The organism is Alistipes dispar, from assembly GCF_006542685.1.
Lineage (GTDB): Bacteria > Bacteroidota > Bacteroidia > Bacteroidales > Rikenellaceae > Alistipes > Alistipes dispar.
Genome location: NZ_AP019736.1, coordinates 1278295 through 1335456 on the forward strand (window position 1 = coordinate 1278295; position 57162 = coordinate 1335456).

Annotated in this window: 52 protein-coding genes and 1 pseudogene (2 of these 53 cut by a window edge); 26 read left to right on the forward strand and 27 right to left on the reverse strand. The window is 65.0% G+C overall.

The features are described 5' to 3' along the window. Nucleotides 1-703: the 5' portion of a ribokinase gene (gene rbsK, locus FME97_RS05550; RefSeq protein ID WP_141428263.1), read on the reverse strand. The gene continues 224 nt to the left of window position 1, outside the view; 703 of the gene's 927 nt are visible here — the first part of the coding sequence; the start codon lies at nucleotides 701-703; the stop codon falls past the left edge of the window. Nucleotides 704-874: 171 nt separating this feature from the next. Between rbsK and FME97_RS05555 the strand changes: the two genes are divergently transcribed. Continuing rightward, nucleotides 875-1927, forward strand: a complete 1053-nt coding sequence (locus FME97_RS05555) for a LacI family DNA-binding transcriptional regulator (RefSeq protein ID WP_141429957.1) — start codon at nucleotides 875-877, stop codon at nucleotides 1925-1927. 279 nt (nucleotides 1928-2206) lie between these two features. On the opposite strand, the gene FME97_RS05560 is transcribed toward FME97_RS05555, so the two are convergent. Together FME97_RS05560 and FME97_RS05565 are read right to left on the reverse strand one after the other, a co-directional pair. Next, nucleotides 2207-3490 carry a YeiH family protein gene (locus tag FME97_RS05560; protein ID WP_141429958.1) on the reverse strand — a complete coding sequence of 428 codons (1284 nt, stop codon included), beginning with the start codon at nucleotides 3488-3490 and terminating at the stop codon, nucleotides 2207-2209. Between the two features lie 15 nt (nucleotides 3491-3505). Then, on the reverse strand, nucleotides 3506-4621 hold the full coding sequence (locus FME97_RS05565; protein ID WP_141428264.1) for a porin: 1116 nt from the start codon (nucleotides 4619-4621) through the stop codon (nucleotides 3506-3508). 184 nt (nucleotides 4622-4805) lie between these two features. On the opposite strand from FME97_RS05565, the gene FME97_RS05570 reads away from it, so the two are divergent. After that, entirely contained in the window at nucleotides 4806-5345 is a 540-nt protein-coding gene (locus tag FME97_RS05570) for a flavodoxin family protein (RefSeq protein WP_141428265.1), read from the forward strand. 135 nt (nucleotides 5346-5480) lie between these two features. Further along, a complete protein-coding gene (locus FME97_RS05575) occupies nucleotides 5481-7238 on the forward strand; it encodes a 1-deoxy-D-xylulose-5-phosphate synthase (RefSeq protein ID WP_141428266.1) in 1758 nt (585 codons plus the stop codon). 118 nt (nucleotides 7239-7356) lie between these two features. On the opposite strand, the gene FME97_RS05580 is transcribed toward FME97_RS05575, so the two are convergent. Genes FME97_RS05580 through FME97_RS05600 form a run of 5 tightly spaced genes read right to left on the reverse strand, consistent with a single transcriptional unit; the run spans nucleotide 7357 to nucleotide 15428 of the window. After that, nucleotides 7357-8037, reverse strand: a complete 681-nt coding sequence (locus FME97_RS05580) for an ABC transporter ATP-binding protein (protein ID WP_141429959.1) — start codon at nucleotides 8035-8037, stop codon at nucleotides 7357-7359. 51 nt (nucleotides 8038-8088) lie between these two features. After that, a complete protein-coding gene (locus FME97_RS05585) occupies nucleotides 8089-10494 on the reverse strand; it encodes an ABC transporter permease (protein WP_141428267.1) in 2406 nt (801 codons plus the stop codon). Nucleotides 10495-10497: 3 nt separating this feature from the next. Beyond that, nucleotides 10498-12861, reverse strand: a complete 2364-nt coding sequence (locus FME97_RS05590; protein ID WP_141428268.1) for an ABC transporter permease — start codon at nucleotides 12859-12861, stop codon at nucleotides 10498-10500. 17 nt (nucleotides 12862-12878) lie between these two features. Further along, nucleotides 12879-14141 carry an efflux RND transporter periplasmic adaptor subunit gene (locus FME97_RS05595; protein ID WP_141428269.1) on the reverse strand — a complete coding sequence of 421 codons (1263 nt, stop codon included), beginning with the start codon at nucleotides 14139-14141 and terminating at the stop codon, nucleotides 12879-12881. 30 nt (nucleotides 14142-14171) lie between these two features. Beyond that, complete coding sequence (locus FME97_RS05600; protein WP_232522944.1) at nucleotides 14172-15428, reverse strand: TolC family protein; 1257 nt, start codon at nucleotides 15426-15428, stop codon at nucleotides 14172-14174. Nucleotides 15429-15983: 555 nt separating this feature from the next. Here FME97_RS05600 and FME97_RS05605 point away from each other — a divergent pair. Both FME97_RS05605 and FME97_RS05610 read left to right on the forward strand, forming a co-directional pair. Continuing rightward, complete coding sequence (locus tag FME97_RS05605; protein WP_141428271.1) at nucleotides 15984-17342, forward strand: sigma-54-dependent transcriptional regulator; 1359 nt, start codon at nucleotides 15984-15986, stop codon at nucleotides 17340-17342. Further along, nucleotides 17339-18652, forward strand: a complete 1314-nt coding sequence (locus FME97_RS05610; RefSeq protein WP_141428272.1) for a sensor histidine kinase — start codon at nucleotides 17339-17341, stop codon at nucleotides 18650-18652. The genes FME97_RS05605 and FME97_RS05610 overlap by 4 nt, the downstream gene beginning before the upstream one ends. A 2-nt stretch (nucleotides 18653-18654) precedes the next feature. Here FME97_RS05610 and FME97_RS05615 read toward each other — a convergent pair whose 3' ends face one another. Genes FME97_RS05615 through prmA form a run of 3 tightly spaced genes read right to left on the reverse strand, consistent with a single transcriptional unit; the run spans nucleotide 18655 to nucleotide 20639 of the window. Beyond that, nucleotides 18655-19035, reverse strand: a complete 381-nt coding sequence (locus FME97_RS05615; protein ID WP_232522945.1) for a hypothetical protein — start codon at nucleotides 19033-19035, stop codon at nucleotides 18655-18657. Nucleotides 19036-19065: 30 nt separating this feature from the next. Then, entirely contained in the window at nucleotides 19066-19791 is a 726-nt protein-coding gene (recO, locus tag FME97_RS05620; RefSeq protein WP_141428273.1) for a DNA repair protein RecO, read from the reverse strand. A gap of 20 nt (nucleotides 19792-19811) precedes the next feature. After that, nucleotides 19812-20639: a 50S ribosomal protein L11 methyltransferase gene (gene prmA, locus FME97_RS05625; RefSeq protein WP_141428274.1), complete on the reverse strand. Its 828-nt coding sequence runs from the start codon at nucleotides 20637-20639 to the stop codon at nucleotides 19812-19814. Between the two features lie 78 nt (nucleotides 20640-20717). Here prmA and xerD point away from each other — a divergent pair, with 78 nt between their 5' ends. Continuing rightward, the gene (gene xerD, locus FME97_RS05630; RefSeq protein WP_141428275.1) at nucleotides 20718-21614 is read left to right on the forward strand and encodes a site-specific tyrosine recombinase XerD; all 897 of its coding nucleotides are present in this window, start codon (nucleotides 20718-20720) and stop codon (nucleotides 21612-21614) included. Nucleotides 21615-21800: 186 nt separating this feature from the next. On the opposite strand, the gene FME97_RS05635 is transcribed toward xerD, so the two are convergent. The 13 genes from FME97_RS05635 to FME97_RS05695 form a co-directional block, all read right to left on the reverse strand. Next, the gene (locus FME97_RS05635) at nucleotides 21801-22151 is read right to left on the reverse strand and encodes a cytosine deaminase (protein WP_141428276.1); all 351 of its coding nucleotides are present in this window, start codon (nucleotides 22149-22151) and stop codon (nucleotides 21801-21803) included. Further along, nucleotides 22111-22938, reverse strand: coding sequence for a DUF4296 domain-containing protein (locus tag FME97_RS05640; RefSeq protein ID WP_141428277.1), 828 nt, complete (start codon nucleotides 22936-22938; stop codon nucleotides 22111-22113). Before FME97_RS05640 ends, FME97_RS05635 begins: the two co-directional genes overlap by 41 nt. Continuing rightward, nucleotides 22938-24146 (reverse strand): ABC transporter permease, encoded by a 1209-nt coding sequence (locus FME97_RS05645; RefSeq protein ID WP_141428278.1) that lies wholly within the window; start codon nucleotides 24144-24146, stop codon nucleotides 22938-22940. The genes FME97_RS05640 and FME97_RS05645 overlap by 1 nt, the downstream gene beginning before the upstream one ends. A 58-nt stretch (nucleotides 24147-24204) precedes the next feature. Beyond that, nucleotides 24205-24540 (reverse strand): 30S ribosome-binding factor RbfA, encoded by a 336-nt coding sequence (rbfA, locus tag FME97_RS05650; RefSeq protein WP_141428279.1) that lies wholly within the window; start codon nucleotides 24538-24540, stop codon nucleotides 24205-24207. A 12-nt stretch (nucleotides 24541-24552) separates the two neighbouring features. Then, complete coding sequence (locus FME97_RS05655) at nucleotides 24553-25362, reverse strand: outer membrane beta-barrel protein (protein WP_141428280.1); 810 nt, start codon at nucleotides 25360-25362, stop codon at nucleotides 24553-24555. 1 nt (nucleotide 25363) lies between these two features. Beyond that, nucleotides 25364-27400, reverse strand: coding sequence for an Ig-like domain-containing domain (locus FME97_RS05660; RefSeq protein ID WP_141428281.1), 2037 nt, complete (start codon nucleotides 27398-27400; stop codon nucleotides 25364-25366). Continuing rightward, nucleotides 27397-28374 (reverse strand): hypothetical protein, encoded by a 978-nt coding sequence (locus FME97_RS05665; protein WP_141428282.1) that lies wholly within the window; start codon nucleotides 28372-28374, stop codon nucleotides 27397-27399. Before FME97_RS05665 ends, FME97_RS05660 begins: the two co-directional genes overlap by 4 nt. Further along, the gene (gene folK, locus FME97_RS05670) at nucleotides 28371-28871 is read right to left on the reverse strand and encodes a 2-amino-4-hydroxy-6-hydroxymethyldihydropteridine diphosphokinase (RefSeq protein WP_141428283.1); all 501 of its coding nucleotides are present in this window, start codon (nucleotides 28869-28871) and stop codon (nucleotides 28371-28373) included. Before folK ends, FME97_RS05665 begins: the two co-directional genes overlap by 4 nt. 2 nt (nucleotides 28872-28873) lie before the next feature. Beyond that, nucleotides 28874-30019: a DNA polymerase III subunit gene (locus FME97_RS05675; RefSeq protein WP_141428284.1), complete on the reverse strand. Its 1146-nt coding sequence runs from the start codon at nucleotides 30017-30019 to the stop codon at nucleotides 28874-28876. A 20-nt stretch (nucleotides 30020-30039) separates the two neighbouring features. After that, nucleotides 30040-31512, reverse strand: coding sequence for a lipopolysaccharide biosynthesis protein (locus FME97_RS05680; RefSeq protein ID WP_141428285.1), 1473 nt, complete (start codon nucleotides 31510-31512; stop codon nucleotides 30040-30042). Nucleotides 31513-31858: 346 nt separating this feature from the next. Then, a complete protein-coding gene (locus FME97_RS05685; RefSeq protein WP_141428286.1) occupies nucleotides 31859-32842 on the reverse strand; it encodes a magnesium transporter CorA family protein in 984 nt (327 codons plus the stop codon). A gap of 67 nt (nucleotides 32843-32909) precedes the next feature. After that, on the reverse strand, nucleotides 32910-33467 hold the full coding sequence (locus tag FME97_RS05690) for a type 2 periplasmic-binding domain-containing protein (protein ID WP_162852159.1): 558 nt from the start codon (nucleotides 33465-33467) through the stop codon (nucleotides 32910-32912). A gap of 197 nt (nucleotides 33468-33664) precedes the next feature. Next, nucleotides 33665-34888, reverse strand: coding sequence for a glycoside hydrolase family 27 protein (locus tag FME97_RS05695; protein ID WP_141428287.1), 1224 nt, complete (start codon nucleotides 34886-34888; stop codon nucleotides 33665-33667). A gap of 492 nt (nucleotides 34889-35380) precedes the next feature. On the opposite strand from FME97_RS05695, the gene FME97_RS05700 reads away from it, so the two are divergent. From FME97_RS05700 to FME97_RS05780, 17 genes and pseudogenes are all read left to right on the forward strand, one after another. Then, the gene (locus FME97_RS05700; protein ID WP_141428288.1) at nucleotides 35381-36355 is read left to right on the forward strand and encodes a hypothetical protein; all 975 of its coding nucleotides are present in this window, start codon (nucleotides 35381-35383) and stop codon (nucleotides 36353-36355) included. Beyond that, complete coding sequence (locus FME97_RS05705; protein WP_141428289.1) at nucleotides 36346-38712, forward strand: hypothetical protein; 2367 nt, start codon at nucleotides 36346-36348, stop codon at nucleotides 38710-38712. The genes FME97_RS05700 and FME97_RS05705 overlap by 10 nt, the downstream gene beginning before the upstream one ends. Beyond that, nucleotides 38709-38969, forward strand: a complete 261-nt coding sequence (locus FME97_RS05710) for a hypothetical protein (protein ID WP_141428290.1) — start codon at nucleotides 38709-38711, stop codon at nucleotides 38967-38969. The genes FME97_RS05705 and FME97_RS05710 overlap by 4 nt, the downstream gene beginning before the upstream one ends. A 3-nt stretch (nucleotides 38970-38972) precedes the next feature. Next, a complete protein-coding gene (locus FME97_RS05715; protein ID WP_141428291.1) occupies nucleotides 38973-39857 on the forward strand; it encodes a Clp protease ClpP in 885 nt (294 codons plus the stop codon). Between the two features lie 106 nt (nucleotides 39858-39963). After that, nucleotides 39964-40941 carry a hypothetical protein gene (locus FME97_RS05720; protein ID WP_141428292.1) on the forward strand — a complete coding sequence of 326 codons (978 nt, stop codon included), beginning with the start codon at nucleotides 39964-39966 and terminating at the stop codon, nucleotides 40939-40941. A 66-nt stretch (nucleotides 40942-41007) separates the two neighbouring features. Beyond that, nucleotides 41008-42234 carry a phage portal protein gene (locus tag FME97_RS05725; protein WP_141428293.1) on the forward strand — a complete coding sequence of 409 codons (1227 nt, stop codon included), beginning with the start codon at nucleotides 41008-41010 and terminating at the stop codon, nucleotides 42232-42234. Nucleotides 42235-42407: 173 nt separating this feature from the next. Next, nucleotides 42408-42881 (forward strand): DUF6712 family protein, encoded by a 474-nt coding sequence (locus FME97_RS05730; RefSeq protein ID WP_141428294.1) that lies wholly within the window; start codon nucleotides 42408-42410, stop codon nucleotides 42879-42881. Beyond that, nucleotides 42856-43278 carry a phage holin family protein gene (locus FME97_RS05735; protein ID WP_141428295.1) on the forward strand — a complete coding sequence of 141 codons (423 nt, stop codon included), beginning with the start codon at nucleotides 42856-42858 and terminating at the stop codon, nucleotides 43276-43278. The genes FME97_RS05730 and FME97_RS05735 overlap by 26 nt, the downstream gene beginning before the upstream one ends. Next, on the forward strand, nucleotides 43275-43676 hold the full coding sequence (locus tag FME97_RS05740) for a structural protein P5 (RefSeq protein ID WP_141428296.1): 402 nt from the start codon (nucleotides 43275-43277) through the stop codon (nucleotides 43674-43676). Before FME97_RS05735 ends, FME97_RS05740 begins: the two co-directional genes overlap by 4 nt. A 257-nt stretch (nucleotides 43677-43933) precedes the next feature. Beyond that, entirely contained in the window at nucleotides 43934-45412 is a 1479-nt protein-coding gene (locus tag FME97_RS05745) for a ComEC/Rec2 family competence protein (RefSeq protein ID WP_141428297.1), read from the forward strand. Then, entirely contained in the window at nucleotides 45409-46557 is a 1149-nt protein-coding gene (locus tag FME97_RS05750) for a THUMP-like domain-containing protein (protein ID WP_141428298.1), read from the forward strand. Before FME97_RS05745 ends, FME97_RS05750 begins: the two co-directional genes overlap by 4 nt. A 33-nt stretch (nucleotides 46558-46590) precedes the next feature. Then, entirely contained in the window at nucleotides 46591-47919 is a 1329-nt protein-coding gene (locus tag FME97_RS05755; RefSeq protein WP_141429962.1) for a YhjD/YihY/BrkB family envelope integrity protein, read from the forward strand. After that, nucleotides 47916-48695 carry a Rossmann-like and DUF2520 domain-containing protein gene (locus FME97_RS05760; protein WP_141428299.1) on the forward strand — a complete coding sequence of 260 codons (780 nt, stop codon included), beginning with the start codon at nucleotides 47916-47918 and terminating at the stop codon, nucleotides 48693-48695. Before FME97_RS05755 ends, FME97_RS05760 begins: the two co-directional genes overlap by 4 nt. Beyond that, nucleotides 48671-49216 carry a KdsC family phosphatase gene (locus FME97_RS05765; protein ID WP_141428300.1) on the forward strand — a complete coding sequence of 182 codons (546 nt, stop codon included), beginning with the start codon at nucleotides 48671-48673 and terminating at the stop codon, nucleotides 49214-49216. Before FME97_RS05760 ends, FME97_RS05765 begins: the two co-directional genes overlap by 25 nt. Nucleotides 49217-49220: 4 nt before the next feature. After that, nucleotides 49221-49322 (forward strand): annotated as a pseudogene (locus FME97_RS12545) (dTDP-4-dehydrorhamnose 3,5-epimerase); the annotation flags it as partial. Beyond that, the gene (rfbD, locus tag FME97_RS05775; protein ID WP_141428301.1) at nucleotides 49319-50200 is read left to right on the forward strand and encodes a dTDP-4-dehydrorhamnose reductase; all 882 of its coding nucleotides are present in this window, start codon (nucleotides 49319-49321) and stop codon (nucleotides 50198-50200) included. The pseudogene FME97_RS12545 and the gene rfbD, both read left to right, overlap by 4 nt. Before the next feature lie 3 nt (nucleotides 50201-50203). Then, nucleotides 50204-51346, forward strand: a complete 1143-nt coding sequence (locus FME97_RS05780; RefSeq protein WP_141428302.1) for a dTDP-glucose 4,6-dehydratase — start codon at nucleotides 50204-50206, stop codon at nucleotides 51344-51346. A gap of 65 nt (nucleotides 51347-51411) precedes the next feature. Here FME97_RS05780 and pth read toward each other — a convergent pair whose 3' ends face one another. Continuing rightward, nucleotides 51412-51975 (reverse strand): aminoacyl-tRNA hydrolase, encoded by a 564-nt coding sequence (gene pth, locus FME97_RS05785; RefSeq protein ID WP_141428303.1) that lies wholly within the window; start codon nucleotides 51973-51975, stop codon nucleotides 51412-51414. 13 nt (nucleotides 51976-51988) lie between these two features. Continuing rightward, the gene (locus FME97_RS05790) at nucleotides 51989-52564 is read right to left on the reverse strand and encodes a 50S ribosomal protein L25/general stress protein Ctc (protein ID WP_141428304.1); all 576 of its coding nucleotides are present in this window, start codon (nucleotides 52562-52564) and stop codon (nucleotides 51989-51991) included. A gap of 301 nt (nucleotides 52565-52865) precedes the next feature. On the opposite strand from FME97_RS05790, the gene FME97_RS05795 reads away from it, so the two are divergent. Continuing rightward, nucleotides 52866-54176, forward strand: a complete 1311-nt coding sequence (locus FME97_RS05795) for a GIN domain-containing protein (RefSeq protein ID WP_141428305.1) — start codon at nucleotides 52866-52868, stop codon at nucleotides 54174-54176. A gap of 144 nt (nucleotides 54177-54320) precedes the next feature. Here the strand turns inward: FME97_RS05795 and galE are convergent, their stop codons facing one another. Continuing rightward, nucleotides 54321-55349 carry a UDP-glucose 4-epimerase GalE gene (gene galE, locus FME97_RS05800; RefSeq protein WP_141428306.1) on the reverse strand — a complete coding sequence of 343 codons (1029 nt, stop codon included), beginning with the start codon at nucleotides 55347-55349 and terminating at the stop codon, nucleotides 54321-54323. 276 nt (nucleotides 55350-55625) lie between these two features. Here galE and kbl point away from each other — a divergent pair, with 276 nt between their 5' ends. Continuing rightward, nucleotides 55626-56813: a glycine C-acetyltransferase gene (kbl, locus tag FME97_RS05805; RefSeq protein ID WP_141428307.1), complete on the forward strand. Its 1188-nt coding sequence runs from the start codon at nucleotides 55626-55628 to the stop codon at nucleotides 56811-56813. Between the two features lie 9 nt (nucleotides 56814-56822). Further along, on the forward strand, nucleotides 56823-57162 hold the 5' portion of the coding sequence (locus FME97_RS05810; protein ID WP_141428308.1) for an Lrp/AsnC family transcriptional regulator. It continues 134 nt past the right edge of the window; only the first 340 of its 474 coding nucleotides appear in the window; its start codon is at nucleotides 56823-56825; its stop codon lies beyond the right edge, outside the window.

Consider the following 57162-nt stretch of genomic DNA (forward strand, 5'->3'; position numbering starts at 1 on the left):
CGGAGCCGTCGAAGCAGAGAGCTCCGTACGCCCCGAGCGTGATGAGCACGCTGCCGACACCGTATCCATGGAGAACCCGAGCGGCCCGTTCGGCGGTTTCCCAGTCCGTCACTTCGATGTTCGTCAGGGCGCTGGCCTCTCCGCGATTGGGAATCAGGACGTCCACCATTCGGAGCAGCTCTTCCGGAAGAGCCGATGCGGGTGCAGGATTCAAAAGTACCTTCACTCCGGATTCGTGAGCGATACGGGCCGCGCAGATGACGGTTTCGAGAGGAATTTCGAGCTGCATGATGACGAGATCGGCCGACTCGATCTCGGAACGGGCCTGTTCGATGTCGGCAGGCAGAAGGGTGTTGTTGGCCCCCGGAGCGACGGCGATACAGTTTTCGCCTTTGGCATCGACGGTAATCAGGGCCACACCCGAAGGAACTTCGGCATTGCAGAGCATGAAGGCCGTGTCGATACCCTCCTGCCTGTATCCCTCTTCGGCCCGCCGGGCGAACAGATCGTCTCCGGTTTTGCAGATGAAAGTGACACGGCCGCCAAGACGGGCCGCAGCAACGGCCTGATTGGCCCCCTTCCCTCCCGGATTCATCAGGAAAGTGCCACCCAGCACAGTTTCTCCGGGGGCAGGCAGTTTCTCGGACTTGATGACCATGTCCGTGTTGCTGCTACCGATGACAACAATTTTTTTAAGGTTCATTTCGAAGTGTTTTAGGTTTCTGCAGCATGGTTTGCGCATTGCTTTCGACAGGTTGGGATCGTATTTTGCGCAATCGTTTGTGCAATATAAATAAAAAAATCTCAAACAACCAAATTTTCTTTGATCTTTTTTGAAAAAAAAGTATCTTTGGCTATCCAATTATACATAACAATGCAAAAAGAAACCTTGATTACAATAGCAGAGCGGACGGGATTTTCAATATCTACGGTATCCCGGGTACTAAACGGCAAAGCGCAAAAATACCGAATTGCCGACCAGACGGTAAAAACGATCACGGAAGAGGCCCGGAAATGCAACTACCAGCCCAATCTGACTGCGCAAAGTCTTCGGACGAAGCGCACGAACACGATCGGACTGATGGTGCCGAGCATCGACAATCCTTTCTTCGCCAACATCGCTAACGTGATCATCCACGAGGCCCGCCTGTATAAATATACCGTGATCCTGATCGACTCGATGGAAAACGAGAAGGACGAACGGGAGGGAATAGACTCATTGATGAGCCGGAATATCGACGGTATTATCATCGTACCCTGCGGACGCGACGCCCACTCGCTGGAGGAGGCGGCAACCAGGACACCGATTGTCCTGATCGACCGTTATTTCCCCGAAACGACCCTGCCCTACGTTTCGACAGACAATTACCTGGGCAGCTACAATGCAACCCGGATGCTACTGGAGAGCGGACACCGGAAGATCCGCTGCATCCAGGGACCTCCTTCATCCATCACGACGATAGAGCGGGTACGCGGTTACAGCGAAGCCTTGCAATCCTACGGGATAAAAGACGGCGGAATGGTCTCGGGCACCGATTTCTCAATCCAGAACGGGTATGTCGAAACCAAACTGGCGCTTGCAGGGCCGGAACCCCCGACGGCTATCTTCGCCCTGAGCAACACAATCCTGCTCGGTACGCTCAAAGCGGTCGAAGAGGCCGGACTGAATGTTCCGGACGACCTGTCGGTCATTTCGTTCGACAATTACACCTACCTGGATTTTCTGTCCCCGGCCATTACACGGGTCAATCAGCCGATCGAAGAGATGGGCATTCTGGCCGTAAAGATCCTGCTGCAGGCCCTGAAGAACAATGAACCGAGCCATACCCAGATACTGCTGCCTCCGAATATCATCGTCCGCAATTCCGTCCGGCTGCTTCAGGACAGAGACGTTCCGCTCCGATCCGCTGTTTTGGGAGACGGCTGAGAACCGGACTTTCAGCGCAGACCGGAAACCGATCGCGATACGGACCGACAACCGCCGAAACGATCGTTCCGGGCCCCTTACACACAATTCTCCCGGAAACGGCGATTATCATGTTGCGACGGCACGTCTGCATTCCAGTATCCGACCGTCATCGACAATACGTCCGGCAAGTCCGAGCGTTCCAAGAATGTTCCGCCACAGCCCCAACGTTCCTACGGTCAGTCCGAAAGGCTCCGTCACCGGCGGATTCAGCTTTCATTTCGCGCAGAAGGGGCGCACCTATGCCGTCCACATGGGCTTCAGCACGCCGAACAACAGGCAGGCGATCACGAAGGTGACGACGATGTTGAAACCCTGCGCCGCGAGGAACGAACGGAGCAGGTTGCGGTTCTCCTTCGATACGATCTCCTTCAGACGCGTGTCGAGGCCGATGCAGACGAAGGCCAGCGAAAAGAAGACCGTGGAGAAGGTCTTGGCGACACCCGTTTCGGCGAGTTTGCCGCCGTCGCCCGGGACGAAGAACCCGCCCGACTGCATCAGGCTGAAGACGAGCGAGGCGGCGACGAATCCGAGGATGAACTTGGGGAACTTCTCCCAGACGATGCCCAGCGAGGGGGCCTCGCGGCCCCGCTCCCCGCGGGTCGAGAGGTAGAGCGCGATGAAGAAGGCCACCACGCCGATCAGCACGTTCTGCGCCGCCTTGATGATGACGGCCTGCCGGTTGGCCGCGTCGCCGATCATCTCGCTCGAAGCCACGACGCCCGACGTGGTGTCGATCGTGCCGCCGATCCACGCTCCGGCGACCTCCTGCGCCACGGAGGGTTCGAACAGATGCGGCAGGATCAGTCCGGCCAGCCACGGCATGAGGTAGATCATCGGCACGACGACGATGAGCACCAGCGAGACGATATACGAGAGTTTCCTGTCGTCGCCGCCCGCCACGCGCGCCGCGGTGATGCAGGCCGAGACGCCGCAGATCGAGACGCCGCTCGACAGAATCATCGCCGAACGTTCGTCCACGCCCCGGCGGCGCGAGAACCGGAAGGCGAAGAACCAGACGAGCGCCACGACCAGGCAGGCCTGCACGAGGCCGAAGACGCCCGACTTCATCACGTCGCCGATAAGGATCGTCGCTCCGAGGCAGACAACGCCGATCTTGATGAAGAACTCGCCCTGAACGGCCGGTTTCATCCAATCGGGAAGGCGCCAGAGGTTGCGGATCAGCAGCCCGAAGAGCACCGAGAAGAAGACCGATTCGAAGCCGTATTTCGCCACGACGGGAATCTTGGCCACGACCTGCGCCACGAGCGAGACGGCGAAGACCACGACCAGCGACGGCAGCAGCCCCCGGACCGGACGGCGCAGCAGGAGACTCCCGACGTAGAGCACGACGAGCACGATCAGAAACAGCAGGGCGATGTTGTACCACGCCACGCTGCCCACGAGCGTCGCGGGAACGGCAGGCAGACTGCGGGGGACGAGCGCCGAGAGCAGCAGCAGCGGAACGGAGACCCAGACCGCCACCCAGTCTTCGACACGGAGTTTTTCGAGCAGGTTTTTCATCATATCGCAAGAACTTTAAAAGATTCCGGAAAACATGACCGCGACGACGTTGCGGTTCGAGACACCGTGCGAAGCGTAGTCCTCGTAGGTGTAGTCGAGCTGGCAGCGCAGGTACTTCACCGGCTGCCAAAGGATGCCGGCCGTGTAGTTGGTCTGGCGGGAGGACGGCGCGGAGGTATTCTCGAGGAAAGTGTCGTAGCGCACGACGGGCATCAGCGTCCGCGTGACGCGCCAGCCGCCCAGCACATACCAGCCGCTGCTCTCCAGGAGGCCGCCCGCCGGGCGTTCGTCTCCGGCCGGAAGTCCCGTCTCGCCGCCGATCCACTCGCCGCGCAGGACGACCGGGCCGCGGTCGTAGCAGGCGCCCGCTCCGTAACGGACGCGCCGCAGGTAGGAGACGCCGTATTCGCCCCGGTAGTAGGAGGCCGAAAGGAGCAGCCCCGGGAAGGGCCGGACACCCAGCCGCGCGGAGAGGTCCTTCGAGGTATTCCTGTCCTTCGTATTGATGCCCTCGCCGTTGAACACGCCCAGGTCGTAGCTGAGCACGTCGTACCCGTCGCGCCGGAAGAATCCGCCGTAAAGCGTGGCGCCCATGTCGCGCCCCGTGGCCGAGAGGCCGCAGACATCCTCGAAGCCCATCAGCCGGCGCAGTCCGAGCGGGTATTCGATCAGCTCGAACTTCAGGGGCACGTAGTCCGTGTTCTCGATCGAGAAGGGAACCTTGTACTCGCCCAGCTTGACGTTGAGCTGGCGCAGCGGCTTCCATTCCACGTAGGCATCGACGACCTTGGGCGAGGCGAACTCGATCTGCACGCGGTAGCCCAGCTTCGGGGCGAGATTCCCCGCGAGATTCAGCCGCACGCGCTTGATGAAGAAGGTCGAGGAGCGCTCCGCGGCCTCGTAGCCCAACTGCACATAGCCCGAAATCGCCGGAAGGCGCTCCAGAATCCGTTCCCACGAGGAGGTTTTCACCGGCAGGGCATCGGCTTCGGCCGGAAGGCGGGCCGCATCGGCGGCGGATACCGCGGCGACGCTGTCCGCGGCCGGGAGCGCGGAGTATCCGGCGGCATGCTCCGCCCGCAGGCCGAAAGGCAGCAGTACGAGCAGCAACGAGAGGGCGATCGGTTTCATACGCACGGGTTTTTCGTTCACGGTGCAAAGGTCGTTATTCCCGCGGGATGAGGCAATACGCGAAAATACCTAAAAACCCGGCGGCAGGGCGAAACCGGAATCCGGGTAATATTATCCGTAATCGGGATTAGGCGGAAGTCGTTTTTTCCCGCTATTTTTGCACCGCAGAAAAACACGAACGACAATGGCGAAACGAGTACTGATTCTTTCATCCAGCCCGCGCCGGGGCGGCAACTCCGACCGGCTCTGCGACGAGTTCCTGCGCGGAGCCGCCGAGGCGGGCCACGACGCGGAGAAGATTTTCCTGCGCGACCGGACCATCGGCTACTGCACGGGATGCGGCGCATGCAGCCGCGACGGCAAACCCTGCCCGCAGCGGGACGACGCGGCGGAGATCATCGACAAGATGGTGCGGGCCGACGTGATCGCGATGGCCACGCCGGTCTATTTCTACACGATGGCGGCCCAGATGAAAACCCTGATCGACCGCTGCTGCGCACGTTACACGGAGATCAGCGGCAAGGAGTTTTACCTCCTGCTCACGGCCGCCGAGGAGGAGCGGGAGAAGATGCTCCGCACGGCAGACACCTTCCAGGGGTTCTTCGACTGCCTGGAGGAGCCGCACCTCCGTGCGACCGTATTCGGCACGGGCGTGTGGCACGCGGGCGAAATCGCGGGACATCCCGCCCTGCGCGAAGCCTACGAAGCGGGGAAAGGCATCTGACCGGACCCCTCCCTTCCGGCGGCCGCACGGCGGTCTCCGGAAAGGCATTCCGGCCGCACCGGGCAGGAAAGACTGCGAACGCGACGGCCGACACAGACAGATACCGGACAGGACAAACACAAAAACGAACACAGCATGTATCTTGAAAAAATCGACGCTCCGCAGGACCTCCGGGGTCTCACGACGGAGCAACTGCGTGCGCTGGCGGACGAGATCCGCGAGGCGCTGCTGCGGAAACTGAGCGCCCACGGCGGACATATCGGACCGAACCTGGGCATGGTGGAGGCCACGATCGCCCTGCACCGCGTATTCGACTCGCCGAAGGACAAGATCATCTACGACGTCTCGCACCAGAGCTATGTCCACAAGATGCTGACGGGCCGCCGCGAGGCGTTCCTCGATCCGGCGGACTACGACGAGGTGTCGGGTTACACCAATCCGCAGGAGAGCGAGCACGACCACTTCACGATCGGCCACACCTCGACCTCGGTGAGCCTGGCCTGCGGATTGGCCAAGGCCCGCGACCTGCGGGGCGGCAGCGAGAACGTGATCGCCGTGATCGGCGACGGCTCGCTGAGCGGCGGCGAAGCCTACGAAGGACTGAGCAATGCCGGAGAGGCGGGCACGAACCTCATCGTCGTGGTGAACGACAACGAAATGTCGATCGCCGAGAACCACGGCGGCCTCTACGCCAACCTGCGCGAACTGCGCGAAAGCGACGGCAAGGCCCCGTGCAACTTCTTCCGCGCGCTGGGGCTGGACTACCTCTACGTGAAGGAGGGCAACGACATCGAGGCGCTCACCGCCGCCTTCCGGCAGGTGAAGGACACGCCGCGACCGGTCGTCGTGCATATCCGCACGCTCAAGGGCAAGGGATACGCCCCGGCCGAGCGGCAGAAGGAGCGGTTCCACTGGGGAATGCCGTTCGACCTGGCGACGGGCGAACCGAAAGCCGCAGGCGGCGGGGAGGACTACTGCGACCTGACGGGCCGCTTCCTGCTGGAACGGATGCGCACGCAGCCCGAGCTGGTGGCCATCACGTCGGGAACCCCGGCCGTCATGGGATTCACGCCCGAACGCCGCCGCGAAGCCGGACGGCAGCTCGTGGACGTGGGTATCGCCGAAGAGCACGCCGTGGCGCTGGCTTCAGGCATCGCAAAGGCCGGAGGCCGCCCCGTGTACGGCGTGTACAGCACCTTCATCCAACGCTGCTACGACCAGCTCTCGCAGGACCTCTGCATCAACGGGAATCCGGCGGTGATCGCCGTATTCATGGGGACCGCGGCGGGCATGAACGACGCGACGCACCTCGGGTTCTTCGACATCCCGCTGCTGGCGAACATCCCGAATCTGGTCTATCTGGCGCCGACCTGCGCGGAGGAGTACTTCGCCATGCTCGACTGGGCGATCCGCCAGCGGGAACACCCCGTGGCCGTGCGTGTGCCGGGAGCCGCCGTAGTGCACCGTCCCGGGCCGTTCGACACGGAATACGGCGAACTGAACCGCTACCGCGTGGAGCGCAGGGGCAGGGAGGTGGCCATCCTGGCGCTCGGGTCGTTCCATGCGCTGGGCGAGGAGACGGCCGACCGGCTGAAAACCGAGGCGGGAATCGACGCGACGCTGGTGAATCCGCGCTACATCACGGGCCTCGACGAGGAGCTGCTGGAGGAGCTGCTGCGCGATCACCGGGCGGTCGTCACGCTGGAGGACGGCTCGCTGGACGGAGGTTTCGGCGAGAAGATCGCCCGGCGGTACGGCCCCACGCCGATGCGGGTGCTGAACTACGGACTCCGCAAGGAGTTCGCCGACCGCTACGACCTCGGAGAGCTGCTGCGCGCGAACCGGCTGACCGGAGAGCAGATCGCGGAGGACGTGCTGCGCATCGTGCGATAGCGCGGGGTGCGACCCGATACGACGAACCCGGCGGACCTTTGCGGTCCGCCGGGTTTCGCTTGCCCCTCCCGCCCGGGGACTTCCGTACGGCATCGGCAGACGGCGGCGGGAACGCCGGTCACATGCGGTTCGCGAGGTCCTTGACCAGTTCGCCGTCGAACAGGTGCAGCACGCGGTGGGCGAAGGTCGAATCGTACTGCGAGTGGGTCACCATGATGACCGTCGTGCCCTCGCGGTTGAGCTCCGAGAGCAGTTCCATCACCTCGCGGCCGTTCTTCGAATCGAGGTTGCCCGTAGGCTCGTCGGCCAGGATCAGCTTGGGATTCGACACCACGGCGCGGGCGATGGCCACGCGCTGCTGCTGACCGCCCGAAAGCTGCTGCGGAAAGTGCTCGGCACGGTGCGAAATGTTCATGCGGCCCAGGATCTCGTTCACGCGGCGCTTGCGCTCGGCGGCCTTCACGCGCATGTAGATCAGCGGCAGCTCGACGTTCTCGAAGACGTTCAGCTCGTCGATCAGGTTGAACGACTGGAAGACGAAGCCGATATTGCCCTTGCGGAACTTCGTGCGGTCCCTCTCCCGGAAGGCGGCGACCTCCTGCCCCAGCAGGGAGTAGCTCCCGGAAGTGGGATTGTCCAGCAGGCCCAGAATATTGAGCAGCGTGGACTTGCCGCATCCCGAAGGCCCCATGACGGCGACGAACTCGCCCTCGTCCACGTCGAACGACACGCCGTTCAGGGCGATGGTTTCGATCTCCTCGGTCCGGAAGACCTTGCGGAGGTTCTCGACTTTCAGCATTGACATGACTAAATGTTTTTTAAGATTAATGAATCGTTGTCGGTTTCGGTATCATTCGGACTTGACCGAATCGGCGGGATTCTCCGAGGCGGCGCGCCACGAACGGACGGTGACCGTCAGCACCGTCACGGCCAGCACGGCCAGCAACGCCGCAGCGAAGACCCACCAGTGCATCGGCACACGGTAGGCGAACGTCGAAAGCCACCGCGAGACGGCCCACGCGCTCAGCGGAGCCGCCACGGCGAAGCAGACGAGCACCATCGCGGCGTAACGCCGGTTGAACATACGGAGCACCTCGCCCGTCGTGGCGCCCATCACCTTCCGGATGGCGATCTCCCGCCGCCGGCGCTGCGTCTCGAAGAGCACGATCCCGAAGACGCCCATCAGCGCGATGACCACGGACAGCAGCGTGAACAGCCCGACCACGGTCGAGAGACGACGCTCCTTGCCGTACTCGGCTCCCAGCTCCTCCCCGAAGGTGCGGACCTGCAACTCGCCCGGCGTCAGGCGCGGGTCCGTCTCGACGATGCAGCGGCGAATCCACTCGGTCACCGAAGCGATGTCGGCATCCGGCGCATGGCGGACGTAGAGCACCCGTGCCGAACGGCCGCCCGAGAGCTGCGACATCTCCTCGGGCAGGACGTAGAAGACGAAGGGCGCGACACCGTACTGCAAAGGCTTGAAATTGAAGTCGGCGCAGAAACCCACGATGGGGTCGTCGTCGCAGAAGCCGCCGATCGGATCGCCCAGATGCAGGTCGAACTCGCGGCGTGCCGCCTCGTTGCAGATCAGCGAGCCGACCGGCTTGCGGTCGTCGGAATCGAGGAAGTCGCGGCCGTCGGTGACGGGAATGCCCATCATGCGGAGGAAGTTCCACTTCACGATATAGGCCTGGAAGCTGACCTGCCTGCCCTTGAACTCCCGGCTCCAGCCCATGCGGCTCACATTGACCAGCCGTCCCTCGGCCCCCGTGACGTCGAGGATGCGGGGATCGGAGAGAAGCCTGTCGCGCAGGACGTCGTAACTCCTGGCGGCGGTATTGGACAACCGGACGGCCACGAGGTCGCGCTTGTCGAATCCCATGTCGTGATTCATCATGTAATCGTGTTGCAGACGGATGAAGCCCGTGGCGACGATCAGCCCGACGGCGATCGTGAACTGGACCCCCAGCAGCACCGTGCGCAGCAAACGCCCGCCCGCGGTCCCCGAGAAGGAGCCCTTGACGACCAGCGCCGGAGCGAACGAGGTGATGTACCACGCCGGATAGAGGCTCGCGGACAACGCCATGACCAGCGCCACGGCGACGACGGCGGCCACGACCGGCAGATTCTCCGAAAGAGCGAGCGACGCGGAGATGTAGCTGGCGAACTCCGTACCCTTGACGAAGAAGGCCAGATACCATGCCGCGAAAAGCGAAACGACCACCAGCCCGACAGCCTCGAAGACGAAACCGAAACGCAGCGAGGAGGCGGACGCGCCGAAGACCTTGAAGGTATTGACCGTGCGGATGCGGACGGGAACCAGCGCGAAGAAGAAGTTCACGAAGTTGATGAAGGCGAGCACGATCACCAGCAGGGCGATGCCCAGCAGCGTCCAGGTCGTCGCCTCGGACCCCTGGGCGCACGGCACGCGGGCATCGGTCTCGAAGTAGAGCTGCGGAAGGGACGAAAGCCGGACGGGCAGCTCGTCCGAGGTATATCCGCCGTCCGCAGCCGCTTCGGCGTTCATTTCGCGGCGCACCCCGTCCCAGAAGGCGACGAACTGCCCGGGATCGGTCCCGGGGCGCAACTTGACGAAATAGTTGAAACTCCACTCCGACGGATCGTCGAGACACCTGTCGCCCAGATCGTAGGCGACCTCGCACTCCGCGAGCAGCGAATTGTCGGGAAAATCCTCGAAGACGGCCACGATCTCCCGGGCGTTCTCCGGCGAGGGATTCTCGGTATCTACCCAAAGCATGTCGCCCACGCCGACGTCCAGCCGTTCGGCCGTCCGGCGGGAGACGATGACGCTGCCGGAACGGGCCATGTCGTGCACGTCGCCCTCGACGGAGCGGAACGAGAAGACGTCGAGCAGCGGCACGGAGATCGCGCCTGCGGAGACCGCGAACTTGTCGTAGCCCATCCGCGAGGCGTTCTGCCGCCAGACCAGACCGGAACCGAAGCCGCCCCACGAGCAGCCTCCCGCCTCGACGCCGGAAGCCGAGGCGATGACCCGTTCGGAAACGGGCCGGTTGATCCACGACTGCCACGAGCCGGGTTCGTACCAACTCTGCAACTCGACGAGGTAGATGCGGTCGGCATCGGGAATCGACCGGTTGTAGGTCAGCTCCCAGCGCACCTGGACCAGAATGATGTAGAAAGCCGTGAAGGCCAGCGTCAGGCCGACGATGTTCAGCAGCGACGAGGCCTTGTAACGGCGCAGCATCGTCAGAAAGTTTCTGAAAGCGATTTTCATGGGTTATTCGGTTTTGACGGAATCGACGGGATTTTCGCCGGCCGTGCGCCAGGAGCGGACGGTGACGGTGAGGACGGTGATCGCGAGCACGATCACAAGGGCCGCGAAGAAGACCCACGCACTCAGCGGCACGGCATCGACGAAGCCGCGGAGCCAGACCGAGACGCCGTACCGGGCCAGCGGCGCGGCGACGAGGAAACTCACGAGGACGATCCGCACGAAACGCAGGTTGAACATGCGGAGAACCGAAGCCGACGTAGCGCCGCAGACCTTGCGGATGCCGATCTCCTTGCGGCGGTGCTGGGTCTCGAACAACACCAGCCCGAAGACGCCCATCAGCGAGACGAAGATCGCCAGCGCGGAGAACGCCGAGACGAGCACGCCGGCGCGGAAATCCTTGCGGTAGAGGGTATCGACCGCCGTATCGAGGAACTCGATGTCGGGTTCGAGCGGCGTGACGGAGTGCAGCGACCTGCGGATGTGCTCCACGGCCGCGGAGAGGTCCGCCCCGGGAGCGATGCGGATATAGCAATAGGAGAGCGGAAGCGTCCACCCCACGGTCCCCGGAACGAAGAGCGCGAAGGGATCCTCGGCCCGGTGGCGGGAGTAGGCGCGGAAGCCGTCGGGCAGGAACCCCGCGATCTCGCCCCAGCCCGAAACATGGCGTGTCTCCGAAATGCAGTCGCCGGGGCGCATGTCCCACCTGCGGCGGGCCGTCTGGTTGAAAATATAGGTTCCCTGCTCGCGCAGCGGATCGGCGTCGGAGAAATCCCTTCCCTCGGAGGGCCGGACGCCCAGTACGCGCAGGAATTCGGGTGTCACGACGAGCACCCGGAAAGAGATGTCGCCCCGGTCCCGGTAGGGGCGCGCCCAGCCGGAGAAGTTCTCCTCGGCGCCGAACCGCTGGAAGGCGAAGGCCACCTCCTCGATCTCGGCGCGGGACTTCAGCGCTCCGACCAGCGCGTCGCGCCGCTCGAGCGCCCCGGACGTCAGACTGACCACGACGACGCGGTTCCGGTCGTATCCCGTGGGGTAGCGGCGCAGATAGCGGTTCTGAAGGCCGACGAAAAGCGCGGCGACGATCAGCCCGATCGAAATGACGTACTGCACGCCGACGAGCGCCATGCGGTAACGGCGGCCCGCCGCGGAGTGAGAGAACGTCCCCCGGACGGCCAGCACGGGACGGAAGGAGGTCATGTAGAAGGCGGGATACAGCCCGGCGACGAGCCCCACGCCCAGCGCGACCAGCGCGCACCACCCCACGAGCGGCCGGTTCGCCGCGAAGGACATGTCGGCATCGACATACCCGGCGAAGGGCGTGCCGGCCAGACAGCCGACGAGGCAGAGCGCCGCGAGGTAGGCGGCAAACGCGACGGCGACGGACTCGGCCAGCAGCGAGAGGCGCAGCGACGGGACGCCGGCGCCCAGAATCTTCTGCAAATTGATGAGTTTCATCCGCACGGGAGCCAGCGCCGAGGCGAAATTGACGAAGTTGATCGAGGCGATGACGATGACCAGCACGGCGACGGCCAGCAGGATGTCGGTCATCCGGCGGTTGCCCTTGGTCGGGAAGTCGTAGAGGATGTCGCGGGCGAAGTAGATGTCGCGGACGCAGGTCAGCCGCACGCCGACCTCCTCCGAGCCGTAAAAGGCACGGATGCGGTGGTTCATCTCCGCGGCGACCTCGTCGCGCGAGGCCGGCGAATCGAGGCGGATGAAACACATGTAGTTGTGGGACGACCGGAAGGGCTCGAAATCGGAATCGGAGCCGCCCCGGCAAATCCAGTTCGGGAAGACCGAATTGGCAGGCAGGTCCGCATATACGCCGCAGACCGTGCAGGTCTCCCCGCCGATCCGGACGATCCGCCCCACGGCCGGCTCGTCGCCGAACATGCGCCGCGCCAGCGACCGGGGCAGCAGCAGCCCCGCGGAGGTGTTCAGTCCGGCGGCGTCGCCTTCGGTGAGACGCAGCCCCAGAACACGCACGAAGGAGGAATTGCACCGCTTCACCGTCTCGCGGAAGAGCCTGCGCTCGCCGTTCGGCTCGGGGACCTCCAGCTCCAGCCCGGGGCCCAGCATCTCCAGCGCCGAAGCCGCCTCGATATGGGCCGAGGAGCCTGCCAGGTCGGAAATCAGCGGATAGTTCAGCATCGTGAACCAGGAGTCGGCCAGCTCCGGAGAGCGCATCTCGACCCGGAAGATCCGTTCGGAGCCGGGGTGACACGTATCGAACCCGTATTCGAAACGCACCTCGATCAGGATGACGAGAAAGGCGGCGAAGGCCACGGCCAGACCCGCGACGTTGAGCGCGACGGCCGCAGGATAACGGCGCAACGCCGTGAAGAGGTTTTTCAGAATGACACGCATGGCGGACGGATAAGGAGTCAGCGGTTGAGAATCAGCACGTCGTTCGCACCGTAGTTTTCATAGCCCGAAACGATCACCCGCTCGCCCGGCTCCAGGCCGTCGAGCACCTCGTAGTACTGCGGATTCTGGCGGCCGATGCGGACCGGACGCTTGAAGGCACGGTCGCCTTCGGGCGAAAGGACGTAAACCCACGCGCCGCCCGTGGTCTGGTAGAACGACCCGCGGGGAATGATGACCGCTTCGGAGGGCTGCCCCAGCTCGAGGTGCAGGTAGTAGGTCTGGCCGCTGCGGATGTTGTCCGGATGGGGTCCCCGGAAGGTGAAGTCGGCGCGGAAACGGCCGTCGCGCACCTCGGGATAGACCTTCCTGAGGCGCATCGTGAAGTTCGTATCCTGCCGTTCGAACGAGGCGTCGAGACCCGCACGCACGCGGTCGATGTAGCTCTCGTCGATCTGCGCCTCGACCTTGTAGTCCGACAGGTCGTTCACCTGTCCGATCTTCTGGCCCGAAGTGACGGACTGTCCGAGCACGACGTCCAGCAGCCCCACCTCGCCGTCGATGGGCGACTTGACGTTCAGGTTGCCGATGCGCTCGCGGATGAGCTGCATGTTGCGTTTCATGTTGTCGAGGTTCTCCTCCATCTGCTCGATCTGCACGGAGCGGTAGAGCGAATCCTGAATCTGACGCTCGACGTTCAGCTCGCGTTTCTTGGCCGCCAGCTCGTAGTCCTCCTTCGACTGCAACCACTCCTCGCGGGCGATCAGGTCGTTGCGGTACAGCTCCTCGTTCTGGCGCCACGTGCGCCGCTTGCGCTCCACGTCGAGGTCCAGCTGCACCTTGTCCAGCCGCAGGTCGAGCTTTTCCTGCTCCATCGAAATCAGCGTGTTGCGTAGGATGTTCTGCTTCTCGGCCAGTTCGGCCTCGCTGTTCAGTATCTCGAGCGTGAGCGACGTGTTGCTCAGCACCACGAGCACGTCGCCCTTGCGGACCGTCGTGCCCTCCTCGACCACGAGCCGTTCGACGACGCCCGCTTCGAGCGGGCTGAGCTGCACGGTGGTGATGGGCTGCACCTGCCCCGTGACGCGGATGTAGTCGTTGAACTCGCCGCGCACGACTTCGCCCACGGAAATCGTGCGGGCGTCGATGCGCAGCGTCGAGGAGTCGTCGCGCAGCAGCAGCCACACCACGAAGACCAGGAGCAGGGCCCCGGCCAGATAGGGAAGGCCCCGCCTGGTGAACAGGGCGCGGATGCCCTTCTTCTTTTCGATACGGATGTCCATGATATGTCGGTTGTTTTTTCGTCAGCGGATTCAGCGGATGAGGGGCTCGCCGTTGTAGTACTCCACCAGGCGGACCCGGACGATGTACTGGAGGCGGGCGCGGAGCCGTTCGGAACGGGCCTGAAGCAGCTTGTCGGCCGCCGTCTGGAGGTCGAGGGCCGAGACCATGCCCCGTTCGTACTTGCCGGCGACGGCGTCGTAGGCCAACTGCGCGGCGTCGGATTTCTTCGACGCCTGCACGAACTCCTTGCCGTAGCCGAGCATCTGCTGGTAGGCCTGCGCGATCTCGCTCTGCAGGGCGCGGAGCGTCTCGACGCGGCGCAGCTCGGCGATGCGCCAGTTGTTGCGGGCGCGGTTCAGGCTCGTGCGGCGCGACAGCCCGCCGAAGATCGGGATGCTGAGCTGCGCGGAGAAGTAGTAGCCGCGGTTGTCGCGGAACTGCGCCGGAAAGGCGGCGTACTGCGTGCGGTCGTCGAGGTTCATGAAGAAATTGGTCGAATAGCCGCCGCCCACGGAGATCGAGGGATAGAGGTTGCCTTTGGCCACGGAGAATTGCAGACGCGAATGGCGGACGTCGTAACCGGCGGCCAGCGCCTTGGGATGGTTGTCGAGGGCGTAGGCCAACACGTCGTCGAAGGGAACCGTGCCGGCGGGAGTCCCGACGGCGATATCGGTGTCGATGACCAGCGGACGGTCCGCCGGATAGTTCATCGCCTCCGAAAGGGCGATCTCCGCGAGCGCGAGGTTGTTCTCCTGCTGGGTCACCAGGTAGTCGTCCGAAGCGCACTGCGACTCGACCTCGGCGACGTCGGCGGCGCTTTTAAGCCCCAGTTCGAGCAGCTTGCGGCTCTTGGCCAGCTCGGCGGCGCTGGTCTCGAGCTGCTCGCGGGCCAGCCGCACGCTCCCCGTATAATAGACCACGTCGAAATAGGCCTCCATGGTCCGGAGCGCGACTTCGTCGCGGGCCAGTTGCAGCTCCTCGACGCCTTGCAGACGCATCACCTTCGCGGCGCGGACGGTGTTGATCCCCGTGAGGCCCGCGAAGAGAGGCATCTGTCCCGAAGCGGAATAGGAGTTGTCGAAATTCGAGACGTCGGTGTAGGTGTTGGTCTCGGGATCGACCGAACGGCCGAAACTCGTGGAGGCGCTGACCGCACCGTTCACCGAGGGGACCAGCGCGGCGACGGAGGCGATGTAATCCTGCCGGTAGTTGCGGTTGGCGTAATCCTGCCGGCGGACGGCGGGACTGTGTTCGACGGCATAGCGCATGCAGGCGTCGAGCGTCATCGGGGCGGAGGATTCCGGGGCGGACACGGTGTCGGGGACCGGCGCGGCGGCGGGTGCGGCGACGGAATCAGAACCGGGGACGGACACGGACACCGTATCCGGGACGGACGGAAAGGAGCGCGCGTTCCCCGCCGCCCCGGAAAGAGCGGGAAGCGGAGAGGCTACGACTCCGGCGGAGATACCGGCGGAGATACCGGCGGACGGTCCGGCCGCGAAGGCGGCGGATGTCCGTAAAGCGGGTGTCCATAAAATAGACGCCAGGGCGATCAAAACCGTTCGTTTCATGCGGATTTTCAACTGTTCTCTCTTTGCCCGCAACACTTGCCAACCCGATGCCAAACCGGATAGACGGATGAACGACAGGCGGTTGCATTTCACGCCCGCTGCCCGGAATGTAAAATATTTTTACACTTGCGTAAAAAATCTGGACACCGGAGGTGCGTTTTCCGGCTGAAATAACTAATTTTATCCTCGAAAAGAGGCGTACAAAGGGATTTTTCCGCATGCGGAAGCATCGCCGGACACGGCGGAGACGACACCAAACGACCGAAAAACATGGCAAAAGAGGGAACACTGCTCGTCGTGGACGACAACCGCAGCATCCTCGCGGCACTACAGTTGCTGATGGGGAACTACTTCGCACGCGTGCTGACGCTGCCGACGCCCAACCGGCTGGCGACGCTGCTGCGCGAGGAGCCGATAGACGTCGTGCTGCTCGACATGAACTTCACGGCGGGAATCAACACCGGCAACGAGGGCATCTACTGGCTGCGGGAAATTCACCGCACGCGGCCCGACGTCAAGGTGGTGCTCTTCACGGCCTACGCCGACATCGATCTGGCGGTGCGGGCCATGCGCGACGGGGCGGTGGATTTCGTGGTCAAGCCGTGGGACAACGAACGCCTCGTGGCGGCGCTGCGCAACGCCTACAACCTCGCCCGCTCGCAGCGCGAAGTGAAGCAGCTCAAGGAGATCAAACGCGAGCTGAAACAGGAGGAGCCCATGTTCTGGGGCGGCAGCCCGGCGATGGCGCGCATCCGCGAGATCGTGGAGAAGGTCGCGGCGACGGACGCCAACATCCTCATCACGGGCGAGAACGGCACGGGCAAGGAGATGCTCGCGCGCGAGATACACAACCGCTCGGCGCGCCGGCGGGAACTGATGGTTCCGGTGGACATGGGCGCCGTGCCCGAAACGCTGTTCGAAAGCGAACTGTTCGGCCACGTGAAGGGAGCCTTCACCGACGCCCGGACGGACCGCGCGGGCAAATTCGAGGTGGCCGACCGCGGCACGCTCTTCCTCGACGAGATCGGCAACCTGCCGCCCCGCCTGCAATCGAAACTCCTGACGGCGATCCAGAGCGGACGGATCGTCCGCTTGGGCAGCAACACGCCCGTGAAGGTGGACATCCGCCTCATATCGGCCACGAACCGCGACCTGTTCGGCATGGTGGCCGACGGGGAGTTCCGCGAAGACCTCCTCTACCGCATCAACACCATCCACATCGACCTGCCGCCGCTCCGCCAGCGGCGCGAGGACATCCTGCCGCTGGCCGAAAAGTTCCTCGGACGCTACGCCGCGAAGTACAACAAGCCGATCGAGGGGTTCGACGAAGCCGCCGTGCGCGAGATGCACGACTACCCGTGGGCGGGGAACATACGCGAGTTGCAGCACACCGTGGAGAAGGCGGTCATCCTCTGCGACGGACGCACGATCGCCCCCGCCACGCTGCTGCTGCGCCCGGCCCCTGCGGAGACATCGCCGAAAACGGGATTCTCGACACTCGAAGAGATGGAGCGGGCGATGATCGCCGAGGCCGTGACCCGCTGCGGCGGTAACCTCACGGAGGTGGCGCGCCAGTTGGGCATCACGCGCCAGACGCTCTACAACAAGATCAAACGCTACGGACTATGAAACGGCACGAAGGCATCGCGTACGGACCCGTGGCGGGGTACGCCGCCCTGCTCTCCGGATCGGCCGCGGCGCTGGGCTGGGCGGTGACCAGCCCGTGGTATCCGCTGGCGATTCTCTTCGTGCCGCTCCTGCTGCTGGCGCTCTACCGCCTGCTGCGCCTCTACGGCAATTCGATCCGCCGCGTGACGTTCATGTTCAATGCCGTGGACAACGACGACCTGACCTTCCGCTTCAACGACGATCCCTCGAAGGTGGACAGCGCGATGCTCAACGCGGCGCTCAACCGCATCAAGGAGATTCTCCTCCGCGCGAAGATGCGGGCCGAGGAGCGCGAACGCTACTACCAGCTCATCATGGAGTGCGCGCAGACGGGGCTCATCACGATCAACGACACGGGAAGCGTCTATCAGGCCAACGGCGAGGCGCTGCGCATCTTCGGCATGCAGCGCATGACCCATATCCGGCAACTGGAGACCTCCGCTCCGGAGGCCTGCCGGGCACTCGCGGCGATCCGCCCCGGGGAGAAGCTCCGCGTGACGTGCGTCACGGAGAGCGGAGAGATGGCGCTGACGCTCGGCTGCTCGGAAATCGTGCTCGAGAAACAGCGGCTGCGGGTGGTCACCGTGGGCGACATCAACAGCGAACTGAACGAAATGCAGATCGAGTCGTGGAGCAAACTGACGCGGATTCTGACACACGAAATCATGAACTCGCTCGCGCCGGTCACCTCGCTCAGCGACACGCTGCTCCACCTCGGGAGGCCGCTCGACCGGGACGTGGAGCAGGGGCTCGATACGATCTCGGCGACGAGCCGGCGACTCATGGCCTTCGTCGAGAGCTTCCGCCGCTTCACGCGGATCCCCGAACCGCAGAAGGAGCCGTTCGAGGTGCGGGAGCTGGTGCGGCAGGCGGTGGCGCTGACCGCGGCCGAGGGCGGAGGAATCGAGATCGCGACGGACATCGAACCGCAGGAGACACTCATCTACGCCGACAAGGCGCTGATGGGACAGGTGGCGGTCAATCTGCTCAAGAACGCCCGCGAGGCGGTGGGCGGCAGACCCGGAGGACGCATCGAAATCAGGGCGCGCATAGACGCCGCCGAACACGTCGTGATCGAAATAAGCAACAACGGCGGGGCGATCCCCGCCGAAGTGACCGAAAATATCTTCACGCCCTTCTTTTCGACCAAGACCGACGGCTCGGGCATCGGACTGAGCGTCTCGCGCCGCATCATGCAACTGCACGGAGGCTCGCTGCGCCTGACGGCCAACACCGACAGCCGGGTGACCTTCACGCTGCGGATCGGATAGCCTCAGCGCGGCATCGGAAACGACAGCGTCCGCGCATCGAGGTAGGAGTCGGGGAACGCGCCCCAGTTCCACGCCTGGCCGTTCGAGAGCGTGATGTGCGGAATCAGTCGCAACGAATTGTTCTCGGTGACCCGCACCTTCGAGGGAAGGTTGTTCATCGGAACGAGCACGAGCGAGGTCATGGAGACGGCGGGCTGGATTTCGAGCGGCTCCATCGTCTCGTAGTCGGGACGCCAGTAGCGCATGTGCGTCATCGAATCGGGGTATTCCAATTCCCGGAGCCGGGTCGAATCGGGACGTTCGCGCCGCAACTCGGGCGGCTGCTGGGCCGGAGCGGTCAGCGCTGCGGCGAGCGCAAGGACCGCAAGCAACATCTTTCTCATAATCGCCTCCTTTCCTTTCTATTTCAAACGTCAGAATACCTCTTTTAGTATGCGGACCGACTGCACGGCGCTGATGGCGTCGAGGTGGTAGCCGAAATAGACGAGCATGGCGTTCAGAAAGTCCGAACGCTGCGCACGGTTGAGCGGAATCGTCCCCAGACGGCGCACGTCGCAGTGCAGCAGCTCGTCGAGCAGGCGGGCGCACTCCTGCGACATGACCCCCGGATGCGACGGGCGCACGGACGCGTACTCGCCCTCGCGGATGTCGAACCAGGCGCCGGGCGTGTAGTCGTTGCCCGGACGGTAGCCCAGCAGACGGCTCAGGTTGGCCAGAAACCAAAGGTGGAAGTTCGCCACCCCCTCCCGCATCGCGTCGAGCGCCCCGACCGAGTTCCAGACGAAGGTGAAGAGCGGCTCGTTCGGCTCGCACTCCCGGACCAGGCGGTACAGCACCTCGGCCATGAAGAGCGCCATGGTCGATTTGCGGACGTCGAACGGCAGACTTTGCAGCGCGAAGCCCGCACGGACCTCGCGGAAGCGGTGCATCTCCTGCCGCGGGGACTCCAACCCCTCGAACTCGACGGGAAAGACGGGCTGGAACAGCGCCAGCTTCGAACCCCGGCCGCTGCGGCTGCGGACCCCCTGAACCATGTAGCTGCGCCGTCCCCCGACGTCGGTGAGCAGATAGACGACCATCGACGAGTCGCCGTATTTGAGCGTATGCAGCACGATGCCGCGCCCCTTGTAGGTCTTCACGATCGGAAAAGCGGAATCGGTTACGGCCGCCGGACGTGCGCCAGCATCCACCCGTCGCGGGAGGCGCTCCCGGCGAGCGTCAGCCCCTCGCGCGCGGCGGCGCCGGCGATCGCCGGAAGATCGGCCTCGAGAAAACCGCTCATCACCAGATCGCCTCCGGCGGCGAGCGCCGCGGCATAGGCCGGCATGTCGGCCGCGAGGATGTTGCGGTTGATGTTCGCCAGAATGAAGTCGTAACGCCGTCCGGCGATGCGCCGCACGTCGCCCAGCATCGGAGAGACACGGTCCGCGACGCCGTTGGCGGCGACATTCTCGCGGCAGTTCGCATCGGCCCAGTCGTCGATGTCCACGGCGTCCACGTGCGCGGCGCCGCACTTCGCGGCGACGATCGCCAGCACGCCCGTACCGCTGCCCATGTCGAGCCCCGTGCGGCCCGCCACCCCGAGGTCCAGCACGGCGCGGGCCATGAGCCACGTGGTCGCGTGATGACCCGTGCCGAAAGACATTTTGGGCATGAGGACCACCTCCGTCTCCCCGGCCGGGGCCGGTTCGTGGAAAGGCGCCCGGATGCGCAGGCGCCCCTCGACGTCCACCGGAGGGAAATTACTCTCCCACAAGGCATTCCAGTTCTGCGTCTCGATGACGACATAGCGTCCCGGAGTCCCGTAGCGCGCCAGCAGGGCATCCACCCCGTCCTTGCAGTCGGCCAGCGCTTCCCGCCGGATGTAAGCCTTCAGCACGCCGCCCTCCGTCTCGAAACTCTCGAACGGAAAGTCGGCCAGTTCGGCCGTCAGAATCTCGGCCTGTCCGTCGTCCGCACAGGGGACGTTGAGCACGGTGTAATCCATAAAAATTATGATTATGTAAAATTTTCGTACCTTCGCACGGACAAAGTTAGCGATATTCTCCGAATCGGACCGGGCGAAATGGCAGAAAATACGAAAAAGTGGGAAGAGACCGGACGGCGTTACCGCACCTACATAAAACTGGAAAAACGGTTGTCGGCGAACACCGTGGAGTCGTACATGCGCGACCTGAGACAGTTCGCGCACTTCATCCTGCGCATGTACGACGTCGCGCCGGCCAAGGTCGAGGAGCCGATGATCCGGCGCTACATGGCCTGGCTCTACGACCGGGGGCGCGAAAAGACCTCGCAGGCACGGGCGCTGAGCGGCGTAAGGAGCTTTTTCAACTTCCTCATGCTGAACGACCGGATCGAGTCGTCGCCGGCGGAGTTCGTCCCCGCGCCCAAGTTCGGGCGGCAGCTACCCGACGTGCTCACGACCGACGAAATCGACCGCATCGTCGCCGCGGCGGACGCCCCGACGACCAAGGGGCTGCGCGACAGCGCCATGCTGGAGACCCTCTATTCGTGCGGACTGCGCGTCTCGGAGCTCACGTCGCTGCGGATGCAGGACCTCTTCTTCGGCGAGGGGTACATCCGCGTGACCGGCAAGGGCGACAAACAGCGGCTCGTGCCGATCAGCGCCGCGGCGCGGGACCGCATCCAGCTCTACCTCGAAAAGCGCCGCGCCGCGCGAACCGGCGAGGAGACGCTCTTCCTGAATAACCGCGGCGGGCGGCTGACGCGGGTGATGATCTTCACGATCCTGAAGGAGGCAGCCCGGCGGGCGGGAATCGACAAGCGGATCTCGCCCCACACGTTCCGCCACTCGTTCGCCACGCACCTGCTCGAAGGGGGCGCCAGCATCCGGCAGGTGCAGGAGATGCTGGGGCACGAAAGCATCCTGACGACCGAAATCTACACGCACCTCGACAACAGCCGCCTGCGGCAGACGGTGGAGGAACACCTTCCGATCTGACCGCAGGGGAAAAGGGCGACGGACCGCCGGAACGGCAAAGGGAAACCGGACGGAACGGGCGATCCGGAAAGCGTCCGGCACAGGACGGAGCCGGAAAGAGACCGGAGAGACGGAGCCGAGCGGACAGACCAAACGGAGAGGGGCGGCACGGAAACGGCCCGGAAGGAGAAACGGACGGACGGAACGCTACAACCGCCGGATCCGCGACTGCGCCGTGAGCCGCAGCGTATCGTAGTCGAGACCCGAAATCACGACCAGCACGCCGTCCGAACGCACGAGACCGGGCAACTGTTCGGAAAGGGAGGCGGAGGCGGCGCGGAGGCGTTCGAAAACGGCGCGGCAGTCGGACGGGAAGCCGGGGACGAGCAGTCCGGCGTAGAACTCCGTGGCGGGGAGCCGGTCGGGTTCGCCGCAACTGCGGACCGAAAGGATGCGGCCCCCCTCCGCGACCTCCACGAGCGGATCGCGGACGATGCCCCGGGGCGTCCAGAGCCGGTTAGAGGCTATCCGCCGGCATGGCTGCGCGGAAGAATTCATCGGCGAAGATACGGACATTCAACTGGCTGTCGTAAAGCCGCTCCACCGCATCGGCGGCGGGCGGCGTGTGGTCGATACGGATCCGGCTGACTGTCATGGAAGGCCGCTCGGGACGGCCGTAGAACCCCAGCAGATCGACGTGCAGGCGGCGGTGGACGGTATCGGCGGTCAGCGTGCGCGTGAAGGTCTCCTCGCGGTTGCGGCGGAGACTCGTCGTATAGACGCCTGCCCGCGAACCGTCCTCCTTCTCCAGCCACACCGTCGCCTTCACGCCCCGCCGGTTGCGGTCGAGCGAGTCGATCAGGTAATGCGCCGTGATGCGGTACTCGCCCGGCTCGACGTCGATCGAGAAGGTCAGCCGCGCCGTGTCGCGCAGCGAGCCGACGCGAAGCAGCGAATCGGCGAACACGGTGCGCGTGAAGGTCCGGCAGGCCACGTTGTCGATCGTATCGAGGATGGCCACCCGGCGGTTATAGACCTTCCCTTCGGCTTCGAGCAGGTCGATGGCCCGCTCGACGACGTCGCTCAGGCGGGCGCTCTTGCGCTTCGAGAAGTTGCCGATCGTATAGTGCACGTCGTCGGTCGTATAGCCGTAACGGGCGAAGATCGGCTCGTAGATACGCAGCGAGTCGGTCGGGATGCGCTCCTCGGAAATATAGGCGTTGGAGAGGAATGCGTCGCGGAAGATCATCGCCAGCGTCTCGTCGGGAATGATCGTATGGCGGGCGCAGGCCGCGGCGAGCAGCCCCAGAAGCGCCAGAAGCGCCGTGCGGAGAGGTCGTTTCATCATCGTTTTCCGTTTTTTATCATGCCCCGCACCGTGATGCCGGTCAGCAGCAGCGCGACGGCGGCGAAGGCCGCCAGCACGGCCGCGAGGTCCGCAGGGCGGAACTCCACGGGGTAACTCTTCGTAAGAAAGGTTTCGGCGGGAATCTCGATCAGCCCGAAATGCTGCTGCACGAGGCTCGCGCCCACACCGAGCACGACACCGGCGGCGGCCCCCAAGGCGCAGATCAGCAGCCCTTCGGCGCGGAACACGGACCGCACCAGCCCCAGATCGGCCCCCAGGGCGCGGAGCGTGGCGATGTCGTCCCGCTTCTCGACGATCAGCATGGCCAGCGCCCCCACCACCGAGAAGGAGGCCACGACGAGCACCAGCAGGGCGATGAAGAAGATGCCCCACTTCTCGTAGGTCATGATGCGGTAGAACGAGGCGCGCAGCTCGTCGCGCGTGCGGACGCGGAATCCGTCGCCCGCCTCCTCCGCCACGGCCCGGCGGACCCGCTCCGCATCGGCCCCGGGAGCGAGCCGGACGACCAGCGAGGAGACGCGGTCCGGATAGTTGAAAAGGCGCTGCGCCAGCTCCAGCGAGGTGAGGACATAGCTCTGCTCGGTCTCCAGGTCGAGGGAGAAGATCCCGCCCACCGGGACCGTGCGGCGCGTGTAGTTCTCGATCGGCAGCAGCGAGGAGAACGATCCCCGACGGACGGCGTAGAGCGCCACGTCGGCATCGGCGAGCGACCGGACGCCCAGCGTCCAGGCCATCGCCTGCCCGACCACGAGGTAATTCCGGTCGCCCTCGCGGACCCGCCACGCGCCCGTCACGACGGCGTCGGAGAGCGGGAAGACCGTCCCGTAGGCGTCGTCCACACCCCGCACGACGGCGGTGGCCTGTCGTCCGCCGCGCTCGAGCAGCGCACTCTGCTCCAGCAGGAAGGAGACGGCCCCGACACCCGGGATGCGGGCCAGCGCGGCCGTATCGACCGCCCCGGCGGAGAAGGTCCGGCCCTGCCGCGGGGTGATGCTCAGGTCGGGATCGAAGGCCGAATACATGGAGCGCACGAGCGACTCGAAACCGTTGAAGACCGACAGCAGGACGATCATCGCAGCGACAGGCATCGCAACGGCCGCGACGCTCAGTCCCGAAATCAGATTGACCACCGACCGGGAGTGAGGCGAAAAGAGATAGCGGCGAGCGAAGAGGCGTGCGAGCATGGGCTGGAGCGGTTACGGCCGGGAGCGGCGGAACGGGTTGCGGCGGACGGCAGGCATCCTATTTCAACGCCTGTTCGATATGCTCGATGTATTCGAGCGAATCGTCGAGGAAAAACTGGATTTCGGGGACGTTCTTCAACTGGTTGCGGATGCGCTGGCCCAAAGCCCGGCGGATGAACCAGTTCTGCTGTTCGAGGGTCTTCATCATCCCGGCGCTGCGCTCGAAGGGGAAGACGCTGACATAGATTTTGGCGTATCCGAAGTCGGGCGACACGCGCACGGCCGTAACCGTGACGAGCGACCCGCGGACGACGGCCGCACCCTCCTTCTGGAAGATTTCGGCCACGTCCTTCTGAATCTGCTTGGCGATTTTCTGCTGACGGGTGGTTTCCATAGCTGTCTCGATTTACAATTCGTATTTGAACACTTCGCGGTTCTTCGACCGTTTGGGCCGCGGTTTCCAGGTCTCGAAGCCCTCCTTGTTGAAGCGGTAGTTGAGCCCCACGGAGATCGTCAGGTTGTCGAGCGGCGACCGCATCGGCGTCGCCGGGAAGGGATTCTCCGGACCGTCGATGCCGCCGTCGGCATAGCGGTTGCGGTTGCGCACGATGTCCGAATAGCCGAAGTAGTAGCGCACGCGGAAGTTCAGTTCGTAGCGGCGGATCAGGAAGGCGATGCCGCCGCCGCCGGCCAGTCCGTAGCCCCACCGGCTGTCGCGCGGCGTCTTGAAACGGTAGTCGCCCCGCCAGTCCGCTTCGCCCCGCCGCTTCGCCTGCTCGTTCTCGTAGGTGGAGGAGAGGTTATAGGAGAAGGTGGCCGCGGCCTCGAAATAGACTCGCACATGGTTGCGGATCATGTAGAAATGCGGCTGCCAGACGACCGGCATCACGAGCGTATTGACATGGCGCGTGTAGTAGAGGTAGTCCTTCTTCTCCTCGACCTGCGAGGAGTTGGTCGCGAAGGAGAATCCCGACTGCTGAAATTCGAGGTCCACGCCGAAGCCCCCCACGAAACGCTGGCGGCCGTAGTAGCGCCACGTGAGGCCGCCGCTGTACATGCCCCACAGGGCGCGCATCTCCTGCTGGGGCTGGAAACGGCCGTTGGCCATGCCGTAGCCCGCGATGAAGCCCAGCGTATGCTGCGCCGAAGCGCCGTTCCAGGCCAGAAGCGCCGGCAGCACCGACGCCGCCGCAAGAATATATCGTCTCAGTGTCATCCTATCTGAACGTGTTGAACATGCTGCCCGCGGAGTTGAAGTTCGCGTTCGAATTGTTCTGCTGACGGTTTCTGTCGTCGCGCTTCGGGCCCTCCTTGGCGCGCTTCTCCGCCTCGCGCCGCTGCCGCTGCGCCTCGCGCTCGTCCAGCAGGCGCGAAAGCGACTGCATCGTGACGGGGGCGAAGATCCGGTTCATGTCCATCGTGAACTCGATCTCCCAGTTGGTTTTCGTGGCGAAGGTGTCCTCGCCCTCCGCATTGACGAAGAATTCGGCCCGCTCGGGCTGGCGGCGCTCCACCAGATTGCCCGAGTCCCATTTGCCGTTGCCGTTGCGGTCCTCGATGATGCGGAACTTGATGTCGCCGGCCGGGACGTAGTTGAACCGGATGTCGCCCGTCCCGACGTTGCGCTTCTCCTGCTTGAGGGAGTTGTTGCCGTCGAGCAGTTGCACGATGTACTTCGTACCGTCGTCGCGCCCCACGACATGAATCTTCACCGTGGCGAACTTCTCGGGATCGAAGACCGTGTACTTGCCGATGATCGAATCGTTCGAGAAACCCGCGACGTCGGTGATGGCCCCGGCGGGAATGGTCAGCGTATATTCGCCCCCGAGTTTCCAGGGGGCGGAAATGTGCCAGCGGAGCAACTGCGCCGTGTCGGGGCGCATGTGCACGGGAACGTCCTCGATCGACTGGTCCCCGGCCGTGAAGGTCAGCAGCAGCGCCGCCGAATCGAGCCGTGCGAGAGGATAGTCGAAATCGACGGTCAGGTGCTCCTCGGGGTTGATCTCGCCCGAAAGCGGGAGTTTGAAGGCGAAGGGATTCTCCTTCTCGGGTTCGGTCCACTCCTCGCCCGCCGCCTCGGCCTTACGGCGTTCGCGTTCGAGGCGTTCGCGCTCGCGCTCCTGCTCCTTGGTCTCGATCAGCCGCCACGGGAGTTTCAAATCCTCGGTGACCTCCTGCAGGCGATTGACCGTGTCGTGCTTGAAGTAGGTGATCGTGCCCTTGATCGTGTCGGGAAGCGACGCCGAAGGGACGTTGAACCACAGTGCGATCGTATCGCGCCCCTCGGTCTGCGGGTCCACGATCACCCGGTCCTCGGGAATGCTGTCGAAACGCAGCGAGGTGATGCGGGGATTCGCCGCGCCGAAATAGAGCATCGCCTTGTGCTGCAGGGGCCGCTCGCTCTCGGAGAGGAGCTGGCGGCGGAACGCCTTGTCGGTGAACATGCGGAAATAGAGCTGCGGCTCGGCGGTCACATACTGGCGCAGCGAGTCGTACCAGATGGCGAAATCGGGCATCTCGGCCGGGTTGTAGGTCCCGTCGAGGAAGCCCACCTGGTCCGAACCCGGTTCGTACATCTGGTTGTCGTTCTTGTCCTCGACGGCATAGATGCGGTAGGGAATCGGCTTGAGGTTCTGCGCGATGAAGATGCCGTTCGTCTCGGCGCGGGCGATGACGGCGGGTTTGTACTTGAAAATCGTGGAGTCGTATTCCGGGACGTTCTCCACCGAGTCGGCCGGGAAGAACCAGATGAAGCTCTTCGACACGGAATCGGCCTTGTAGCTGTCGGCCGTATAGCCCGAAAAGACCATCGAGTCGATCTCGGGGCCCGTCGAGAAGACGTAGCGCATCGAATAGAGCGGGTTGCCCTCGTTGTTGTCACGGATGGCGCTGCCGAAGTTGAGCGAATAGGTCGTATTGGGCAGCAGCGTGTCGCGCAGTTGGATGACGATGCCGCGCCCGCGCTGGGTGATCGTCGGCTTCTTCTTCATCTGCGGCGAGGTGAAGAACTCCTTCTGCTGGTCCTTGATCTGGATGAACTCGTCGAACTCGATGTAGATCTTTCCATGGTTCACCGTAGGCCGGTTCGTGGAGAAGTTGTCCGGGACCATGTTCACGATCACGGGAGGCAGCGAGTCGATCGGACCGCCCGTGGGGGTCATCATGCTCGCGCAGCGGCTCAGAAAGGCCGACGCGAAGAGCAGCGCGACGACGCCGCGCAGCAGGTTCAGGGTATGTCGTCTGCGGGTATTCATCGCCGGGCGGTATTTTGCGTCTCCTGCTCCTCCCGATCGGGATCGAGCGCCTCGTTCACGATGCGCCAGCCGTCAAGCACGTCGATCCAAACGCCCCGCCACGGCCGGAAGAGCACCTCGAACGTCGGACTTGCGCCGTCGAGGTCCACGCTCTGCTGCGAATAGGCGTAAAGGCGATTGACACGGTCCACGACCACCACCATCAGCGACTCCACGCTGACCTGCATCGAGAAGAGACCCGTCTCCTCGTCGGCATAGGCCTGGAACGAGGGCGTGGTGCGCGTGTCGTTCTCGTCGCGCTTCGAGGTGATGCGGCCCGCATAGGCGTCGTCGTAGGAGGCGATGCGCCAGGCGGTCGTATCGACGGCATAGGCATAGACCTTGAGGTTGCCGGGATCCTCGAACGGCGCGGCGGCGGCGTCCTCGGCGCTCTGCAACAACGGGCGCACGTAGGTGTCGAGCCGCTGCGGAGGCGTATAGAACTCGTTGAAGAAGCACCAGTTGCCGTCCTTGTAGGAAGTGCCCTCCTTCCACGTCTTGAAGATCAGCGTCACGTAGAGCGACGGCAGCGTCTCGACAAGCTCCTGCTCCGTGTAGGCGTAGAGCCGGTGTTCGGTATCGACGGCCAGGATCATCCGCCGCTCGGCCATCGGCAGCGACATGCGGACCCAGCCCGTCGTGCCCTCCTGCGCGTAAGGCTCCGAGGAGGCGACGGCCTGCAACTGCGCCGAAGGGTCGTCCTTCAGCGAGGCGATGCCGTTGAGCGCATCCTCGTAGGAGGCGACGGTGTAACGGGCCGTATCGGCATCGAAGGCGTAGGCCACCACCCCATCGAGCGGTTCGTAGGGATCGGTCGAAAGGGTCTGCGCGAGCGGCTTGAGCACGTATTCGGTCCTGTCGCTCGAGGTGTCCTTGAGACACCCCGCGAGGAGCGCGGCGGCAGCCAGCGGCGCGAGGATTCGGGTCGGATTCATCGTTCTCTCTTTTTTCGCAGCGCCTCGAGCATCCCGCCGACGGTCTCCCCCGTCACGGGATGGCGGCGCAGGCGCATGATTTCACACAACGGCACGAGGGCGAACTCCCGTTCGGCGAGCCGGGGATGCGGAACGGTGAGCCGCTCTTCGCGGATCACCTCGTCGTCGTAGAAAATGATGTCGATGTCGATGGGGCGCGAGGTGTATGCGGCTCCCGTGGAGGCCTTCTCCACGGCCTCGGCAGCACGGTTGCGCCCCAGGTCGCACTCGATGCGCTGCACGGCGTCGAGCACCTCGAGCGGCGAAAGGTCCGTGGTGATCTCCAGGGCCTGATTCGAGAAGCGCGCCGCCGAAGCGAAGCCCCACGGCTCGCTCTCGTAGCGGTGCGAACAGCGCAGGACTGCGCCCACGCGGGCATTGACGAGCTGCTGCGCCGCTTGCAGCGTGCGCTTCACGTCGCCTTCGTTGCCCCCCAGAAGAAGTGTCACTCGTGCCATCGTCACAGATGTTTTATCATTTTGCTCACCGAGAGCGCAAAATGGGTGAATACGATCGTCGGATTGCCGTTCTGCGCGATCTGCGCCGCGGCACTCTCGATCTCGGCGATCAGCGGCTCGATGTTCCGCGAGCCGACGAAGGGGGCGAATTTCGAGCAGAAGGCCAGCTCTTCGCCCCACAGGTAGCAGACCTCGCTCAGACCGGCGTGGAGCATGTAGCTCTCGCGCAAAAGCCGCGCCGCATCGCGCAGGAAGGAGCGCTGCTGCTCGCGCGAGAGCTGGGCGGCCTCCTCGGCCCAGCCGATCAGCTCCAGATGCCGGTCGTTGTAGCTCAGGCGCATCAGCGAGCAGAAAAGCCCGAAGTTCTCCCGCCGCGCGGCGTCGTTCTCGCCCGCCGCCAGATGTCCCAGTTCCAGCAGGTCGCCGCCCGCAAGACGCGCCATGTTGCGCGCCTGCAACGGATCCGTCACGCCGCGTTCGCGGGCCGCACGCTCCAGCACCTCGGGCGCGATGCGGGGGACGGCCACCTCCTGCGTGCGCGAAAGGATCGTCGGCAGCAGGCGGTCGGGCTGCTCGGAGACCAGGATGAAGAGCGTCCGCTCCCACGGCTCCTCGAGAATCTTGAGAATCTTGTTCGCGGCCTCCTCGTTCATCGTCTCCGGAAGCCAGACGAGCATCGTCTTGTAGTCGGCCTCGAAGCTCTTGAAGGAGAGCTTGCGGATGATCTCGTCGGCCTCTCGGGCCGCGATCATGCCCTTGAGCGTCTTGCCCAGATCGAGCCGGTCGTACCACTCCTGCGGCGAGAAACAGCCGCCCCGCTCGGCGAAAAGCGCGCGGAACTGCTCCAGGAACTCGTCGCTGCGGACCGCCTCGCCCGACTTCTTGCCCTGTTTGTTCACCGGAAAGACCAGATGCAGGTCGGGATGCGCGAGGGCGGCGATCTGCCGACAGTCGGGACATTCGCCGCACGAATCGCCATCCCGCCGGTGGCGGCAGCAGAGATACTGCACATAGGCCACGGCCAGCGCGAGCGTCCCGTAGCCCGCCGCACCCGAAAAGAGCTGCGCATGGCTCACGCGCCCCGCATCGACCGACCGCGCCAGATGCCGCTTCAGATCCTCCTGTCCCGTAATGTCCGCAAACCGCATATCCTTCTCCTCAAAATCCGTTAAGACCGCTTCAGCACCGCACGCGCCATCGCCCCGAGGTCGATCCGCTCCCGGCGGACGAGGTAGGCGACATAGGACGCAAGAAGCAACATATTAAACGCATAGCCCACGAACATATTGCCCGCGGCGCCCCCGACGGCCTCGGCCGCGGCGAACCCCGCCAGCGCGACGGCGACATACTCGCCGATGCGCCGCCAGTCGTAGGGCGTGGGGAAGAAGCGGCGGTTGAGCCACCAGCTCACGGCGACCATCGCCACCTCGCTCGCCAGCCGCGCCCAGGCCGCCCCGAAGTAACCGCACAAGGGCACGAGCCAGCACCCGAAAAGGAGGATGGCCGCAAGCCCCGTGCCGGTGACGACGATCGCGAGCGACGTCCGCTCCTCGCGCTTGTACCAGAACGAGAGGTTGAGCCATACGCCCGTGAGGACGTTGGCCCCGAGCACCACCGGCAGGATGAAGATCCCCTCGCGGAACTCCCGTCCCACGATCAGCGCGAAGACGTCGCGGAAAAGGGCGATGCAGAGGAAAATCACCATCGAGGCCATGACGTAGTATTTCAGCGCCGCGGCATTCATCGCCACGAAGTCCGACTTTTTGAAATTCGAAAGGAAGAAGGGCTCGGCGGCCAGCCGGTAGATCTGGTAGAAGAGCATCATCACCACGGCGATCTTCGTGACGGCGCCATAGACGCCCAGTTGCGCCATGGCCACCCCCTCGGGCAGCAGGAACTTGATGAGCTGGCGGTCGATGAACTCGTTGGCCGTACCGGTCAGGCCGCCCACCAGCAGCGGCAGCGAATAGGCGAAAACGGCCGTCAGCAGCTTCCGGTCGATCGCAGGCAGCGTGCGGTCGGCGGTGGCGAGGATCACCAGCCACGTCACCGCGCTGGCGACGAAGTTGGCGACGAAGACCCACCCCACGCCGAAGTCGGTGGAGAAGAGTCCCGCGACGCCGAAGGCGACGGCCAGCGCGACGTTGAGCACCGCGCTCAGCGCCTTGATTCCGACGAAGGTGAGCGCGCGCCCCTGCTCGCGAAGCCGCGAAAAGGGAATGCAGGCCCAGACGTCGAACAGGATGATGAGGCCGACCCAGACGACGTATTCGGGGTGCGCGACATAGGTTTCGCCCATCAGGCGGGCGACGTCGCCGCGGAAAAGGATCATCGCCGCGACGAAAAGCAGCGCCGCGAGCGACGTGGCGCCCCAGGTCGTGGCGAAGAGCCGCCGTTTGGCCCCCCGCACGTCGCCGCCCGCCGCCTCGGCCCGGGCCGAAAAGCGGAAATAGCTCGACTCCATGCCCATCGTCAGGAGCGTGAGCGCCAGCGGAATCAGGGCATAGACGTCGGTGACGATTCCGTAGGCCTCCTGCCCGAATTCACGGGTATAGTAAGGCGTGAGCAGATAGCTCAGGAAACGCACCGCGATCGTGCTGATGCCGTAAATGGCGGTCTGTCTGGCCAGCTTTTCGAGCATAAAGAGTGCTTAATAGGCAGCAAAGATACAAATTTCGGCGGAAAAAGCCGCCGTTTCTCCTTCTTTCGAAGAAAGAAGAGAAAAGCCCGGGGATTCCGGGCAGGGCAACCCGAACCGGCGGGGAGCGGACGGAACCGGATCGGCAGAAAGGAAGCGACGGAACGAAAGGCGCGGCCGGCGGCAGCGGGTGTGCCGCGAAAGCCGGAGGGCGGAACGGCACAAAAAGACCGGACGCTGCCGCGGAACGCCGGAAAGGCGATTCCGGGAAGCGTCCGGAGACAGAAGCGCCCCGTCCGGGCCCGCGAGGTGTTCCTCCCGCGGCACGGAAGGCGTCAAGGGAGCGGCGTCAGAGCCACTTCTTATAGCGGAAAAACCAGATCGTGAGGATCGAACAGACGATCATCAGCCCGATGGCGAACAGGTAGCCCAGCGGAACGACCCAGCCGTTGGAGAGCGTGAGGGTCCACTCCAGTTCGGGCATGGCCTTGAAGTTCATGCCGTAGATCGAGGCGATGAGCGTCGCGGGCATGAAGATCACGGCCGCCACGGAGAAGATCTTGACGATGCCGTTCTGCTCGATGTTGATCAGACCCAGCGCGGCGTCCTGGATATAGTCCAGACGCTGGAAACTGAAGTCGGCGTGGTTTATCAGCGAATTGACGTCCTTGATCATCAGTTGCAGCCGCGGGTAGATGTCGTTCGGAAAGCGCTCCGAACGCAGGATGCCCGACAGGACGCGCTGGCGGTCGAAGATGTTCTCGCGCAGCGACATGGTGCTCTCCTGCAACGCGCTGATGCGGTGCAGCACCTCCTTGTCGATCGAATCCTCCGAATTGACGTCCTTCGAGAGGGCCGCGACCTGCTTGGCGATCAGCTCCACGAGGTCGGCGTCGAAGTCGATGCGCACCTCCAGCAGCGAAATGAAGAGGTGGTAGCCCGTCGAATAGCTGCGGTAGTTCATCTGCAGGCGCTTCTCCGTCTCGCGGAAGGTGCGGAACTCGGCGCTGCGCACCGAAACGAGCACACCCTCGTTCGAAATGATGAACGACACGGGTTCGACGATGAACGAATCGCCCGTGGGAACGAAAAAGTTCGAGTTGGAAATGATGGCGTTCTCGTCCTCGGAGTACTTCGAGGTCGATTCGATCTCCTCGACCTGCTGTTTGGTCTGGAGGCTGATCTCCATGAAGTTCTCGACGGCCTTCTGCTCCTTGATCGTGGGCAGCAGCATGTCGATCCACAGGATGTCGTCGTAGCCCAGCTCGTCGAAAAGCTTGGTGTCGGCATTCCGGATGATCTTGTTGTACTGCTTGAGGTAAATCGTAATCATAAATCGCTCTCTGTAAAGTTCTCGAATCCGTAAGCTGTAGAGAGGCGGGCGCGGCCCGCTAACCTCTTCAGCCGGGATTGGCTCTCGGAGCGACCTTTACGCCCGAGTCCCAGAACTTTCGGAGCGCCTGATTCTTCTGGTTGTCGAAGATGTAGTCGAAATGCGACAGCGTGTCGTAGCCCCGCTGCGGATCGGAGGCGAACGGCGACGAAAGCACCGCCTCGTAACTCCGTTCGAGGCCGTAGGTCAGCGCATGCTGCAAGGCTTCGACCGTATCGGGATCCGTATCCCCGTGCGCCGCCCACACGGCGAAGGCGAAGGGCAGCTCGCCGCACTCCTTCCATGCCGCGAGCAGCGGGTCGTCGCCGCCGAGCAGCGCCTCGCGGGCGGACGGAACGCCGCCGATGCAGTATCGGGTGACGATGTGCGCATCGGAGAGCAGCGGAACGGCCGTAAAGGGAAGCAGCGCGATGTCGGCTTTCCGCTCGATGAAATGCTGGATGACGGTGTCGGGATCGGACAGCAGCAGCTCGGCGCGAAGGTTACCTTCGTGCCGGATACCATAGATGAATGGCGTCGCGCTGAAGCACGACACGGCGGCTATACGTGGAACTGTGACCATCATCCATAAGGTACGAAACGGTTGGTTCGACGGCACAAAGATACACTTTATTCCCGAAAAAGGGCACAAAACCCGCAGATTTCTTTTCCGGGGCGAAACGGGAGGGAGGGCGGCGCGGAAATCCGGACGGACCGGACGGAAGAAAAAACGCCCCGGGAGACGGAAACTCCCGGGGCGCAGTCTTTTCCGGACCTGCCGCGTCACCGCTTCACGACGGGTCGGAGGCGGTAGAGCACGACGTCCTCGGCCGGAACGACCACCTCGCGCTTGCGGTCCGTGCGGAAGCTACGGCCGCCGTTCCAGAGGTCGCGGCCCTCGTAAACGATCCGGTCGAAAGCCGTGGAGCACTGCGACACCTCCGTATCGGTGAAGCTGAACAGCTGCCAGTCGATCGTATAGGGACGCGCCTCGTGCGTGCGGTTGAAGAGGCAGAAGGCCCATTCGCCGCCGGCGAGCGGCTTGAACCAGATTTCCAGTCCGTTGTCGGTGGCGTAGCGCAACCCCTGCACGCCCAGCGGGTCCTGGTCGATGGCGATGACGTCGCGGTCGGTCACGATGGCCGCCGTCTCGTCCGACATGGCGCGTATGTCGTTGCCAAGGATCAGCGGCGCAGCCATCATGCACCACATCGTGAAGTGCGCACGGTCCTGATTGACCGACATGCCGTTGCCCACCTCGAGCATGTCGGGGTCGTTCCAGTGACCCGGACCAGCATAGCGGCGCAGTCCGGCGTTGTCGTCGAAATTCTGCATCACGGTGCGGGGTTTCCAGTCGCCCGTGAAGACCGCGGGGTCGGAGAACGAAAGGCCGATGTCGCCTGTCGTACGCCACATGTGGCCGACCTCCCGCGCCCAGGTCCACGGCTTGCTGTTACCCCACTCGCACATGGAGAAAAGGATCGGGCGCCCGGCGGCGCGCAGGGCGTCGCGCATGAGCGTATAGGCTCCCACGGGATTGATATTCTCGGTGTTGCACCAGTCGTATTTCAGGTAGTCGATGCCCCAGCGGGCGTATTGCAGCGCATCCTGGTACTCGTGGCCGAAGCTGCCGAAACGTCCGGCGCAGGTCCGCCGCCCGGCATCGGAGTAGATACCCAGCTTCAGCCCCTTCGAATGCACGTAATCGGCCAGCGCTTTCATACCGCTCGGGAACCGTTCGGGATCGCACTGCGGAAAACCGTCGGCGTCGCGTTCGGAGGCGTGCCAGCAGTCGTCGATATTGAGGTAAACGTATCCGGCCTCGGCCAGCCCCGACTCGACCAGCGCGTCGGCCATTTCGCGGACCATCCGCTCATCGACGTTGCAGCCGAACTTGTTCCACGTGCTCCAGCCCATCGGCGGCGTGTCGGCCAGGCCCTCCCACTTCTGGGCCGAAGAGGTCGCCGCGCAGCAGAGCGCGGCGCAAAAGAGTAAAAGACGTTTCATATCAGCGATTCGTTTGAGGTTTGTCCGGGTTCGCCGAATCGGTCCGGGCCGCCGGACCGATGCCCGGAAGGCCTGTCCGAAGCCCCGGAAGGGCCGCCGGTTCGGGAAGACAAAGATAACCGATTTTCCCGGCATTCGGGAGCGGGTTTCCATTTTTTTTGGAAAAACTGCGCAAAACTCTTGACAAGGGGGTATCGGCCGCCGTATATTTGCCCCGTAATCCACACCCGGCCGCAAAGACAAGGCCGGTTATCGACATCGGAGAACCGCTCTGTTCCAACCGGATGCGAATAGTTCCCGACAACAATCGACAAATTATCCACAACTTATCCACACGCCCGGAGGTCCCGGAGACATCCGTATCCCCGCTCCTCTCCGGCCCGCACCGGTTCGTTCCGGCCCTCCGCGGCGTCCGGCCCCGCATCTTCCCGGAAGGAGGCTTTCCGGCCGGACAGCGAAACGCATCATCATTCAATCCAAAATCCCTGCACCATGACATTCACCCAAATTCCGCAACAGTACGCTCCGCTCGGCGCGGAGGCGGTTTACGCCGTGGAGAATCCCGCGGGCGGAGACCTCGACATCCGCATCGCGGACGAAAAGGGGGCTACGCTCGGAGCCCTGCGTTTCGCCGCGGCGGCCACGGCCCGCTTCGACGCCGCCCCCGCCCTGCGCCGGGCGCTCCGCTTCATCCCCCTCGTCGGCAACACGGGATTCTACGCCGCCACGGGACGCGTCGTAAAGGCAGCGGTCACGGCCGGAGCCGCCGGAACGCTTTCGGAAGGCACGGAGGCGACGGCTCCGGCGAGGACCTTCCTGCCGGGACGGGAAGCCGCGGAAGCCCCGGCGCTGCTGACGACCCTGCCCCGCCGCCGGATCATCCCGGAAGGAGCCTGCGAAGAGCTGACCCTGCTGACCGCCGGCGACGCCGAAGCGGTGGTGACGGCCCGGACGGCCGATTCGCTGACGGCGGAGAGCTACTCCGTCCGGACGTCGGGACCGCTGCTGTTCCGCATCGACACGCGCGACTTCCCGGGGGCGGAGACGCTCTCGATCGACTTCGGAGAGATCGGGACGGTGGAATACACCGTCGTACCCGCCGTGCGGGAGGCCGTGCGGCTGGCGTGGCGCAGCAGCGCGGGGTCGGTCGAACATTACAGCTTCCCGGTCGTGCGGGAGGTGACGAAAAGCACCCAAAAACGGCGGGCCTGCGGCCCCGAGGGGCACGTCGTCGTACCGCAGCGGAGCGAAAGGCGCACCGCACTGGCCTCGGCCTACGAGACGCCCGAAATGCTGGAGGCGCTCGCCGAACTGACGGAGACGCCCGAAGTCTGGATCGCCGGGGAGGAGATCTACACGCCCGCAGACGTCCTGACCGACGAGGCGACGGTGCTCCGCCGCGGCACGATGAGCTGCCTGGAGATCGAAATCCGAGACAAACGAACCGCTCCCGCACGATGGAACTGACGATCGACGGACGCCCCTGCGACCTGGGGCCGGAACGGATCGCCGTACCGGGCTACGACGCCCGGAAGACGGCAACCCCGGAGAGCTGCCGCGAAGGCCGCACGCTCCGGATCGCACTTCCCGCGACACCCCGCAACGCCGCGGCGACGGGACACCCCTGCGAGCCCCACGCCGCCGGGAAGTTCAACGACACGCGCCACGAAGCCGTGCTGACGGCCGGAGGGGCCGAGCTGCTGCGCGGACCGGTACGGCTGCTCGCCGCGACGGACGCGGAATACACGCTCGAAATCCGCAGCGGCGGCGCGGGATGGGCCGAGAACGCCGCGCGGCGCATGTTCAACACGCTGGGGGTCGAATACGACGGAGAGCTCACGCCGACCGACATCCGCGCCGGATGGACCGACGGCCGGTCCGTGAAGTTCTTCCCCGTGCTCCGCGACGAGTACCCCGCACGGAACAGCCCGTCCGACCTGCTGCCCGCCGAACGGGTGCTCTCGCCGGACGACTACCACCCCTTCCTGCACGTGGCCACGCTCGCCGAACGCATCTTCGCGGAGGCCGGCTACCGCGTCGAGAGCCGCTTCTTCGCCTCGGAGTTCTTCCGCTCGCTCTACATGAGCGGAGCCTACCCCTCGCACGACACCGCCGCGGCGGAAGCCCGCATGGGCTTCTCGGCCCGCCGGACCGCCTCCGTCACGGCGAAGGCCAACGAGGCGGGGAAGGTCGTCGCCGACCCCGCGACCGCGCTCAACTCGGTGGGCAACATCGTCGAGACGGCCACGCCGCAGAGCACCGACGCCGACGGAAACCCCATCGACGGACTGTACAATCACGGGGGATGCTTCTCGACGGACGGAGGCCGCATCCTGTTCACGCCCCTCGCGGAGACGACCGCGGGGTTCGAATACCGCCTCCGCTACACCACCTCGCACCGCATCCTCTCGCGCACGCGGCTCCGGGGGTTCGACACCGTTTACCTCGGGCCGGGGTCGGAGATGGCCTTCACGCTGGCGAACCGCTACGAGGACCACCGCGCCGCGCCGGAGGCGAACCGCACCTACCGGGCCCTCGTCTTCGACCACCGCGAAGGGGCGCGATACCGGCTCCGGTACACCCGCGACGGGGTGGAAGGGGTCGTATGGACCGAATTCGCGGCCCGCTCGGCGCAGGTCACGACCCCGGCGTCGGGACGCTTCGCCGACCCGGTGCTGGAGGTGCGCAACAGCCTCGGATGGGAGCCCTTCGAAGAGGACTGGGCTCTCTATGCCGGATATGTCGGGGAGACGGGGGAGACGACCGTGGAGCTGCGGCTGCGGACGGCCTCCGAGGAGCTCGGCCCGTCGAAGCCCAAGCGGTTCGATCAGATCTACTTCGCGGGGGCCGAGGAGGGCATGACGCTCACGCTGCACGAGGAGTGCGCCCTGCGGCCCCGCTTCCGCTCCGGACCGGGATTCGGCTCGGCGGTCCGCTTCGCTGACGTGGCGCAGCACCGCATCCGGCAGGCGGAGCTGCTCGGGGCCCTCGCACACCTGTTCAACCTGCGGTTCTACACCGAGGAGGCGACGAAAAGGGTCTGGATCGAACCGGCCGACGACTTTTTCGGCGCAGGTCCCGAGACGGACTGGAGCGGCCGGACCGACTTCTCGCAGCCGGTGGAGCGGCGGGATGCGGCGCAGGAGGTGCACGAGACGAGGTGCTGGCGCTACCGCGAAGGGGACGGCGCGGTGAGCCGCTTCGACGCCGGAGCCGAAGAGCCGCTGGGGGCGTGGAGCGTCCGGTGTCCGTCGCAGGCCGCCCTCACGGGCGAGAAGGTGCTCCGCAACCCGCTGTTCTGCCCGTCGCTCAACGCCGCGGGGCACTACCCGAACGCCCCCTCGGCCCGGCTCCTGCAGGTCGGCGACCGCGACGACACGGAAGACGACGGCACGAATTTCACGCCCCGCATCGTCCGCTACGCCGGGATGCACCCCCTGCCGGAGGGCGAACGGTGGGGATACCCGTCCGGCGAGGCGGCCTACCCGCTCGCGGCCTTCCACTTCGCGGGAGACGCCGCGGCGGCGGGGTTCACGCTCTGCTTCGAGGACCGCGACGGCGTGCGGGGGCTGCACCGCTTCTACGACCGGCAGACGACGCGCGAGGCGAGGCGCGAACGCATCGCCCTCTCGCTGCGGCTGGCCCCCGACGAATTCGCGGCGCTCCTGGCCCCCGGAACGGGCGCTCCCGACATCCGGTCGGTGTTCCGCATCGACACGGGAACGGGGGTGGTGCGCGCCCTGCTCGACACCGTGGAGGAGTACGATCCGGAGGCGGCATCGGTCCGCTGCACCTTCACGCGGCTCACGGAGGACGCCCTATGACACGGCACGAGGAACGGCTGGCCGGAATCCTGCGGCGTGCGATCACGGGGCTGTCGGAGGAGGAGGCCGTAAAGCGGCTGTTCGAACTGGGCGCGGTCAGCCGCCGGGGTTGCGAAAGGCTGGCCATCCGCGAAGAGGTGGCGCGGCTCGAAAAGCGGGGCATGGGACGCTGCGAGGCGCTGCATGTCGCGGCCGGGGTGTTCTGCTGCTCGTACGAAAAGGCCCGGAACGCATTTTACAACACATTCAAAGACTGAAACATGAAATCGGAAATCCAAATCAACGACAAGGCCGGAAGCTGCCGCATCGAAATCGAAGGGACGATCGGCGTTCCCGAGGAGTGGCAGTTCGACGACCCGGCGGACCGGGTGGCGACCTACGAGCGGTTCCGCGACGCGGTGCGGCGCATCGCGGAGATCGAAGCGCCGGAGGTGGTGGTCGAAATCCGCTCGACGGGCGGCGACGTGAACGACGCGCTGCTGATCCACGACGCGCTGCGATCGCTCGGGGCGCGCATCACGACCCGCTGCTACGGCTACACCGCCTCGGCGGCCACGATCATCGCGCAGGCGGCGTCGGAAGGCCGCCGCGAAATCTCGGCGAACGCCCTCTACCTGATCCACGACTCGGTATGCGCCGCGGAGGGCAACGCCTCGGAGCTGGAGGGGAAGATCGCCCTGCTCCGCCAGACCGACGCCCGCATCGCCGCGGTCTATGCCGCCCGTTCGGGGCGTCCGGCGGCGGAATTCGAGGCGCTGATGGCCGAGAACAACGGCAGCGGCCGCTGGCTCTCGCCCGCGGAGGCGGTGGAGGCGGGACTGGCCGACCGCGTGACCGACGCCGCACCGCACGCCGCGCCGACGCTGGCGCAGAACCTCTCGCGGGGATGGGAACGGCTGCTCGCCGGACTGGGACTCCGCCCGGGCGAAGCGACGGCCGCGGGACGGAACGCGCTGCCCGCAGACCGCAACGTGCTGCATGCCGTCCCGGACGACGGCCCGCGCCGCCGGGCCGCAGCCGAAGCGATGCGGCGGCGGTTCCGCGCCACGGAGACGCTTCCGTGCGAGGATCCCTCCTACGGCGACGCCGTACAGTCGGCCAACGCCCGCGCCTACGCCGAGGACGCGAAATGCTTCCGCGGCTGATCCGGCCGCGGAGATCCGGAACCGGAGCCGCGGTCCGGTTCCGGAAAACGAACGGACATCCCTTATTCCACAGACTATTCCACAAACCCTCAAAAACACGAAAGACATGACTTACCTCGAAAATGCGAAACAGTACACCGGTTCGGAGCTCGAAACCGTATTCTTCCGCCCGATGCTGACCGGCGAATCGGCCCGGGAACTGGGCGTGCGCGTCCTCTACAACATGCCCACGCCCACGCACGTACAGCTTTGGGACGGACAGCGCAACATCCTGCAAAAATACACCGCGGCCGGCTGGTCGGGCGGTGCGGCGGCCGCCAAGTTCGAGAAGACGATCGACCTGCGGCGCGTGAAGGCCGAGATGAGCTTCTCGGCGGCCGACTACTTCTCGATGGTCTGCGAGAAGATCGCCTCCGTCACGAACGTCCACCTGGAGGACCTCACGGGAACCGAGCTCGAGAAGGCCGAAACGGCGCTCTTCCGGCAGGCGCTCGCCGAGAACCTCCGCGCGACGATGTGGGTCGGCGACACCTCGGCCGAGACGGGCTACAACACCTTCGACGGATTCCTGAAGCTCATCGGGGAACTGGTCGCGGAGGAGAGCGTCTATCACAACACCTATCAGGACGCGGACCTCGCGTCGGCGGAGAAGATCGTCGAGTTCTTCGACGAGCTGTGGACCAACGCCGACACGCGCACGCAGGACCTCAAGGCCGACGGACAGCTGGCCTACTTCCTCACCTCGGACCTCTGCCACCTCTACGAGAAGTACCTCGACGCGAAGGGTGCGGACGCCGCCTACGCCGATGCGGTGAACGGCCGTCCGATGCTCTCCTACCACGGCATCCCGGTCATCGACGTCCGGCTGGGCGGCTACCTCGCCCCGACGTCGTTCGACAAGTCGTTCTGCATGCTCACCGACCGCCGCAACCTCGTGCTGGCGGTCAATACGGCCGACATGCCCGGCAACGAGGTCCGCATGTGGTACAACCCCGACGAGATGGAGAACCGCCAGCGCGCCGTCTTCATGGCCGGCTGCGCGATCCTCGACGAGAGCCTCGTCACGTACCTCCACAAACAGTAATTCCCCCGGCCGGACCGCCTGCGGCGATCGTCCGCGGGCGGGCGGCCCGAACCGAAGACACGACACATGAGCAAAGCGAAAAAAATCAGACCGGCCGTCGGCGTGATCGACCGCACGGACCCCTGCATGCCGCCTGCCGCGGCGCGCGTCGAAAGCGACGAGTTCTGGCGCTGGGGCGACGACAACCTCTTTCCGGCGGCGCTGGCGACGATGGCCCGCCGCTCGACGACCCACCGCCGTATCGTCAATGACAAGGCCGACTACATCTCGGGCAAGGGATTCGTCTGCGACGAGGCGGCCCAGCCGCAACTGGCGGCCTTCGTCCGGCACGCGAACGGCGACGGGGAGAGCCTGCGGCAGGTGCTCAACAAGCTGGCGTTCGACAAGGCGCTGTTCGGCAACGCCTTCCTCGAAGCGGTGACGGACGCCGGGCACTCGTTCCTCTCGCTCTACCACCAGGACGCCACGCGCTGCCGCGTGGCCCGCGACTCGCGGCACGTTCTGCTGCACCACGACTGGAGCGCCTTCCGCACATCCGAGGCGCGGCGGCTGCCGCTCTACCCGCTCTTCGAGGAGCAGCCGGACGGCACGCTGCGCACGATGGTCCACTACAAGGACTACGAACCGGCGTTCGAGCACTACGGCGTTCCGCCCTATATCGCCGGGCTGAACGTCTCGGCGATCGCCTACAAGACCGACCGCTGGAACATCTCGCGGCTCGACAACTCGTTCCAGCTCTCGGGCGTCATGCTGCTCGACTCGTCGGCCGCGAGCGAGGCCGACGCCGAGCGCATCGTGCGGCTGGCCGAGAGACGGTTCGCCGGGAACCCGGGGCAGGTGATGTTCGTCATCCGCGAAGGCGGCGAGGAGGACAACTCGCGCTTCATCCCGATCGCCTCGCAGAACGAAGGCGACTGGCAGGCCCTCCACGAACAGGCGACGGCGGACATCGTCGTGGCGCACTCGTGGTTCCGGACGCTGAGCGGACTGGATTACAGCTCGGGATTCAGCGCCGAACGCATCCTCCACGAATACGAGGTGGCGCTGAACACCGTGATCCTCGCCGAACAGGCCGAACTGACCGAACCGATCCGCGCGCTCGCCGCGGAAACGCTCGGGGCCGACGTCTCCTCGCTCGAGATCGTAAACCGGCCGCCGACCCGGTCGAAACCCATCTACATGAAGGTCTGGGAAGCCCGCAAGGCCGACGGTCTGGACTACGATCCGGACGACCCGAAGCAGCAGGCGTTCCTCTCCGAAATCACGAAGTACAACATCCGGAGCATCGACTGACCGGATGCGTCCGCCGCGGCCGGGCCCCATCGCCCGCAACGTCATGAGGACCGATCCGCCCGGCCGGGGTCGGCAGGAGGCATCCGGGAAGAAGGTCTCCGACATCTCCCGAAGCCGTTCCGGAGCGCACGCGAAGCCTCCGGAACGGTACGCACACCAAAAAACACGATTCCATGAAGACACTCGTCACACCCCTTCAGGCGCTCCGGCTCGCCTTTCCGGAAGGCGAAGCGCTGCCGCCCGGAACCGTCGCCGAAGCGGACATAGCCGCCGCGGAACGGCGGTATATCGTCCCGGTCATCGGCCACGCGCTCCACGCACGGCTGCTCGAAGGCGCCTACGAAACGTTCCGCACCGACTATCTGGCCGCACCGACGGCCCTTTTCACCCGTCTCCAGCTCCAGCCCCGGCTGGACATACGCACCGGACAATGCGGCACGACGGCCCCGAAATCGTCGTGGACCCAGCCCGCCGGCGACGACGCCCTGCGCCGGCGGCAGCGGGCGCTGCGCACCGAGGCCCGGACGCTGCTGCGCCGCGCGGCGGAGCACCTCGACGCGCACCGCACCGAATTTCCGGAATACGACCCGACGGAGAACATACTCAAACGCTGCTCGACCGATGGAGGCTTTGTACAGATGCGTTAGCGGCCTCGCGGCCGGAGCCGCCGCCCTCTTCGCCCCGATCGGTCCGATGGCGGCCACGACGGCGGCCTTCATCGGCATCGACTTCCTGACGGGCGTGGCGGCCGACCGTGCGGCGGCCCGCCGCGAAGGGCGCACCTGGTATTTCGAGAGCCGCGAGGCGTGGCGCACGGTGCTCAAGCTCGCGCTGGCGCTGACGGCGATCGCCATGGCATGGCTCATCGACCGCTGCGTGCTCGGCTTCACGCGGCTCGACACGGCACGGCTCTTCGCCGGCTTCATCTGCGGCGTGGAGATGTGGTCGTTCCTCGAAAACGCCGCGCAGCTCTCCGACGCCCCGCTGTTTCGCCGGCTGCGCCGCTACGCCCGCCGCCGCATCGGAAAGGAGGCCGGACGATGAGCCGGGGGCTGGAAAACCGCAACCCGGGCAACATCCGGCAGTCGCGCGTGCGTTACAAGGGCGAGGTGCACCCTTCGCGCGATCCGGAGTTCAAGCAGTTCGAATCGCCGGCATGGGGCTACCGGGCCATTTTCGTACTGCTCGACACCTACCGGCGGCGACACGGGCTGCGGAGCCTCCGGGAGATGATTTCGCGCTGGGCTCCGCCGTCGGAGAACCGCACCGAAGCCTATATCCGCGCCGTGGCGGACGACACGGGAATCGACCCCGACGAACCGATCGACACGCGCGACCGGAAGATGATGGTTCCCGTCGCGGCATCCATCTCGCGCGTGGAGAACGGCATCGCGGCCGACCGCCGCCAGGTCGAACGCGGCTGGGAGCTGTTCGCGGAGTGACCTCCGCCCGAAGGGAGCGGAACCGGCAAACAGGTCCGGCGGCGAACCCCGGCAGCCGAAAGACGGACCGACGGACACGGCGCCCGGAAGGAGGGGAAAACAGCCGGACAGAGGCCGCCGGAACGGACGGAGCGCCGCCGTCGGAGCCGACGGGCGGAAAAGACCGGAACGAACGCTTCCGCAGCCGGAAAACCCGGACCGGGCGGGGGATTTGCATCCGAATTCGCTATATTTGCATCCGAACAGACTATCCGCACATGTCGATCCGGCAGCTACTCGCACGGCTCGACCGGATGCCGATGCTGAAAATCCTCGTCCCCTTCGCGGCGGGCATCGCGCTGGCCGACCGTTTCACACTGCCCCTGTGGTTCGCCGCAGGGGCTTTCGTGCTGACGGGGCTCACGGCCCTGCTGCTGCGCTCCTCCGCGGCGCTGGCGGGGATGCTCCTCACGGCGGGATTCGCCGCGGCGCAGCTCCGGGCGGCCGAACCGGCCGTGCCGCGGGGCGTACGCACTGCCTTCGAGGTCGCGGTGGAGGGAATCCCCGCCGACCGGGGCCGCTACGTCGCGGCCGAAGCGGTCGTCGCGCTCTGGCGGGACCCCGCGACGGGGCGCTGGCATCCGTCGGGCGACCGGGTGATGCTCTACGCCGATTCGCTCACTCCGCTGACGGCCGGAGAGCGGTTCGTGTGCCGCGGCGAGGTGCGGCCCTTCCGGGGCGGGGCGGAGAGCTACCGCCGCCTGATGCGGCGGCGGGGATTCGCCGGAACGCTCTCCGTCTCCGGACGCACGCTGCTCGAACGGCTGCCCGGACACACCGGAAAGCTCCACCACCGCGCGGCGGAGCGGCTGGCCCGGCTTCCGCTCGGAGGGGATGCGGGAGCCGTGGTGCGGGCCATGGCGGCGGGAGACCGGAGCGGCATCACGCCGGAGCTGCGCACGGCCTACTCGCGCAGCGGGCTGTCGCACCTGCTGGCCGTATCGGGACTCCACACGGGCATCGTCTTCGCGCTCGTCAATCTCGCGCTGTGGTGGCTGCCGCTTCTCAGGCGGGGACACCTCGTGCGCAACGTGCTGGCGGCGGGGGCCGTGTGGCTGTTCGTCGCGGCGGCGGGAGCCCCGCCGAGCGCCGTGCGGGCCGCCGTCATGTGTACGGTCCTGCAGACCGCCCTGGCGTCGGCATCGGAGTACGTCGCACTCAATGCGCTCGCCGCGGCGGCTTTCGGGATGCTGCTCTGGCAGCCGGCCTGGCTGGGGGACATCAGCTTCCGGCTCTCGTTCCTCGCCGTGGCGGGCATACTCGCCTGGGGCGTGCCGCTCTGCCGCCGCTGCCGGACGCGCTGCCGGGCGGCGAACGCCGCGATCGACGCCTACCTGATCGGCCTCGCGGCCGCCGTCGCCACGACGCCCCTCGTCTCGCACACCTTCGGAACGGTTCCGCTGGCCGGGCTGCTCGTCAATCCCGCGGCCATCGCACTGGCGACGGCCGTAGTCTTCGGCGGGGCGCTGTGGATGCTCCTGCCCGCCGGACCGCTCGCCCCGGCCTTCGCCCTGGTCACGGGCACGGCGGCCGAAGGGATCAACGCGCTGGCCCGCCTCACGGCCTCGCTGCCGGGAGGCGCGGCCGAATATGCGCTCGGAGGGACGCAGACCGCGATCCTCTACCTCCTCTTCGCGCTCGCCACCCTCGCGGCATGGAGCGCGGAACCGAAAAAAAGCGTACATTTGCCGACATGATAACCCCCGAAGAATACGCCCTGCTCCGCACCGACGAGGTGCGCGAAGCGATCGCCCGGGCCCGCGGACGCGACCCGCTGGAGGTGGCGACGGACCGCCGCGTGCCCCACGCCCGTCTGGTCGCCACGCAGGTCAAATACCTCGCGCGGGCCGAACGGAAACTCCCCTCGTACGCCGCGGCGCAGTGCATCCTGCCGCCGCGGGCCTTCGAGCAGGCGTCGAGCGAGGCGTGCGCGGCGCACAAACGCATCGCGGGCGACAGCGTGCTGGACCTCACCTGCGGACTGGGCGCGGACGCGCTCTTCCTGAGCCGCCGCTTCCGCCGCGTGGTGACGCTCGAGCGCGACGCCACGCTCGCCCGCATCGCCGCGGAGAACTTCGCACGGCTCGGCGCCGGAAACATCGAGGTCGTCTGCTCTTCGGCCGAGGAGTACCTCACGCAGGAGGGGCTGCGCTTCGACTGGATCTACGCCGACCCCGACCGCCGTTCGGCGGAAGGCCGCAGGCAGGTGCGGCTGGAGGCGTGCTCGCCCGACATCCTCGCGCTCGGACCGCTCATCGGCCGGGCGTCGGAGCGGCTGTGCGTGAAGAACTCCCCGCTCTTCGACACGGACGAGGCGCTGCGGCTCTTTCCCCGCAGCCGCGTGGAGGCCGTCTCGGTCGGCGGCGAGTGCAAGGAGGTGGTGATCTACGCCGACGGCGCGGGACCGCTGCTCACCGCCTCGGCCATCGGGCTGGGCGAGTTCTCGGCCCGGCCCGGCGAGCGTGCCGGAGAGCCGCCCGCGACGTTCGGCGCGGCGCGCTACCGCTGGCTCGTCATTCCCGACGTGGCCTTGCAGAAGACCCGCCTCGTACGGCTGCACCTCGCGGGCCGCGCCGACTGCTGGAGCGAGAACGGCTACGGATTCGCCGCCGAACGCCCCGAGGGCGTGCTGGGCCGCATCCTCGAAATCGACCGCATCGAGCCGTACGACCCTGCACGGCTGAAGCGCGAGCTGAAGGGACGCGGCGCGGAGATTCTCAAGCGCGACTTCCCGCTCCGGCCCGAGGAACTGTACCGCCGGCTGGGGCTGCATCCGGGCGGAGAGGTGCGGCTGGCCTTCACGAAAACGGGGAACGATTTTTGGGCGATCCGCCTAAAATAGCTATCTTTGTTCGACCGTCACGACGCCGTTCCCATGAAAATCAGCGACATTCCGACATACTTCACCGACACGATCTTCCGGCGCGACGCCAGCGAATGGCGCAACCCCGTCGTGCGGTGGCTCGTGCAGCAGTACAAGCTGCTCTTCTACACGGCGAGGGGGTTGCAGGAGCACGGGACGCTCGTGCGCAGCGCAGCGCTGACCTTCTATACGCTCATGTCGCTCGTGCCGATCGCCGCCGTAGTGTTCGCCGTGGTCAAGGGCTTCGGCCTGGCGGACGGACTGGTGGAGAACCTCTACGCGCTCTTCCCGCAGAACCCCGAGATCGTGCGCTACATCGTCGATTTCGCCGAGAACGCCCTCGGCCGCACGCAGGGCGGCGTGGTGGCCGCCGTGGCTCTCGTGATGCTCTTCTGGGCCGTGATCCGCGTCTTCGGGTCGATCGAGAGCGCCTTCAACAACATCTGGGAAGTGAAGGTCGAGCGCGGCATCACGCGCCAATGGACCGACTACATCGCCGTGGTGATGATCGTCCCGGTGCTCTGGATCGTGGCCAACGCCATGACCAACTACGCCGAACGGCTGCTGGGATTCGACGACAGTTGGTACTTCGGCCTGCTGTCGCATCTGGCGTCGATGGTGGTCATCTGGGGCATGTTCACGCTGCTCTATCTGGTGATCCCCAACGCGAAGGTCCGCGTCGGCAGCGCCCTGATGGCCGGAATCGTCGCGGGCACGATCTTCCTCCTGTTCCAGTGGGGCTACGTTTACCTCCAGCGGTGGATGACCTCCTACAACGCCATCTACGGCAGCTTCGCCGCGCTGCCGCTCTTCCTCATCTGGTTACAGACCTCGTGGGAGATCCTCCTCTTCGGCGGCGAACTGTCGTTCGCCTACCAGAACGTCGAACGGTTCGACGAGGAGCGCGAGTCGCTGCTCGTGAGCTACGACCAGCGGCGCAAAATCCTGCTCGCGGCCATGCTGATCGTCGTGCGGCATTTCCGCGACCACGGCGGGGCGATGCCCGCAGAGCGGATCCGGCGGCGGCTGAACCTCCCCACGCGCATCGTGAACGACGTGCTGTTCCAGCTCGTGCAGGCCGGGCAACTGATCGCCGTGCGCAGCGGCGACGGGGAGCGCGAAGTGGGCTACACGCCGGCATACGACATCGCCTCGATGACGATTTACAGCATCCTGGAGGCGGTGGAACGGAGCGGACAGACCTCCTTCGACCTGGCGGCGACGCCCGAACTGGCGCATATCGACCGCGAGCTGGACGGACTCAAGGAGGCGGCCCGCAACGCCGAGGACAACGTAACGCTCACCGACCTGATGAAGGACGCCGACACGAAACAGCCATGAAACAGATCGCAATCATCGGAAGCGGAAACCTGGCGGAAGCCCTCGCCCGGGCCGTGGCGGCGGCCGACGGGCTGCGCCTCGTGCAGCTCTTCGCGCGCAACGCCGCACGGGGCGGCGAGGTGGCCGCACTCGCCCGCACGGAGTGGACGGACGACCCGCGGCGGCTCGCCCGGGCCGACCTGTACCTCATCGCCGTCAGCGACCGCGCCGTGGGGGAGGTCGCCGCACGGCTGCCCATACCCGACGGAGCCGCGGTGGCCCACACGGCGGGCAGCGTACCCCTCGCGGCCCTGCCCGAACGGTTCGCCCGCCGGGGGGTCTTCTACCCGATGCAGACCTTCACGCGGGGCCGGGAGGTCGATTTCGGCGAGATCCCGGTATTCATCGAAGCCTCCTCGCCGGCATTGTGCGACGAGCTGGAGGCGTTCGCCCGCCGCCTCTCCCGCACGGTGATCCGCAGCGACTCCGCGCAGCGGGCGAAAGTGCACCTCGCGGCGGTCTTCGCCTGCAACTTCGCCAACCGCATGTACGCTCTCGGCGAACGGATCGCGCGCGACGCCGGGCTGGACTTCGGGGTGCTCAAACCGCTCGTCACAGAGACCGCCGCGAAAGCCCGCGACGCCCGCTCGCCGCTCGACGTGCAGACGGGCCCCGCCGCACGGCACGACGCGGCGACGCTGGAGCGCCACCTCGCGCTGCTGGCCGACGACCCCGAAATGCAGGAACTCTATTCGAAAATCAGTCAGAACATATGGGAAACTTCAAAGAGGACATAGCCCGCTGCGAAGCCTTCGTCTTCGACGTGGACGGCGTGATGACCGACGGGGGCATCATCCCCACCGCGGACGGCGACTTCATCCGCCGCTACAACGCCAAGGACGGCTACGCGCTGGCCTACGCCGTCAAGCACGGCTACAAGGTCTGCATCATCACCGGCGGCCGCGGCCGCACGCTCGAACACCGGCTCCGGATGCTCGGCATCGAACGCTTCTACACCGACTGCATGGACAAAATACGGGCCATGCGCGAATACTTCGCCGAGGAGGGCATCGACCCGGCCAACGCAATCTACATGGGCGACGACATTCCCGACCTGGAGTGCATGCGCGAAGTGGGCATTCCGGTCTGCCCGGCCGACGCCGCGGCCGAGGTGATCGAAGCCTCGCGCTACGTCTCGGAGTTCCGGGGCGGCGAAGGCGCCGTGCGCGACATCGTGGAGCAGGTGCTCCGCGCCCGCGGCGACTGGGCCCGCGACTCGATGGGCGTCACCCCCTCGTCGCTCGTGGCGTCGAGGTAGCGGACCGGAGGAGAAGGCCGTCCTGAGCGAGAAAGATACACGGCATCCGCTTCTGCGGGATTTCGTATCGCCGTTCGAGTATAACGAAAACCTTTACAAGTCATGAACATTCTTGTCACGGGCTCCGGAGGACAGTTGGGACATGCCCTCCGGCGTGCTTCGGCCGCCTCGGCGGACCGCTACTTCTTCACGGACGTCGCGGGCGACGATACCCTGCGGCTCGACATCACGGACCGTGAGGCCGTGGAACGCTTCGTCCGCGAACACGCCATCGGCGCTGTCGTGAACTGCGCGGCCTATACGGACGTGGAGCGTGCCGAGGAGGACGCGGAACGCGCCGAGCTGCTGAACGCCACCGCCGCCGGACACCTGGCACGCGCGATGAAAGGAGTCGGCGGACTGCTCGTGCATGTCTCCACGGACTACGTCTTCGACGGCACAGCGAACAGGCCCTGCACGGAGGAAACCCCGACGGCGCCGCGAAGCGTTTACGGAGCGACGAAACTGCACGGCGAGGAGGAGGTGCTGGCTTCGGGCTGCCGCTATGTGATTCTCCGCACGGCGTGGCTCTATTCGGAGTACGGGAGGAACTTCCTCAGGACGATGCTGCGTCTGACGGAAGAAAAGGAGGTGCTGCGCGTGGTATTCGACCAGACGGGAACCCCGACCTACGCCGGGGACCTCGCCGAAGCGATCTTCGACATCGTGGAACACCGCAAATACGAAGGCCGCGAAGGCATCTACCACTTCTCGGACGAGGGCGTCTGCTCGTGGTACGACTTCGCCCGGGCCATCGCCGAATACGCCGGAAACTCCGCCTGCGACATCCGCCCCTGCCACAGCGACGAGTTCCCCTCGAAAGCCGTGCGACCGGCCTACTCGGTGCTGGACAAGACGAAAATCAAGGAGACATTCGGTATCGTGATTCCCCACTGGACGGACAGCCTCCGCAAATGTATCGGAAACATCGAAAAAGAGAAATAGAAGATGGATTTCAAACGCAACATCATCATCACGGGAGGCGCGGGCTTCATCGGAAGCCACGTGGTACGTCTTTTCGTCTCGAAATACCCCGATTACCGGATCGTCAACGTCGATAAGCTCACCTACGCGGGCAACCTCGAGAACCTCCGGGACGTGGAACGGGAACCGAACTACGTTTTCGTCAGGGCCGATATCTGCGATTACGAACGCATGTCGCACCTGATGCGGGAATACCGGGCGGACGGAGTGATCCATCTGGCTGCCGAAAGCCATGTGGACCGCTCGATACGCGACCCCTTCACCTTCGCGCGGACGAACGTATTGGGCACGCTCGCGCTGCTCGAGGCCGCGCGGGTGTACTGGGAATCCTGTGGGGAGGGATACGACGGGAAATTGTTCTACCACATCTCGACCGACGAGGTGTACGGGGCTTTGGAGATGACACGGCCCCAGGGCATCGAACCGCCCTTCTCGACCTCGGCATCGAGCGGAGAACATCATTCGGCCTACGGCGAGGAGTTCTTCTCCGAGACTACCAGATACAACCCTCACTCGCCCTATTCGGCCTCGAAGGCCTCGTCCGACCACTTCGTAAGGGCCTACCACGACACCTACGGCATGCCCGTGATCGTCACCAACTGCTCCAACAACTACGGCCCCTACCAGTTCCCGGAAAAGCTGATTCCGCTATTTATCAACAATATCCGAAATCGGAAACCGCTGCCCGTATATGGAAAAGGAGAGAACGTCCGCGACTGGCTCTATGTCGAGGACCACGCACGGGCTATCGACACCATATTCCACAGGGGAAAGGTCGCAGAGACGTACAACATCGGGGGATTCAACGAGTGGAAGAACATCGACATCGTAAGGGTGCTCATCCGCACGGCGGACCGTCTGCTGGGAAACCCAGAAGGATATTCGGACGACCTGATCACGTATGTCTCCGACCGAAAGGGGCACGACCTGCGATATGCCATCGACTCGCGAAAACTCCAGAGAGAACTGGGGTGGGAGCCTTCGCTGCAGTTCGAGGAAGGAATCGAGAAAACGGTCCGCTGGTACCTCGAAAACCAAGCGTGGCTCGAAAATATCTCCTCCGGAAAGTACCAAAAGTATTGCGATAATGCGTACGGAAAAAGATAGCCCCGACCCTTCCCTTCACCGCACGGCGAACCCGTCCGTCCTCCCTTCTCCGCGGAAGGCCGCGGTCACTTCTTGTTGAAAAAATTCATCGTCGTAGCCACGCCGGCCGTCGCGAACGAGCGGATCGCATCGACGAACACCTTCAGCCGTCCGGGCATCGCCTCGCGCTCGGCGTCGGTCCATTCGCCCAGCACGTATTCCACCTGATGTCCTTTCGGGAAGTCGCCGCCCACGCCGAAACGCATCCGGGCGTACTCCTCCGTACCGAGCAGTTCGGCGATGTTTTTCAGCCCGTTGTGACCTCCGGCACTCCCCTTCGGGCGCAGGCGCAGCGTGCCGAACGGCAGGGCGATGTCGTCCGATACGACGAGCAGGTTCTCCGGAGCGATCTTCCCGGCGTCCATCCAGTAGCGGACGGCCTTGCCCGAGAGATTCATGTAAGTCGAAGGCTTGAGCAGCACGAGTGTCCGGCCCTTGTATTTCACCTCGGCGACGTCGCCGTAACGCGCCGTGGTAAAAACAGCGTTGGACGCCTCTGCGAGGGCGTCCAACACTTTGAATCCGATGTTGTGACGGGTTTCGGCGTACTCGGCGCCGATATTCCCCAATCCAACGATGAGGTATTTCATACGCGGTCAGCGGCTATTTGCCCTCGGCGGCAGCGGCTCCGCGCGAAGCGCGCGTAACGCGGACGGCGCAGACGGCGGTCGTGGCGGGCGTCACGAACCGGAGGTTCTCGAACTGGAGGTCGCCTACGAAGATCGTCTTGCCCACGCCCAGCGGCGTCACGTCCACGACGATCTCGTCGGGCAGGTTCTCCACCAGAGCGCTCACGGTCAGCTTGCGGGCCGACAGCGTCAGCTTGCCGCCGACCTTCACACCCTCGGCGTTACCCGTCAGGCGCACCGGAATGGCGATCGAAACGGGCTTGCCGGCGGCCACGCGGTAGAAATCCAGATGGAGAATCTCCTCGCGCACCGGATGGAACTGCGCCTCGCGCAGCACGGCCTGCTCCTTGCTGCCGTCGAAGTCGAACTCGACGATATACGAATTGGGGGTGTAGATCAGCGGTTTGATCTCGCGGGGATCTACCGAAAAGGCGACCGTCTCGCCGTTGCCGCACAATACGCAGGGAATCATGCCCTCGCGGCGCACGGCCTTGGCCGCCTTCTTGCCGAAGTCGGCGCGCTTCACAGCCTTTACCGAAATGGTTTTCATGGTGTTGTGTTGTTATTTGGTTAATGTTTCCACCGGCGGTTCTCAATGCGGCCTGAAACGGCCGCATCCCACATCCGCCTGTCTTTCGGGCGGCAAAGTTAGTGTAAATAACTGAAAATTAAAAATCGGCGACGGAATTTTCCCGGAAAAATTTCCGGTTCGGATTTAAATTCCGTATCTTTGAAATCGTCCGCCGGACCGGATCCGGTCCGGCGGATGCGACAGCGGCGTATCCGCGGAGAGGAATGCGCCTCCCCTCCGGACGACGGCGCACCGAACGGACACCTAAAATACAACCGATATGAAAAAACGACTGCTCCCCCTGCTCTGCCTCCTCGCCTGGACCGCCGCGGAGGCGAAAACGCCCCTCCGCACCGCGGCGGAACCCGCCGCTGCGGAAAACCGATCCTCCGCGACGGAACATGCGGCGACAGGATACGTCCCGGCAGGATACACCGCCACAGGATACACCGCGGCGGAATCCGGTAACGGCAGGCGGCGGACCCGGACGCTGAAAGGCAGCGGCCGGATGGAAACGCAGCAGCGCGGCCGGGCGGGCAACTACCACTCCCTGCACGTCTCGCGGGGAATCCGGGTCACGGTCGATCCGGCCGCATCGGACATTCTCGTCACGGCCGACGACAACGTGATCGACCACGTGACGGTCGAAGGACGGGACGGCGACCTGCGCATCTCGATCGACGCCCAGTCGGTCAGCAACTGTTCGGTCTCGGCCGTCGTACCCGCTTCGAAGCGGCTCGAGACGCTTCGCGCCACGGCATCGGCGCAGATCGTCTGCAAAGCCCCGGTCGGAAGGCATTCGGCGGTGCTCCTCGCCTCCTCGGGCAGTTCGATCGAAGCCGACGTCGAGACCTCCGACCTGCAACTGACGCTCTCCGGATCGAGCCGCTTCGCGGGAACGGTACGCACCGGAACCGGCACGGTCGCCGCCAGCTCCGGCTCGCGGATCCGAACCGACCTGCACTGTTCGGGAACGGGCGATATCCGGCTGACGAGTTCCTCGGCTTTCGACGGTTCGGTGCAGACGGGCGGCGGGCAGATCACGCTGTCGAGCGGCTCGCGTTTCAACGCCCCGGTCAGGAGCGACGGCACGCTGGACATCGTCGCCACCTCCTCGTCGCGTTTCGAAGGACCCGTATCGGCACCGGACACGCGCCTGATGCTGTCGAGCGGCGCAGCCTTCCGGGGCGCCATCCGGACCGGATCGCTCGACGCGACGGCCTCCTCCTCGTCGCGCCTCGACGGAGCGATGACGGCCGAACGGGCCGAGCTGACGGCCACCAGCGGCAGCGCGATCCGCGGTGAATTTTCGGGAGAGCGGTTCGAGGCGCAAGCCACCAGTTCGGCCCGCATCGAGCTTCTGGGCGACGCCCGCGTCTCCGCGGGCAGCGTATCGGCCTCCTCGGGAAGCCGGTTCGATGCGCCGGACCTGCGGGTGGCCGACTATTCGATCAACGCCACGTCGTCGAGCCGGGCCGTCGTATGGTGCACGCGCCTGCTGAAGGCCCGCCATTCGTCGGGCGCGCTGATCGACTACGGAGGCGAATGCAGGGTGGAGGACGCCAATTCGGGGCTTCGGAAACGGCCGTGACACGCCTCCCGGAACGCTGCGGCAGGGAGGGTCCACGCCCCGCACACGACGAACGCCGGACGGAATTTGCTTGTAAAATTCCGTCCGGCGCCGTACTGTCGTCCTCGCCCGCCGAAGGACCGGGACGGGAAATCCGGAAACCCGCTACTCGATGCCGCGCAGGCGCTTCTCCCACTTCCAGGCCGAAGCGAGCGTCTCGTCGAGCGTGCGCTCGGCCCGCCAGCCCAGCTCCGTGTTCGCAAGGGTCGGGTCGGCCCAGATGGCGACGATGTCGCCCTCGCGGCGGGGTGCGATCCGATAGTTGAGCTTCAGGTGATTGACCTCCTCGAAACGGTGCACCAGTTCGAGCACCGAGACGCCGCGGCCCGTGCCGACGTTGAAGACCTCGTACGGCTCCGCGCTCCGGTTCCCGATCATGCGGCGGATCGCGGCGACATGCGCGCGGGCCAGATCCACCACGTCGATATAGTCGCGGATGCACGATCCGTCGGGAGTCGGGTAGTCGTCGCCGAAGACCGAAAGGCACTCGCGCAGCCCGGCGGCCGTCTGCGTGATATAGGGCACGAGGTTCTGCGGCACACCGCGCGGCAGCTCGCCGATCAGGGCCGAGGGATGCGCGCCGATGGGGTTGAAATAGCGCAGGGCGATGCCCCTCATCCCCTCGTAGGCTCCCACCGAGTCGCGCAGGATGTCTTCGCACATTTGCTTGGTGTTGCCGTAGGGCGAGGTGGCCGGCTTGCGGGGCGTGCGCTCCGTGACGGGCTGCCTGTCCGGTTCGCCGTAAACGGTGCACGACGACGAGAAGACGATGTTCCGCCGCCCGAACTCGCGCATCAGCGAGATGACGTTCATGAACGAGGTGAGGTTGTTGCCGTAATATTCGAGCGGCTTGCGGACCGACTCGTTCACGGCCTTCGACGCGGCGAAATGGATCACCGAGTCGAACTCGTACCGTTCGAAGACCCGGCGGAACGCTTCGCGGTCGCAGCAGTCGGCCTCGACGAAGGGGATCTCCGTCCCCGTGATGCGGCGGATCCCCTCGACGGCGGCGATGTCGCTGTTCGAAAGGTTATCGACGATGACCACGTCGTAGCCCGCGGCGATCAGCTCCACGGCGGTATGCGATCCGATGTAACCGGCGCCGCCGCTGACCAAAACACACGATTTTTTCATAGTGTCGCATTTAGTTGTTCGAATTCCAAAGATAGGCAAATTTCCGCGGGACGGCAAGGGCGGCGCGGGAAATTTCATCCGTCCCGGGCGGGACGGAAACACCGCGCGGCGCCGGCTTCCCGCCCCGTCCGCGGGGCTGCGACGGACGGCAGGTTACGATCCGTTACCCGCCCCGGTGAAAAAAGCGGCGCGAAAGTGGCTGTTTTCGGGAAATAATCGTATATTTGTAACAGATTGACACTTCACAGGCGATCTTTCATCAAAAAATTAACGGATATGTACGGGAAAATCAAGGAACACCTGCAGCGGGAACTCGCCGAAATCGAGGCTGCGGGGCTTTACAAGAAGGAACGGATCATCGAGTCGCCCCAGCGGGCCGAGATCGAGGTGGCAGGCCGCAAGGTGCTGAACTTCTGCGCCAACAACTACCTCGGACTGTCGGACAACAAACGCCTGATCGAAGCGGCCAAGCAGGCCATGGACCGCCGCGGCTTCGGCATGTCGTCCGTGCGTTTCATCTGCGGCTGCCAGGACATCCACAAGGAGCTGGAAAAGGCCGTCTCCGACTACTTCGGCACGGAGGACACGATCCTCTACGCCGCCTGCTTCGACGCCAACGGCGGCGTGTTCGAGCCGCTCTTCACCCAGGAGGACGCCATCATCTCCGACGCACTCAACCACGCCTCGATCATCGACGGCGTGCGTCTGTGCAAGGCCGTGCGCTACCGTTACGCCAATGCCGACATGGCCGAACTGGAGGAGTGTCTCAGGAAGGCGCAGGCCCAGCGGTTCCGCATCATCTGCACCGACGGCGTGTTCTCGATGGACGGCAACGCCGCACCGCTCGACAAGATCTGCGCACTGGCCGAGAAGTACGACGCGCTGGTGATGGTGGACGAGTGCCACTCGGCCGGCGTGCTGGGCAAAACGGGCCGCGGCATCACCGAACTCTACGACCTGCGCGGGAAGGTGGACATCCTGACCGGCACGCTGGGCAAGGCCTTCGGCGGCGCCGTGGGCGGCTTCACCACGGGCCGCAAGGAGATCATCGACATGCTGCGCCAGCGGTCGCGTCCCTACCTCTTCTCCAATTCGCTGCCCCCCGCCGTCGTGGGAGCCTCGATCGAAATGTTCCGGATGCTCGCCGAAAGCGACGAGCTGCACGACCGGCTGGTGGCCAACGTCGAACACTTCCGCCGGGGAATGCTCGACGCCGGGTTCGACATCAAACCCACGCAGTCGGCCATCTGCGCCGTGATGCTCTACGACGCCAAACTCTCGCAGGACTTCGCCGCGAAGCTCCAGGACGAGGGCGTTTTCGTCACGGGCTTCTACTATCCGGTCGTGCCGAAAGGCGAGGCGCGCATCCGCGTCCAGGTCTCCGCAGGCCACACGACCGAGCAGCTCGACCGTTGCATCGCCGCCTTCATCAAGGTCGGCAAGGAGTTGAACGTACTTAAATGATCCCCCGCCATGCCTAAGGTAGCACTCGACGCGATAGATCGCAAAATCCTCAAATACCTGATAAAGAACGCGCGGATGCCTTTTCTGGAGATCGCGCGCGAATGCGGCATTTCGGGAGCCGCCATCCACCAGCGCATCCGCAAGCTCGACGAGGCGGGCGTGATTCTCGGCAGCCGGCTCGTCGTGAACCCCAAGATGATGGGCTTCGACGTCTGCGCGCACGTCAGCATCACGCTGCGCGATCCGAAACTGCTGTCGGAAGCCATCGAGGAGCTGAAGAAGGTTCCGGAAATCGTGGAATGCCACTTCATCACCGGAGCGGGCAACATCCTCGCGAAGCTCTACTGCG

Bases quoted from the DNA above. Each gene is read 5' to 3' on its own strand.
- FME97_RS05790 (WP_141428304.1), bottom strand. From the start codon at position 52,564: ATGAAAACCATTTCGGTAAAGGCTGTGAAGCGCGCCGACTTCGGCAAG.
- FME97_RS05665 (WP_141428282.1), bottom strand. From the start codon at position 28,374: ATGAATCCGACCCGAATCCTCGCGCCGCTGGCTGCCGCCGCGCTCCTC.
- xerD (WP_141428275.1), top strand. From the start codon at position 20,718: ATGGCAGAAAATACGAAAAAGTGGGAAGAGACCGGACGGCGTTACCGC.
- FME97_RS05610 (WP_141428272.1), top strand. From the start codon at position 17,339: ATGAAACGGCACGAAGGCATCGCGTACGGACCCGTGGCGGGGTACGCC.
- FME97_RS05705 (WP_141428289.1), top strand. From the start codon at position 36,346: ATGGAACTGACGATCGACGGACGCCCCTGCGACCTGGGGCCGGAACGG.
- FME97_RS05555 (WP_141429957.1), top strand. From the start codon at position 875: ATGCAAAAAGAAACCTTGATTACAATAGCAGAGCGGACGGGATTTTCA.
- FME97_RS05750 (WP_141428298.1), top strand. From the start codon at position 45,409: ATGATAACCCCCGAAGAATACGCCCTGCTCCGCACCGACGAGGTGCGC.
- FME97_RS05695 (WP_141428287.1), bottom strand. From the start codon at position 34,888: ATGAAACGTCTTTTACTCTTTTGCGCCGCGCTCTGCTGCGCGGCGACC.
- FME97_RS05605 (WP_141428271.1), top strand. From the start codon at position 15,984: ATGGCAAAAGAGGGAACACTGCTCGTCGTGGACGACAACCGCAGCATC.
- FME97_RS05680 (WP_141428285.1), bottom strand. From the start codon at position 31,512: ATGCTCGAAAAGCTGGCCAGACAGACCGCCATTTACGGCATCAGCACG.
- FME97_RS05710 (WP_141428290.1), top strand. From the start codon at position 38,709: ATGACACGGCACGAGGAACGGCTGGCCGGAATCCTGCGGCGTGCGATC.
- FME97_RS05645 (WP_141428278.1), bottom strand. From the start codon at position 24,146: ATGCTCGCACGCCTCTTCGCTCGCCGCTATCTCTTTTCGCCTCACTCC.
- FME97_RS05740 (WP_141428296.1), top strand. From the start codon at position 43,275: ATGAGCCGGGGGCTGGAAAACCGCAACCCGGGCAACATCCGGCAGTCG.
- FME97_RS05730 (WP_141428294.1), top strand. From the start codon at position 42,408: ATGAAGACACTCGTCACACCCCTTCAGGCGCTCCGGCTCGCCTTTCCG.
- FME97_RS05565 (WP_141428264.1), bottom strand. From the start codon at position 4,621: ATGAAACCGATCGCCCTCTCGTTGCTGCTCGTACTGCTGCCTTTCGGC.
- FME97_RS05795 (WP_141428305.1), top strand. From the start codon at position 52,866: ATGAAAAAACGACTGCTCCCCCTGCTCTGCCTCCTCGCCTGGACCGCC.
- FME97_RS05780 (WP_141428302.1), top strand. From the start codon at position 50,204: ATGGATTTCAAACGCAACATCATCATCACGGGAGGCGCGGGCTTCATC.
- FME97_RS05570 (WP_141428265.1), top strand. From the start codon at position 4,806: ATGGCGAAACGAGTACTGATTCTTTCATCCAGCCCGCGCCGGGGCGGC.
- rbfA (WP_141428279.1), bottom strand. From the start codon at position 24,540: ATGGAAACCACCCGTCAGCAGAAAATCGCCAAGCAGATTCAGAAGGAC.
- FME97_RS05700 (WP_141428288.1), top strand. From the start codon at position 35,381: ATGACATTCACCCAAATTCCGCAACAGTACGCTCCGCTCGGCGCGGAG.
- FME97_RS05765 (WP_141428300.1), top strand. From the start codon at position 48,671: ATGGGAAACTTCAAAGAGGACATAGCCCGCTGCGAAGCCTTCGTCTTC.
- FME97_RS05590 (WP_141428268.1), bottom strand. From the start codon at position 12,861: ATGCGTGTCATTCTGAAAAACCTCTTCACGGCGTTGCGCCGTTATCCT.
- FME97_RS05585 (WP_141428267.1), bottom strand. From the start codon at position 10,494: ATGAAAATCGCTTTCAGAAACTTTCTGACGATGCTGCGCCGTTACAAG.
- kbl (WP_141428307.1), top strand. From the start codon at position 55,626: ATGTACGGGAAAATCAAGGAACACCTGCAGCGGGAACTCGCCGAAATC.
- FME97_RS05745 (WP_141428297.1), top strand. From the start codon at position 43,934: ATGTCGATCCGGCAGCTACTCGCACGGCTCGACCGGATGCCGATGCTG.
- FME97_RS05720 (WP_141428292.1), top strand. From the start codon at position 39,964: ATGACTTACCTCGAAAATGCGAAACAGTACACCGGTTCGGAGCTCGAA.
- rfbD (WP_141428301.1), top strand. From the start codon at position 49,319: ATGAACATTCTTGTCACGGGCTCCGGAGGACAGTTGGGACATGCCCTC.
- FME97_RS05735 (WP_141428295.1), top strand. From the start codon at position 42,856: ATGGAGGCTTTGTACAGATGCGTTAGCGGCCTCGCGGCCGGAGCCGCC.
- FME97_RS05575 (WP_141428266.1), top strand. From the start codon at position 5,481: ATGTATCTTGAAAAAATCGACGCTCCGCAGGACCTCCGGGGTCTCACG.
- FME97_RS05615 (WP_232522945.1), bottom strand. From the start codon at position 19,035: ATGAGAAAGATGTTGCTTGCGGTCCTTGCGCTCGCCGCAGCGCTGACC.
- FME97_RS05635 (WP_141428276.1), bottom strand. From the start codon at position 22,151: ATGAATTCTTCCGCGCAGCCATGCCGGCGGATAGCCTCTAACCGGCTC.
- FME97_RS05660 (WP_141428281.1), bottom strand. From the start codon at position 27,400: ATGAATACCCGCAGACGACATACCCTGAACCTGCTGCGCGGCGTCGTC.
- galE (WP_141428306.1), bottom strand. From the start codon at position 55,349: ATGAAAAAATCGTGTGTTTTGGTCAGCGGCGGCGCCGGTTACATCGGA.
- FME97_RS05640 (WP_141428277.1), bottom strand. From the start codon at position 22,938: ATGAAACGACCTCTCCGCACGGCGCTTCTGGCGCTTCTGGGGCTGCTC.
- FME97_RS05715 (WP_141428291.1), top strand. From the start codon at position 38,973: ATGAAATCGGAAATCCAAATCAACGACAAGGCCGGAAGCTGCCGCATC.
- FME97_RS05755 (WP_141429962.1), top strand. From the start codon at position 46,591: ATGAAAATCAGCGACATTCCGACATACTTCACCGACACGATCTTCCGG.
- FME97_RS05655 (WP_141428280.1), bottom strand. From the start codon at position 25,362: ATGACACTGAGACGATATATTCTTGCGGCGGCGTCGGTGCTGCCGGCG.
- FME97_RS05685 (WP_141428286.1), bottom strand. From the start codon at position 32,842: ATGATTACGATTTACCTCAAGCAGTACAACAAGATCATCCGGAATGCC.
- FME97_RS05725 (WP_141428293.1), top strand. From the start codon at position 41,008: ATGAGCAAAGCGAAAAAAATCAGACCGGCCGTCGGCGTGATCGACCGC.
- FME97_RS05580 (WP_141429959.1), bottom strand. From the start codon at position 8,037: ATGCTGAAAGTCGAGAACCTCCGCAAGGTCTTCCGGACCGAGGAGATC.
- FME97_RS05560 (WP_141429958.1), bottom strand. From the start codon at position 3,490: ATGAAAAACCTGCTCGAAAAACTCCGTGTCGAAGACTGGGTGGCGGTC.
- FME97_RS05675 (WP_141428284.1), bottom strand. From the start codon at position 30,019: ATGCGGTTTGCGGACATTACGGGACAGGAGGATCTGAAGCGGCATCTG.
- FME97_RS05600 (WP_232522944.1), bottom strand. From the start codon at position 15,428: ATGACGCTCGACGCCTGCATGCGCTATGCCGTCGAACACAGTCCCGCC.
- prmA (WP_141428274.1), bottom strand. From the start codon at position 20,639: ATGGATTACACCGTGCTCAACGTCCCCTGTGCGGACGACGGACAGGCC.
- FME97_RS05595 (WP_141428269.1), bottom strand. From the start codon at position 14,141: ATGGACATCCGTATCGAAAAGAAGAAGGGCATCCGCGCCCTGTTCACC.
- FME97_RS05760 (WP_141428299.1), top strand. From the start codon at position 47,916: ATGAAACAGATCGCAATCATCGGAAGCGGAAACCTGGCGGAAGCCCTC.
- folK (WP_141428283.1), bottom strand. From the start codon at position 28,871: ATGGCACGAGTGACACTTCTTCTGGGGGGCAACGAAGGCGACGTGAAG.
- FME97_RS05690 (WP_162852159.1), bottom strand. From the start codon at position 33,467: ATGATGGTCACAGTTCCACGTATAGCCGCCGTGTCGTGCTTCAGCGCG.
- pth (WP_141428303.1), bottom strand. From the start codon at position 51,975: ATGAAATACCTCATCGTTGGATTGGGGAATATCGGCGCCGAGTACGCC.